The sequence below is a fragment of the Amycolatopsis sp. NPDC004378 genome (assembly GCF_053602455.1).
Genome location: NZ_JBSGDR010000013.1, coordinates 168,625 through 224,094 on the forward strand (window position 1 = coordinate 168,625; position 55,470 = coordinate 224,094).

Genomic DNA, 55,470 nt, shown 5'->3' on the forward strand with positions numbered 1-55,470 from the left:
CCCATGTACGAGACCCACTTCCAGGTCAGGTCCGGGTTCTTCGTGCCGGCCCAGATGTTGTCGCCGTTGGAGTTCGACAGCGCCGAGCGCTTGCCGGACGGCCCGAGCACCGTCGGCGCGATGCCGACCTTCACCCCGGGCAGCTTGGCGAACGTGCCCGCCGACCACGAGCCCGCGGTCTCCATCGCCACCTTGCCCGAGCCGAGCAGGTCGACGTCGCTGATGGTCGCCTGGCCGCCGGTGGTGAACGTGCCGATCTTCGGCGCGAAGCCGCGGTCGGTCAGCGACCGCACCCAGCGCATCGTCCTGGCGAACACCGGATCGGCGTAGCTGAACGTCGTCGGCCACGACGGCTTGTCCGCCAGCCGCCAGCCGGTGGTCATGGCGAACGAGCTCCACGTCGCCTCGCCGATGAAGTCGCGCGACGCGAGCTGCCCGGTGCCGTAGGTGGCGACGTGGTCCTTGTCGAACCCGGGCTGGTCGCCCCGGACGCCGTTCTTGTCGACGCTCAGGTGTGCCGCGACCTTTTCGAACGTCCCGCCGTCGTCGGGGTTCCAGGTCAGCTTCGCGATGTCCGCAGGCGTGTATCCGGCTTTCGTGATGACGTCGGTGTTGTAGTACAGCCCGGTCGCGGACCAGTCCAGCGGCAGCCCGTACTGCTTGCCGTCGGTGAACTTCCACGCGTCGACGCCGACGGAGAACCGCTTCAGGTCGAACTTGTCCCGGCCGATCAGGTCGTCCAGGGGCAGCAGCTGGTGCTGCGAGGCGTAGGCCTGGAAGTACTGGACGCTGTTCTGGAACGCGTCCGGCGCGGTCCCGCCGACGAACCCGGCGGTCAGCTTGGTGAAGTAGTCGTCCACGTTGTACTGGGTGATCTTCACCGTGGTGCCGGGGTTGGCCTTCTCGAACCCCGACGCGCAGGTCTGGTACGCCGCCGCCTGTTTGTCGTCCCAGGTCCACCAGTTGACGGTGGTCCCGCTGCCGCTCGCCGAGCCGCCTCCGCAGGCGGCCACGAGCGCTCCGAGGGTCGCCGCCAGTCCGGCGGCGGTGAGCGTGCGCAACTTCATGTCAACTCCAGAATGGGCCGGAATCCTTCGAGTACCGCCTGGACGTCGTCGGGGCCGCCGGCTTCGTGGCCGTTGTACTCCCAGACGGCGAGCTGTTTCTGTCCTTTGTAGACGTGGTAGGCGCCGAACACCGTGGACGGCGGCACGATCCCGTCCATCAGCCCGGTGCTGAACCACGCCGGGGCTGTCGCGCGCGAGGCGAACCCGACACCGTCGAAATAGGACAGCACGCCGAACACCCGCGCCACGGCGTCCCGGTGGTCGGCCAGGTACCGCGACAGCTCGACGTACGGCCGTTCCCCGCCGACCAGGCTGGCGCGCCGGAAGTCGCAGAGGAACGGGGCTTGCGCGTGCAGGGCCGCGACGTCCGGGACGAGGCCCGCCGCGGCGAGGGCGATGCCGCCACCCTGGCTGTTGCCGAGCACCGCGACCCGCGCCGGGTCGACGTGGTCCAGGGCCCGGACCGCGTCGACCGCACGGGCCGCGTCGGTGAAGATCCGCCGGTAGACGTAGGTTTCGCGGCTCTCGATGCCGCGGGTCAGGTGGCCGGGGTACGCCGGTCCGCTGCCCACCGGGTCGGGCGTCACGCCACCCTGGCCACGCACGTCGACCTGCAGGTGCGCGTATCCCGCGGAGGCCCAGTGCAGCTCCTGCAGCGCGCTGCCCCGGCTGCCGCCGTAGCCGTGGAACTGGACGATCGCCGGCAGCGGCCCGTCGACCCCGCGCGGCTGCCGCAGCCAGGCCCGCTGCGGATGACCGCCGAACCCCGCGAACGTCACGTCGAAGACGTCGAGCGTGCGCAACGGCGTTTCGACCGGGGTCAGGGTCAGCGCGAGGTCGTGGTCGCGGGCTTCGTCGAGCGTCGACGTCCAGAACGCGTCGAAGTCCGGCGGCGCCACGTAGTCGCTGCGGTACGCCCACAGCGCGTCGAGGCCGAGGTCGGTGAACATCACAGTCCTTTCAGGACGGTCGATTCGCCGGTCCGCAGCCGCAGCTCGGTCTCGCGGCCGCGGTAGCGGACCCGGACCGGCTCGGCCGGGTCGCCGGACAGCCGCCGCAGGACGGCGTACCGCAGCTCGCCGTCGCGCCACTCGACGTCGGCCGCGAGCCCGCCGCGGCAGCGCAAGCCACGCGCCTCGCCGGAAGGCCAGTCCGCGGGCAGCGCGGGGAGCAGCTGGACCACGCCGTTCTGGCTCTGCAGCACCAGTTCCGCGAGCGCGGCCGGGAAGCCGTAGTTGCCGTCGATCTGGAACGGCGGGTGCGTGCTGAACAGGTTCGGCAGCAGCCCGCCCCACTCGGAGCCGTCGAACGGCGCGTCGCGGTGCCGGTCGCCGGTGAACGGCTGTGATCCTTCGCCGAGCAGCTTCCGCGCGGTCTCGCCGTCGCCGAGCCGGGCGCGCAGCGCGATCTTCCAGGCCCACGACCAGCCCATCGCCCCCGGCCCCCGGCGGTCCAGCACCCGTCGCGCCGCCTCCGCCAGTTCCGGGGTGCCGAGCTGCCCGAGCGGGTACAGCGCCACCAAGTGCGACATGTGCCGATGCGTGGGGTCGGCTTCGGGGAGGTCCGACGCCCACTCCCCCAGCCGCCCGTCGGGCAGCACCGGCAGCGGACGCAACCGCGGCAGGGCAGCCTCGATCTCGCCGCAGACCGGGTCGTGGACGCCGAGCGTCTCGGCGGCGGCGAGGCTCCGCTCGAACACCGCGCGGATCAGGACGAGGTCCATGGTCGCCGAGTGCGTGAGCGATTCCTTCGTCCCGGCTTCGGAAAGGAACAGGTTCTCCGGCGACGTCGACGGGCACGTCCCGAGAAAGCCGTCCTGTTCGACGAGCCAGTCCAGGCAGAACTCCGCGCAGCCCCGCAACAACGGCCACGCCGTCTTTTCGAGGAAGGCGTGGTCGCGCGTGAAGTCGTAGTGCTCCCAGGCGTGCTGCACGAGCCACGCGCCACCCAGCTGCCAGATCGCCCACGACGGGTTGCCGTGCCCCATCCCGACCGGCAGCGCCCAGCCCCACGGGTCGGTGTTGTGGTGGGTCACCCAGCCGCGGGCGCCGTACAGCTCGCGCGCGACGTCCGCGCCGGTGACCGCGAGCTTCCCGAGCAGGTCGAACAGCGGGAGGTGGCACTCGCCGAGCCCGGTCGTCTCGGCGGCCCAGTAGTTCATCTGGGTGTTGATGTTGACCGTGTAGTTGGACGACCAGGCCGGACGCAGGTCGTCGTTCCAGATGCCCTGCAGGTTCGCCGGCGGCGCGCCCGGCCGCGACGCGCTGGCCAGGAGGTACCGCCCGTACTGGAAGAGCACGGTCGCGGTGAGCTGTTCGTCCTTTCCGGACAGCAGCTCGGCGACGTCGTGGGTGCCGCCCCGGCGTTCGCCGATCCTGAGCGACGACGCGCCGAGCAGGGGACGCAGGTCAGCTTCGTGCGCTCGTCGCAACTCCGCGACTCCGGTCTCGACGGCCTGCTCGGCGAGGACCGCCGCACGGCGCCGGTGCTCGTCGCGGGTGTGCTGCCGGTCGCCGATCCAGGCGTCGTACGCGCTGGTGGAGCTGGCCAGGACGATCAAGACTCCGGTGTCCGTCCTGGCGACCCGGACGGACACCGCGCCGAACGGGTCGTACCCCTCGGCCGTCCCGTACCGCAGTGGCTCGGCGACCTGCGGCTCGTGCCGCGGCGCGCCGTCGATCGGGATCTCGACGCCGAGATCGAGGCCGTCGCGCGACACCTCCCGCAACGGTGTCGACAGGTCGACCTCGACGTCGATCGCGCCGGACAGCGCGACGCACAGCACCTGGGCGGGCCGGCTCACCCACGTCGTCCGCTCGACGTCGTGGCCGCCGATCGTGAGCCGCTCCGTGGTGACGCCGTTGTCGAGGTTGAGGGTCCGGCCGTGCGAGGTGCCTTCCGGGAGGGTCAGCCAGAGGTCCACGTACGGCAGGAACTCCTGGCTGTACGGGCCTTCGAACTCCATCAGGAGGTCTTGGGCGCGCCGGAAGTCCTTCGCGAACACGGCCTCGCGCACCTCGGCGAGCCGGTCCGGGCCGGCGTCGACGTCGGCCAGCGCGGCCGCCGGGCCGTCCGGGGTGCCGGACCAGACCGTGGCGTCGTTGACCTGGATCCGCGTGCGGCCGGCGCCGCCGAAGACCATCGCGCCGAGCCGGCCGTTGCCGACCGGCACCGCTTCGGTCCAGTCGGCCGCCGGGTGCGGCCAGGAGAGCAGGAGATCCGTCATTTCAACCCCGTGAAGCCGATGGAATTGACGAGCCGGCGGCCGAACACCACGAACAGCAGCAGCATCGGCAACGCGGCGACGAGCGTGGCGGCCATCAGGCCGGCCCAGTCCAGCGCCGCCTGCGGCGAGGACTGCTTGAACACCGCGAGCGCCAGCGTGAGCGGGCGGACGGTGTCGTCGTTGGTGACCAGCAGCGGCCACAGGTAGTCGTTCCAGGTGGTGATGAACGTCAGCAGCGCCAGGGTCGCGAGCGGCGCGGCGCTCATCGGCAGCACGATCCGGAAGCAGACGCGCAGCGGACCGGCGCCGTCGATGATCGCGGCCTCTTCGATCTCGGTGCTGAGGCCGAGCATGAACTGGCGCAGGAAGAAGATGTTGAACGCGGAGAAGAACGCCGTCGGCAGGATCATCCCGCCGAAGCTGTTGAGCAGGCCGAGGTCCTTGATCAGCACGAAGTTCGGCAGCAAGGTCAGTACCTGCGGCACCATCAGGGCGGTCAGCAGCACCGCGAAGACGGCGTTGCGGCCCTTCCACCGCAGCCGCGAGAACGCGAACGCCGCCAGCGCGGAGAAGAACACCGTGCAGATCGTCAGCAGCACCGCGTAGACCACCGAGTTCCGCAGCGACCGGAGCAGGTCGATCGAGGCCGCGGAGCCACCCTGCGCCGCGGCCTCGGCCGGGTCGGCCAGGCCGAGCGCCCGCTCGAACGCGCCGAGCGTGAACCCGGCCGGCAGCGGCGAAGCCGGGTCCGTGGCCAGGGCGTAGTTGTTCGACAGCGCGGTCCGCACGATCCAGTAGAACGGGAAGATCGTGACGACGAGGACGAGCACGAGGTACGTCCACGCGACGACCCGGCCCGGCGAGCTCCGGCGCACGGTCCCTCCTAGGTGGTGTCGGACTCGCCGGCGCGAGCCATCTTCAGCTGGGCGAACGTCACGGCCGCCAGCAGCACGAACAGGGCCAGCGACATGGTCGCGGCGTAGCCGAAGTCGAACTGGCCGAACGCCTTGTCGTAGATGTACATCTGCAGCACCTTCGACGCGTCCGCCGGCCCGCCCTTGGTCGTCACCTGCACGATGTCGAAGATCTGGAACGAGCTGATCACCGTCAGCACCACGACCATCACCAGGATCGGCCGCAGCAGCGGCACGGTGAGCCGCCGGAACATCTGCAGCTCGCTCGCGCCGTCGATCCGGCCCGCTTCGTACACAGTGGACGGGATGGTCTGCAGCCCGGCGAAGATCAGCACCGCGTTGTAGCCCATGGACTTCCAGATGTTGAGCCCGGCCAGCGTCGGCACCGCCCAGGCCCCCGAGCCGAAGAACAGCACCGGCTCGCCGGTGACCTTCGTGATCAGGATGTTGACGATGCCGAGCTGCGGGTCGAGCATCCACGACCAGACCAGCGCCGTGACCACGCCGGAGATGAGGAACGGCAGGATCATCAGCCCGCGGACGGTGGCCGACACCGCGAGCCGGTGCAGGATCACCGCCGTGACCAGTGAAACCAGCACGCCCAGGACCACCGACAGCGCGACGAAGTAGACCGTGACGAGCAGGGAGTGCCAGAACTCGCCGTCGCCGGCCAGCTCCTGGAAGTTGCCCAGGCCGATCCAGCGCGGCTCGGTGAGGACGTGGAACTCGGTGAAGCTGAGGTAGAGCCCGCGCAGGGTCGGGTAGGCGAAGAACACCGCGAACCCGCCGAGCGCGGGGCTGACGAGCAGCCACGCGATCGGCGCGTCCCGGCCCCTAGACGGTGATCTTGTCGACGTCATAGACGTAACCGGCCTGGTTGCCGATCTGGACGGTGTTGGCCCCGGCCTGCAGGTACACCGGGACGGTCACGGTCTGCGGCGTGTTCCAGTCGTTGTCGTTGCTGCCGGCGACCGGCAGCGGGAACGACGTCCCGTTGACCGTGACGATGCCCGTCCGGCTGGAGTCTCCGTCTACATAGGACAGCTGCAGCAGGTAGGTGCCCGCTTTGGCGGTGGTGACCGCCGGCAGGATGACGTACCCGCTGCCGCCGAGGTAGCCGACCTTCTTGCCGCCCGAGCAGGGGCAGTCGTAGACGGTCGCGCCGCCTTGCGGACTGCCGTTCTCGGCTTCATACGCCCGGGGTCCGTCGGCCGCCGGTGTCGTCACGCTGATCTTCCTGCTGGGCGCGGACGGCTTGCCGTACCGCTGGTTGGCGACGACCGTGAAGTCGTAGCCCGTCGACGGCTGGAGGCCGGTGACCGTGGCTTTTGCTTCACCGGTGCTGGTCAGCTTCTTGCCGTTGGCGTAGACGTCGTAGTCCTGCGCGCCCTTCGACGCGTCCCAGGCGAGCGAGACGCTGGTGCCGGTGGCCGCGGTGCCGTGCACGACGGCCGGGGCGGCGAGAGCGTTGCGGTCTCGCGGCGTCACCTTGAACAGGCGCGAGCCGTGCACCGGCAGGTCGGCGGTGGTGGTGCCGACCTCCTGGTGCGCCCACAGGTCCCGGATCTGCACCGGGCCATTGATGCCGAGCTGCGCGAGGTCCGCGCCGACGTGGGCAGGCGCCGCGGCGAGGTTGAACAGCGCGACCGTGTAGCTGCCGTCGGCGTTGCGGTTGTACCAGACCTGCTGGTCGGTCGTCTGGCTCACCGGCTTGGCCGGGATGCCGGCCTGGTTGACCGCGATGACCTCGTCGTTGGTGAGCAGCTTGACGCCGTAGTCGTCGAGCTGGGTCAGGTCGTCGCCCAGGTAGAGCGGCGCGGCTTCGATCGCCCACAGCGTCATGTAGCTCTGGCGTTCGGCCGGGGTGATGCCGTCCATCTTGCCGTTGCCGACGTCGAGCGAGTCGAGGTTGTTCCAGTGCCCGGGGCCGGCGTCGGGGATCCACTGCACGACGTCGTTCCAGCGCTGCTTGACCGAGTTGTTCCAGGTCACGAGGGTGTCGCAGTAGCACTCGACGTCCGTGTCGACGCGCCAGCCGTTGGTGTTGGCCTTCCAGACGTCGGCCTGGCGGTGGCTCAGCGCCCAGGAGATGACGAACTCCATCGGACGGCCCGTCTTGGCGATGGCCTTGTGCCACGCCTCGACGTCGGCGGTGTTGGTGTAGTTCTCGCCGCCCTTGAAGGAACCGGGGCCGACGCCGTCGAGCTTGAGGAAGTCGACGCCCCAGCCGGCCAGCAGCTGCGCCACCGAGTCCACGTAGGACTGGGCACACGGGTTGGTGAAGTCGATCTTGTAGGCGGAGTCCCAGCCGTTGGTCTTGCGCAGGTCGGGGTAGACGAGGTCCTTGGTGTGGCAGTTCGTGGTGCCCGCGATCGGCGAGTTGCCGTCGCCGTAGGCCTTGAGGTCGAGCCCGACCGCGAGGTAGGAGCCGAGCTTGAGGCCCTTCTTGTGGACGTAGTCGGCGACGTACTTCATGCCGTCCGGGAAGGTCGTGGGGTTGACCACCGGGCGGGCGTTCGCGTCGAAGCCGTTCGACCAGCCGGCGTCGATGTTGACGTAGGTGTAGCCGTGCTGCTTGAACTTCGCGGCGAGGACGTCGGCCTGCCGGAGGACGTGGGCCTCGGTGAGCCAGCTGGCCGGGCCGGTCGGGTTGACGCCCGGGTAGTTCGTCGACTCCAGGCTCCAGCTGCTCCAGCCCAGGTAGGGCTTCTGGGCTGCCGGCTGGGGTTCGGCGACGGCCGCTTGGGGTGCCACTGCCAGGCCCGCGACCACCCCCAGCCCGGCGAGGACACCCAGGGCCCGTCTGCCGCGTGCTGCCATGACCACTCCTTCGAGGTCGGTGTCAGACATCGGAGGTCCACGGTTCATCTCGACAAAACCATGGATCCTATAGGATCGACGGTTGGAGATTCTGGCTGCTGGAGTTCATGGATGTCAACGGCTGAGCCGGACAGAGATCGGACGAATCCGGAAGTGTCGGGGGTGGCGGCTAGGTTCGGGCCATGCTCACCACGCTGGCCGTCGAGAACTACCGTTCGCTGCGGGACCTGGTGCTGCCGCTGTCCGGGCTGACCGTCGTGACCGGGCCGAACGGCAGCGGCAAGTCGAGCCTGTACCGCGCGCTGCGGCTGCTGGCGGACGCGTCCCGCAACGGCGCGGTGGCGGCGTTGGCGCGCGAAGGCGGGCTGCCGTCGACGCTGTGGGCGGGTCCGGAAAACGGCTCCCGACCGGGCGCGCGGGTCCAGGGCACGGTGCGCACCAAGTCGATCGGGCTGCGGCTGGGGTTCGCGGGCGACGAGTTCGGCTACGCGCTCGACCTGGGCCTGCCGGTGCCGGCCGAGACGATGTTCAACCTGGATCCGGAGTTCAAGCGGGAGGCCGTCTGGTCGGGTCCCGTGCTGCGCCCGGCCACCCTGCTGGCCGACCGCGCGGGCCCGTCGGTGCGCACCCGGGTCTCGTCCGGCGCGTGGGACGCCGACCGGTACCGGATCCGCCTGACGGACAGCATGCTGAGCGAGTTCGCGGACCCGCGCGCGTGCCCGGAGCTGCTGGTGGTGCGGGAGCGGATCCGCTCATGGCGCTTCTACGACCACTTCCGCACGGACGCTTCGGCCCCGGCCCGCCGCTCGGCGGTGGGAACCCGCACGTTCGTCCTCTCCCACGACGGCGCGGACCTGGCCTCGGCCCTGCGGACGATCATCGAAGTGGGCCGGGCAGCCGACCTGGAGTCCCTCGTCGACGCGGCGTTCCCGGGCTCCCGGCTCGCGGTGGAGTCCCAGGACGGGGTGCTGTCGGTCCGCTTCCACCAGCACGGGCTCCTGCGCCCCCTGTCGGCGGCGGAACTGTCGGACGGCACGCTGCGGTTCCTGCTGTGGGTAGCGGCATTGCTGACGCCGCGGCCCCCGGAGCTGCTGGTACTGAACGAGCCGGAGACGTCGCTGCACCCCGACCTGCTGCCGGCTCTGGCGGCGTTGATCGCGACGGCGGCCAAGGAGACCCAGGTGGTGGTGGTCTCGCACGCATCGCCCCTGATCCGCGCCCTCACCGACGTCGCGGAGGTGGGGGCGGTGGAGCTGGAGAAGCAGAACGGCGAGACGAAGCTGCTCGGCCAGGGGCGGTTGGACCGGCCTTCGTGGCACTGGCCCCAACGCTGACCGAGGAGCGTCGGCGCGGTCAGCGGCCGCGGGTGCTCTCGCGGATCTCCAGGGCGAACGGCGTCTGGATGTCCTGTGGTGGCAACCCCTTGTCCCCCGTGATGCGGCGGTGCACGAGGTCGATCGCCGCCTCGGCCAAGGCTGTCTTGTCCGGGGCGATCGTCGTCAAAGCCGGCAGTGAGAACGCGCTCTCTTCGTTGTTGTCGAACCCCACGATCGCCACGTCCTCCGGGACGCGCAGGCCCCGCTCGGCGACCGCCCGCAGAGCGCCGATCGCCAGCAGGTCGTTGAAGCAGAACACCGCGTCCGGCGGCGATGGCAGCGCCAGCAACGACCGCATCGCCGCCGCGCCCACCGAGCGGTGCCACTTCTCCGCCGGGGCGACCAGATCGTCCGCATAGGACAGACCCGCGGCCGACAGGCCCGAGCGGTACCCCGCCAGACGCTGGGAAGACGTGCCACGAGCCGGGTTGCGGCCGATGGCCGCGATGCGCGTGCGTCCCAACGATGCCAGGTGGGACACCGCCGTCCGCGCGGCCAGGACGTTGTCGATCGCCACGTGGTCGATGGGCACGTCGACCGCGTGCTCGCCCAGCATCACCAGGGGAATCTCGCCCGGCGACGGGAAGTCCGCCGCCTCCAGGGCTTCCGGGTGCACCAGGGCCCCGTCCACCAGGTGCGGGCCCAGCGACGACAGCGTCGCCCGCTCCCGCGACCGCGTCCCCTGCGTCTGCTCGATCAGGACGCTCCAGCCGCGCTTCTGCGCCGCCGTGATGACCAGCCCCGCCAGCTCGCCGAAGTACGGGATCGACAACTCCGGCACCATCAGGGCCAGGAACCCCGTGCGGCCGCGGCGCAGGTTCCGCGCGCCGACGTTGGGCCGGTAGCCCGTCGCCGCCAGGGCTTCTTCGACGCGCCGGCGGTTTTCCGGCTTGACGAAGGCATAGCCGTTCACCACGTTCGACACCGTCTTCACCGACACTCCGGCGAGCGTGGCGACGTCCTTGAGCGTCACGGTCACGGGCGGCTCCTTCTCAGGTGGTGAGCACGCAGCATAGCGATAATTTGCCGGTTTACAACGTTGTTCCAACGATGTAAAAAGTACAGCAAGGCTCCCGCGGTGACTCCGATCACCCCGGTGAGCGGGCCCCACCGTCGCTGCCCGAGGAGTCACCGTGCCTCTGTCCACCCGCCCCCGCCTGGTCATCGTCACCGCGGCCGCCGCCGCGCTCACGCTCACCTCCTGCACCAGCAGAGAAGAGACCCCGGCCGCCCCCGCCAACGGGAGTGGTCCCGCCGCCTCCGCGCAGTCCGTCGCCCCGAGCGCCGACGGCTGCACGATCGACAAAACCGGTTACCCCAAGGTCGATCTCAAGACCGCGGTGGTCGGTTTCTCACAGTCGGAAAAGGAAGCCAATCCCTTCCGGATCGCCGAGACGCAGTCCATCAAGGACGAAGCCGCCAAGCTCGGCATCGCGAGCGACAAGCTGCTCGTCACCAACGCCCAGAGCGACCTGAACAAGCAGATCAGCGACATCAAGTCGATGCTCGACCGCGGCGCCCAGCTGCTCGTCGTCGCGCCGCTGAACTCCGACGGCCTGCAGCCCGCGCTCGACGCGGCGAAGGCCAAGAAGGTCCCGGTCGTCACCATCGACCGCAAGGTGACGTCGCAGCCGTGCACCGACTACCTGACCTTCATCGGCTCGAACTTCGTCGAGCAGGGCAAGCGCGCCGCGCAGGAGATGGCGCGCGTGACCGGCGGCACCGGCAAGGTCGCGATCCTGCTGGGCTCCTCCGGCAACAACGTGACCACCGACCGCACCAAGGGCTTCAAGGACGAGCTCGCGAAGACGCCCGGGCTGTCCGTGGCCGTCGAGCAGACCGGTGACTTCGACCGGTCCAAGGGCCAGTCCGTGATGGAGCAGCTCATCCAGAGCCACCCGGACATCACCGCCGTCTACGCCGAAAACGACGAAATGGGCGTCGGCGCGGTCAACGCGCTCAAGACGGCGGGCAAGACGCCGGGCAAGGACGTCAAGGTCATCTCGATCGACGGCACCCGCAACGCCGTGCAGCTCATCGCCGACGGCAGCTACAACGCCGTGATCGAGTCGAACCCGCGCTTCGGCCCGCTGGCCTTCCAGACGCTGCAGAAGTTCGAGAGCGGCGAGGCCATCCCGGCGAGCATCGTGATCACCGACGACCAGTACGACGAGACCAACGCGGCCCAGAAGGTCGGGAACGCGTACTGATGACGGCAGCCACCGAAGAGGACGTCGCCATGACGACCGCACCGGTGCTCGAGGTGGCCGGGGTGACCAAGCGGTTCCCCGGCACCCTCGCCCTCGACGACGTCAGCTTCGCGCTGCGCCCCGGCGAGGTGCACGCGCTGGTCGGCGAGAACGGCGCCGGCAAGTCCACGCTGATCAAGGTGCTCACCGGCGTCTACCAGCCCGACGAGGGCGAGGTGCGCCACCTCGGCGAGCCGGTGACGTTCAAGCGCCCGATCGACGCGCAGCGGGCCGGGATCTCCACGATCTACCAGGAGGTCAACCTCGTCCCCCTGATGAGCATCGCGGGCAACGTCTTCCTCGGCCGCGAGCCGCGCACGAAGGCCGGTCTCGTCGACTGGTCGAAGATGTACACCGACGCCCGCGAGCTGCTCAAGGGCTACGGCATCGAAGACGACGTCAAACGCCCGCTGCACACCCTCGGTGTCGGCGCGCAGCAGATGGTCGCGCTCGCCCGCGCGGTCTCGACCGACGCGAAGGTCGTCATCATGGACGAACCGACGTCGTCGCTCGAGCCGCGCGAGGTCGAGACGCTCTTCGAGGTGCTGAACCGCCTGCACGCCGAAGGCATCGCGATCGTCTACGTCAGCCACCGCATGGACGAGCTGTACCGGGTCTGCGACAGCGTCACCGTGCTGCGCGACGGCCGGGTCGTCCACAGTGGACCGCTGGCGCCGCTCCCCCGGATCGAGCTGGTCTCGAAGATGCTAGGCCGGGAGATCCGCCAGATCCGCGAAGAGGGCGTCACGGCGTTCGGCGAAGAGCACGAGGTCGAGCGCGAGCCGCTGCTCAAGGCCGAAGGCCTGTCCGGCATGCGGAAGCTGCACGACGTCTCGGTGAGCATCCGCCCCGGCGAGGTCGTCGGCCTCGCCGGGCTGCTCGGCTCCGGCCGCAGCGAGACGGCGCGCGCCATCGTCGGGGCGTTCCCGCTCGACGGCGGTTCCGTGCTCCTGGCCGGGAAGCCGCTCAAGAAGGGCAGGATCAAGGCCGCCATGCGCGCCGGGATCGCGCTGCTCGCCGAGGACCGCAAGACCGACGGGATCATCCCGAACCTGTCGGTCCGGGAGAACATCGTGCTCGCCGCGCTGCCGTCGCTCTCGCCGTTCGGCCTGGTCAGCAAGGCCAAGCAGGACAAGATCGTCAAGATCTTCATGGAACGCCTGCGGATCAAGGCGTCCAGCCCGGAGCAGAAGGTGTCCGAACTGTCGGGCGGCAACCAGCAGAAGGTGCTGCTCGCGCGCTGGCTGGCCACCGGCCCGAAGATCCTCCTGCTCGACGAACCGACGCGCGGCATCGACGTCGGCGCCAAGGCCGAAGTGCAGGCGCTGATCGACGAGCTCGCGCAGGAGGGGCTCGGCGTGCTGCTCATCTCGTCCGAACTGGAAGAGCTGATCGACGGCTCCGACCGCGTGGTGGTGCTGCGCGACGGCTCCGTCGTCGGCGAGCTGACCGGCGACCGCATCACCGAGGAGAACGTCCTGACCGCGATCGCAGCCGAGGGTGACAACGATGTCTAGCGCCACCCTGACCAGAAGTCCCGACCGCGCGAAAGTCACCGCGTGGCTGCAGAACTACGGCGTCTACCTGGCCGTCGTCGTGCTGCTGCTGTTCAACGTGGTGTTCACCGAGAACTTCCTGTCCGCGGCCAACTTCCGCACCCAGCTGGTGCAGGCCGCGCCGGTCTGCATCGTCGCGCTCGGCATGGCGCTGGTGATCGGCACCGAGGGCATCGACCTGTCGGTCGGCTCGGTGATGTCGATCGCCGCCGCGCTCATCCCGCTCTACCTGGGCGCCGGCCCGCTGACGGCGGTCATCGTCGCGGTCATCGCCGGGGTCGTGTCCGGCCTGTTCAGCGGGTACCTGGTGGCCTACCTGGGCATCCAGCCGATCATCGCGACCCTGGCGTTGCTGGTGGGCGGGCGCGGGCTCGCGCTCGTGATCGCCCACGGCCAGCTCGTCCAGCTGCACAACCGGGACTTCCTGGAACTGGGCACGGGTGACGTCCTCGGCGTGCCGATCATGGTCATCGTCGCGGGCGTGCTCGCGGTGCTGGCCGGCCTGGTCGTCCAGCGCACGACGTTCGGCAGGCACCTGGTCGCGGTCGGCGGCAACCGCGCCGCCAGCACCCTGGCCGGGCTGCCCGTCAAGCGCGTGCTCGTCGGCGTCTACGTCATCTCCGGGGCGCTGGCCGCGGTGGCCGGCGTGCTCGCGACGTCGCGGCTGGGCGCCAGCGACCCCAACGACCTGGGCCTGTTGATGGAGCTGTCCGCGATCACCGCGGTCGTCGTCGGCGGCACGCCGCTGACCGGCGGCCGGGTCCGCGTGCTCGGCACCGTGTTCGGCGCGCTGCTCATGCAGCTCGTGCACGCCACCCTGATCAAGCACAACCTGCCGGACTCGACCGCGCAGATGGTCCAGGCGGCCATCATCGTCGTCGCGGTCTACGTCGCGCGTGAGCGGAGCAGCAAATGACCGCGACCCAGACCCAGGCCCGCAACGCGGCCTTCGCCGGGGTCCTGCAACGCCAGGGCGCGGCCGTCGTCCTCGTGCTCGGCATCGCCGCCGCGTGGTTCGCCTTCCCGCGTTTCGGGTCCGCGGACAACCTGCGCGACCTCGCGCTGCAGAGCTCGTTCCTCGCGGTGATCGCGCTCGGCATGACGTTCGTGATCATCTCCGGCGGCATCGACCTCTCGGTCGGCTCGAACTACGCGCTCGGCGGCGTCCTCGCCGCGTACGGCGCGCAGTACGGCGTGGTCGTCGCGATCCTGCTGCCCCTGGCGGTGTGTTCGCTGATCGGGCTGGTCAACGGCCTGCTCATCGCACGCACCGGGATGGCGCCGTTCATCGTCACCCTGGCGTCGCTGTTGTTCGCCCGCGGGCTCTTGCTGGCGTTGACCTCCGAAGGCGCGACGACGTACAAAGTGGACCCCGGCTCGGCGTTCCTCTGGCTCGGCCAGGGCACGGTCTTCGGCGTCGGCGTGCCCGTGTACCTCACGCTGATCCTGTTCGCGTTCGGCGGGCTGCTCCTGCGCCGGACGCGGTTCGGGCAGTCGGTGTTCGCCATCGGCGGCGCCGAGAACTCCGCGATGCTGATGGGGCTTCCCGTGGCCCGCACCAAGATCAGCCTCTACACCCTCAGCGGTGCGCTGGCCGGGTTCGCCGGCGTGCTCACCGCCGCGTACCTGCAGTCCGGCGTCACGGTCATCGGCGTCGGCACCGAGCTGGACGCGATTTCGGTCGTCGTCATCGGCGGCACGCTGCTCACCGGCGGCGCCGGCACCATCGTCGGCACGCTCGTCGGCGTGCTGCTGCGCACGCTGATCCAGAACGTCATCAACCAGATCGGCACCCTCGACTCCAACTACCAGACGGTGGTGAGCGGGGCCTTCCTGCTCGTCGTCGTGGTGATCCAGCGCCTGCTGGCGCGCTCCCGAACCCGCTGACCCCTGTCCCCTACCAGGAGGTTCAACGATGTTCCGCCCTGCCCGAAAAACCCGGAGATGGCTCACCGCGGCCGCCGCGTTCGCGGTCGCGGTGGCCGGCCTCGGCACCGTCCCGGCGGCCAGTGCCGCCGACGCCCCGCAGTGGCAACGGCTGACGCCGCCGCTGTCCACGCCCTGGACCCAGGACGTCTCCCCCACCAACGCCCTCCCCGACTACCCGCGCCCGCAGCTGACCCGCGACCAGTGGCAGAACCTCAACGGCGTCTGGGAGTTCGCCAAGGCGACCCCGGGTGAGGCCGCCCCGGTCGGCAAGACGCTCGGCGAGCGGATCCTCGTGCCGTACCCGGTCGAGTCGGCGCTGTCCGGGATCATGCGCCACGAGACGAACATGTGGTACCGCCGCACGTTCGAGGTCCCGAAGAACTGGCAGGTCGGCAAGGGCCAGCGGCTCGTGCTGCACTTCCAGGCGGTGGACTACGACGCCACGGTGATCGTCAACGGCAAGACCGTCGGCCGCCACACCGGCGGCTACGACGCCTGGTCGGTCGACGTGACCGACGCGCTGACCACGGCGAAGAGCCAGGAAGTCGTCGTCGGCGTCGCCGACCCGAACGACCAGGGCGGGCAGCCGATCGGCAAGCAGCGCCAGCCCGGCGACGGCATCTTCTACACGCCGACGTCCGGCATCTGGCAGACGGTGTGGATGGAGCCGGTGGCCTCGGCGCACGTCGACCGCCTGGACGTCACGCCCGACGTCGCGTCCGGTTCGGTCACGGTGAACGCCGTGGTCGGCGGGCCGGTGAAGCAGCGCGTCGAGGCCGTCGCCTACGACCACGGCCGCCCGGTCGGCCGCGTGTCCGGCGACGCGAACAAGCCGTTGAAGCTCAAGGTGGACAAGCCGCACCTGTGGTCGCCCGACGACCCGTTCCTCTACGACCTCCGCGTCAAGCTGTCGGGCGGGGACGAGGTCGGCTCGTACTTCGGCATCCGCTCGATCAGCGTCGGCAAGACCGCCGACGGCAAGGAACGGATGCTGCTCAACGGCAAGTTCGTCATGCAGGTCGGCCCGCTCGACCAGGGCTTCTGGCCGGACGGCATCTACACCGCGCCGACCGACGCGGCGCTGAAGTTCGACCTGCAGCAGGAGAAGGCGCTCGGCTTCAACATGGTGCGCAAGCACATCAAGGTCGAGCCGGACCGCTGGTACTACTACGCCGACAAGCTGGGCCTGATGGTCTGGCAGGACATGCCGGCGATGAAGGACGACATCGAGCCGTCCGCGGCGTCGAAGGTCAACTACGAGGCCGAGATGCACCGGATGATCGACCAGCACCGCAGCTTCCCGTCGATCGTCACCTGGGTGCCGTTCAACGAAGGCTGGGGCGACTACGAGGTCGGCCGCATCGCCGACGAGGTCAAGTCGTGGGATCCCTCGCGGCTGGTCAACGCCGAGTCCGGCGTCAACTGCTGTAGGTCCGAACCGGACAGCGGTCGCGGTGACATCTACGACGACCACACCTACACGGGGCCGGGCACGCCGACGCAGACCGGCACGCGCGCAGCCGTCGACGGTGAGTACGGCGGCCTCGGCCTCAAGGTCGACGGCCACCAGTTCGACCCGGCGGGCAGCTTCGCCTACGAGATGGAGCCCGACAGCGCGACGCTGACCCGGCGCTACGGCGAGCTGCAGCAGCGCCTGCTGCTGGTCGCCCAGCGGTGCGGCGTCTCGGCCGGCGTCTACACGCAGACCACCGACGTCGAGAAGGAGGTCAACGGCTTCTTCACCTACGACCGGCAGGTGAAGAAGATGGACTTCGCGGCGGTCCGCGCGGCGAACCTCGCGGTGATCAAGGGCGCCACCGGCGCACCGGTCACGTCCGGACCTCCGGTGCCCCAGGGCACGCCGGGCATCGACGGCATCGCGGCGTACGGCTTCGACGAGAACTCCGGCACCACGGCGAAGGACAGCGTGGGCAGCCACGACGCCACCCTCGTCGGCGGCGCGTCCTGGACCGCGGGCAAGAGCGGTTCGGCGATGGCGGTGAACGGGTCGGGCCAGTACGCCGACACGGGCGCCGCGCTGGTGAACACCGAAGGCAGCTACAGCGCGGCGGCGTGGGTCAAGTTCACCGCCGTGGGTGACGGCTTCCAGACGATCGTCAGCCAGGACGGCGACAGCAACAGCGCGTTCTTCCTGCAGTACTCGGGTCAGGACCACCGCCTGGCGATGAGCTTCGTGGGCACGCGGGCCCTGGCGCCCACGGCTCCGGAAGCGAACCGCTGGTACCACGTCGTGGGCGTCCGCGACGCGGCGGCGGGCACGCTGAAGCTGTACGTGGACGGCCAGCTGGCGGCCACGAAGAGCGTCTGCCTCGGCGACGCCTCGACCGGCCACACGGTGATCGGCCGCGGCAAGTACGGCGGCAACCCGGTGGACTTCCTCAACGGGGCGGTCGACCAGGTGCACGTCTACGACCGGGCACTGTCCGACGCGGACGTGAGCGCGTTGTACACCAGCGGAAAGTAAGCAGTCCCCGATCCGGGGAGGCCGGGTTTCCCGGCCTCCCCGGATCTTCGCCGTCACGGTTGACCTGGAGCGCGCTCCAGCCCCTAGCGTCGTACTCGCCACGACGTACTGGGGAAAGGAACCGCCATGACCGACGAGCGCTTCGAACTCGGCCTGAAGACCCTGACCGCCATCGACGGCGAGAGCGGGCAGCGCGTGCTCGACAACCTCGCCGACGTCTCCCCCGCGCTGGCGGAAGCGGTGGTGTCGTGGGGCTTCGGCGAGATCTACGCGCGGCCGGGCCTGGCCCCGCGCGACCGCCAGCTGGTGACGCTCGGCATGCTGACCGCCCTCGGCGGCTGCGAACCGCAGCTGGAGGTGCACGTCAACGCGTCGCTCAACGTCGGGCTCACGCCCGCGGAGATCGTCGAAGCGCTCCTGCACTCCGCGGTCTACTGTGGATTCCCGAAGGCGCTCAACGCGACCTTCACGGCCAAGAAGGTCTTCGCCGAGAGGGGGCTGCTGCCGGTGACGAGCGCATGAAGGTCGTCCTGTTCGGCGCGACCGGCATGGTCGGCCAGGGCGTGCTGCGGGAATGCCTGCGGGACGAGCGGGTGGAGGCGGTGCTGGCGGTCGGCCGGTCCCCGGTCGGCGTGCGCGACCCGAAGCTGACCGAGCTCGTGTGCGAAGACCTCTTCGCGCTCGAGCCGATCACCGGGTACGACGTCTGCTTCTTCTGCCTCGGCGTGTCCTCCGTGGGCGTCTCGCCGGAAGAGTACGAGCGGATCACCTACCAGCTCACCCTTTCCGTGGCGAGCAAGCTGCCCGAGAACACCACTTTCGGGTACGTCTCGGGCGCGAGCACCGACAGCACCGAACGCGGCCGGGTGCGCTGGGCACGCGTCAAGGGGGCGACGGAGAACGCGCTCGCGAGGCTGCCGCTGCGGACGTTTTCCTTCCGCCCCGGCTACATCCAGCCCCTGCACGGGATCACGTCGAAGACCCCGCTCTACCGGACGCTCTACCGCGTCGCGATGCCGCTGTACCCGGTGCTTCGCCGACTGCTCCCCCGCTACGTGACGACCACCGAGGAAATCGGCCTGACGATGCTGGAAGTCGCCGAAAACGGCTACGAGCGGCCGATCCTCGAGAACACCGACATCGTCACCGCCGCCGCGCGACGAGGCCGGCCAGCAGGTTCGTGAGGCTTTCGGCCAGCCCGGCCGCGAACGACGGCGCCCCGCCCAGCTCGGCCGTGGCCGCCGCGACCACCGCCGTCGGGTTGGCCAGCGGCCACGCCCCCGACACCAGCACCACCACGCCGAGGGCGAAGTGCCGCGCGGCCGCCTCCGACAGCTCGGGCACCCGCGTCCGGACCAGCGCGCCGAGCCGCTCGGTGTTGGCCGCCGCACGGCGCTTGAAGTCGCGGGCGAACTCCAGGGAGATGTTGCGCTCCAGCACCGGCGCCATCGCGCTGATCAGCTCGCACAGCAGCCTCCGCTCGGCCAGTGTCGCCGCGATCGTGCCCGCGACGTGCTCTTCGCCCGCTTCCTCGAACACCAGGTGGTCGAGCCAGTCCGTCCACTCACCGTCCAGGACCTCGAGGAAGACGGCCTCGCGGCTGTCGAAGTAGCGGAGCACGTTGGACTTCGCGAGCCCGACCCGGCAGGCCAGCTCCCGCAGGCTGATGTCGGCGACCGGCCGCTCGGCGAGCAGCTCCCGCGCCGCGGCGAGGATCGCGGTGCGGCGCGCCTCGACCTGCTCCGGCCGCCGGGCACGCTGGAATCCGGCGCTCATGGCGCCGACAGTATCTCCCTCAGCCGCGGCTGGTGGCTTCCCGCCGCGTCTTGACCCGCCGGTAGCTCCAGATCAGCAACGCGAACAGGATCGCCGACGACAGGATCAGGCTCGACCCCGTGCTCCAGCCGCTGAACGGCAGCGACCGCACGGTGCCCCAGACGATCCCCGCCGCCAGCAGCGCCAGCCCGGCCAGCACCGAGCCGGCGATCCGCAACGGCGACGACACGCTGTCCTCGGCCGCCTTCATCGCGCGCTCGCGCACCGGGTCGACGTACCGCTCGAGCGCCGGGAACTCCGACGCGAGCAGCAGCAGCCCGGCGAGCACGAGCAGCAGCCCGGGCCCGGGCAGGACGAGCAGCAGCACGCCCACGACCAGCAGCACCGCGCCCGCCACCGTGATCAGGACGCGCTTCGCCTGTTTGCCGACGCCCACTGCGCCACTCCCCTCGTTTCGCCCGATTCTTCCTGGTTGCGCCGTCGTGTGCCACTCACGAGCACGCTCACCCGCGCCGCGGCGACGCTCGCCCCGGCCAGCGCCACCAGGCCGAGCGAGACCACCAGCCCGGGCCAGACGTAGAGCACCTGGGCGTAGGTCCCCCGCCGCCCGGCGAACACGACGCCCAGCAGCTGCGGCAGGAACGCGAGCGGGACGAGCGGCAGCAGGGGCGGCACCACCCGCCACCACCGGGGCTTCCGCCGGGCCCGCCGGACGCCGAGCACCGCCAGGCCCACGGCGATCAACGCCAACGCGCCGAGCACCCGGTCCGCGACGACCCCGGCGGGCAGCGCGGGCTCCGGCGTCTTCCCCCGCACCAGGCTCGCGAGGTCCCGGGCCAGCAGCTCGGCCTCGTTGTCCAGCGCCATCCCCGTGTTCGCCACCACGGCGACGCCGTACCCGCCGGGCAGCAGGGTCTGTGCGGCGGTGTGGGAAAACCAGTCGCCGGTGTGCGAGATCCGGCCGTCGCGCACGGCCCAGCCGAGTGCGTAGTCGCGACCGGGTGCCGGGGTGTGCGCGAGCGCGGCCGCCGACGGCGAGACCACGCCGCCGCCGTCCCGCTGGGCCACCAGCCACTTCGCCAGGTCCTGCGCGGTCGTGAGCACGCCGTGGCTGCCGCCGGTGAACCAGTCCGGTTCGCGCACCGGCACCACGACGCCGAACGCGCGCACGTGCCCCTCGGTCCCGGGCGGGCTGTCCACGGTGGAGCTGTCCGCCATGCCCAGCGGCCGGAAGACCTGCTCGGTCAGGAAGTCCGCGAACGGCTGCCCGGCCACGACCTCGACGATCCGGGCGGCCACCTCGTAGTTCGGGTTGTGGTAGTGGAACTCCGCGCCCGGCCCGCTCGCCAGCGGCGCGTCCCGCAGCCGCGCCGTCGCCTCCGCGAGCGTGTGCGGCTGCGGCAACGTGAGGTCGGGGAACGCGGAGTCGGCCATCCCGGACGTCTGGTCCAGGAGCATCCGGACGGTGATCCGCGCACCGCGCGGGTCGGCGAGCCGGAACTCCGGCAGGTAGCGCGGCACGGGGTCGTCGAGCCGCACGCGGCCGGCCTCGACGAGCCGCAGCACCGCGAAAGCCGTCATGGACTTGCTCAGCGACGCGATCGGCAGCCGTGTCGACGCGGTGATCGGCGTGCCGGCGGCGTCGTGGCCGTAGCCCGCGACGCGCACGACGTCGCCGTTGTGCGTGACGGCGACCGCGGCGCCGGGCAGACCGGTGTGGTCGAGGTAGGCGCGGACGTAGGCGTCGATGTTCCCGCCTTGAGCCGCGGCGGCAGGCGTCGCGGTGCTGAGCAGGAGCACCGCGAGCACGAGGAAAAGCCTGGTCATGCGGTCAACGTAGGGTTCGCGCGACGTCGTCGGCCGCTGCCGGACGACGTCGATCACCCCCGACTTTCGGCAGGGCTTGACAGCGGACCTATAGTCAACAGATCAGTTGATAAACAGACTGGTTGATAAAGATGACGGTTGACGAGGAGGCGCTGGACCGGGCGTTCACCGCACTCGGCGACCCGGTGCGCCGGGCGCTGGTCGCCCGGCTGTCCCGCGGCGAGGCGACGGTCAACGAACTGGCCGAGCCCTTCGCGATCACGAAGCAGGCCATCTCCCGGCACATCCAGGTCCTGGAGCAGGCCGGACTGATCACGCGCAGCCGCGACGGCCAGCGCCGGCCGTGCCACCTCGTGCCGTCCGCCCTCGAGGCCCTCACCGGCTGGATCGACACCTACCGGCTGGCCACCGAACGCACCTACCGGCGGCTCGACGCCGTCCTCGACACCCTGGAGGAAACGCCATGAGCACCACGATCACCGCCCAGCCCGGAACGCCGTTCATCGACGTCACCCGCGAATTCGCGGCCCCGCCGTCGGCGGTCCTGCGCGCCCACACCGACCCGGAGCTGGTCGTGCGCTGGCTGGGCCCGCACGGCATGGAGATGGAGCTCGTCGACTTCGACGCCCGCTCCGGCGGCGCGTACGACTACATCCACCGAGACGACCGCGGCGAGTACCGCTTCCGCGGCGTCTACCACACGGTGAGCGAAGACCGGATCATCCAGACGTTCGAGTACCTGGGCGCCCCGGGCGAAGTCACCCTCGACGCGATGACCCTGACCGACCTCGGCGGCCGGACCCGCATGGTGACGCACTCGGTGTTCCCGTCGGTGGCGGCGCGCGACGCGGCGCTGGAGAGCGGGATGAGCCGAGGCATCACGGAGTCCTTCGAGCGCCTCGACAAGGTGCTGGAATGACCGTCGTCGCCAGTTTCTGCATGTCCCTGGACGGTTTCGTCGCCCGCCCCGACGACTCGGTCGGGCCGCTGTTCGACTGGTACACCGCGGGCGACGTCGAGGTGCCGATGGTCGGGTATCCGATGACGTTCCGGGTGTCGCCCGCGAGCGCGTCGTACTTGCGGGACCAGATGGACTTCGCCCGGCACAGCGCCTTCGTCTGCGGGCGGCGGGTTTTCGACCACACGCGCGGGTGGGGTGGGCGGCCTCCCGGTGGGGGTGCTGCTTTCGTTGTCACGCATCGGGATCCGCCCTCCGACTGGCCTTCTTCCTCCTTGGCTCCCTTCACCTTCGTATCGGACGTTGCTCGTGCGGTCTCGTTGGCCCGGGAGGCCGGGGATGGGAACGTTGGCGTCTCCGGGCCTTGTATTGCCCGGCAGTGCCTTCGGCTCGGGCTGCTCGATGAGGTTCGGGTTGATCTTGTTCCCGTTTTTCTCGGTTCCGGTGTTCGGTACTTCAGTGACCTTGGGGACTCTGCGGCTGTGCTCGAACGGGTTCAGGTTGTCGAGGGTGATGGGGTTACTCACCTTCGTTATCGGGTTCGTTATCCCGGCTTTTAAAGATGCGGCTTCGCCGTGGCGTGGGAAATCGGCGCTTCGTGTTCTTGCTTCTTGCGGTGCTCGTCTGCGCCGATTCCCCACGCAGCGAGCATCGTCACCTCATCGAGTGATGAACATGTGTTCTGGGGCCGGTAATCTTGTTGTGTGGACGACAGAGCGGTGTGGCAAGCGGACGCGGCGGCCCTGGCCGATCGCATCTGCAGCCTGCTCACCGTCGTGCGGACCGCCGAAGCCGAAATCGGGTCGCTGCTGGTCGAAATCGAATCCCGCGGCGTTCTCGACCTCTTCGGCTACCGCTCCGTCCCTCGCCTCTTGGAACACCTGGCCGACATTCCGAAATCCGCCGCCGAGGCCGTGGTGAAGCGTGCCCGGGCGTTGAATCCCGGCCGCGCCCTCGACGGCACCCCCACCCCGGCGTTGGCTCCCGCGACGGCTGCCGCCGCGGGCTCGCTGAGCAACCCGATGATCGACACGATCGTCACCACCCTGCAGCAGATCACCCCCGAACACCGCGAGGACGCCGAGCAACACCTGCTCGCCCTCGCCACCGAAGCGGGCTACCAGCAAGTCGCCGTGCTCGGCACCCGGATCCTGGCCCACCTCGACCCCGACGGCACCGCACCCGACGAGACCGAACCCGCCACCCCCACCCGGGAACTGTCACTGCGGCGGAAAAGATCCGGGGTGTGGGAGCTGAACGGCCGCTTCGACGACGAAACCGGCTCCCGCGCCAACGCCCTGCTCGACTCCCTCGCCCAGCGCCGCGGCACCGACGACCACCGGTCCCCGCAGGAACGCTACGGCGACGCCTTCTCCGACGCCATCGACCTCGCCCTCACCACCCCCGACCTCCCGACCCAGGCAGGCGAACGCGCCCACGTCACCGTCGCCATCTCCCTCGACGACCTGAAAACCGGAATCGGCCGCGCCATCCTGGGCGACACCGGCACCATGTCCGCCGCCGAGGCCCGCCTCCACGCCTGCGACTGCACCCTCATCCCCGCCGTCCTCGGCAGCAAAAGCGAACCCCTCGACCTGGGCCGCCGACGCCGCCTGATCCCCAACGGCATCCGCCACGCCCTGTTCCTGCGCGACCGCGGCTGCGCCTTCCCCGGCTGCCACCGCCCACCACGGCACTGCCAGGGTCACCACATCCGCCACTGGGCCGACGGCGGCCCCACCAACCTCGCCAACCTGGTCTTGATGTGCGCCCACCACCACCGGCTCCTGCACCGCTCCGGCTGGGAAGTCCGCATCGCCCCCGACGGCCTCCCCGAATTCCTCCCACCAACCTTCCTGGACAAACGCCGAAAACCCAGGCGCAACAACCTCCACCAACCACTCCCCTTCGCAGCCTGACAACCACAAACGGGAAAGGCCCGCAGCCACCGGCTACGGGCCTACTCCCACGCCCAGCCACGAACCACCCGCCGACTGGCCCCACTCACGACTCCCACCGCAGCCCTTCGCTCGCCGCAACTGATCACCCGCCCCCGGCGGTGCCCACCCAGCCGAACCAAGCCGCGCCCGGTCCCGAGCTTCCGCCCACCCAGCCCGAGCGAAGCCACCCACCCCGGCGGTGCCCACCGAAACGAGAAGGGGCCCGGCAGCCAAAGCCACCGGACCCAAACCCGCCAAACCCCTACTCACCGGCCCCGGCCAGCAACTGATCAAACGGCACGAAATCCGGCTCAGCAGCCAAAGCAGGCCGCCCACCAACAGCAGCTGCCAGCTCCGCGCCTGCCTTCTCGATCCGCCGCTGCAACGCCCCTCCCCAGTCGGACGACGCCGCATACACCCCCGTCGCCACCGGATCCGCCTTCAGATACCCGAACAACGGCCGCAGCTGGTAGTCCAGCACCAGCGAATGCCGCTCAGTCCCGCCAGTAGCGCCGAGCAGCACCGGCTTGCCCACCAGCGAATCCGAGTCCAGCACGTCGAAGAACGACTTGAACAAACCGCTGTACCCGGCCGTGAACACCGGGGTCACCACGATCAGCGCGTCCGCGCCGGTCACCGTCGAAATCGCCGACCGCAAAGCCGGGCTCGGGAAACCCGTCAGCAGGTTCTTCGTCACGTCCAGGGCGATGTCGCGCAGCTCCACCACCTCCACCGAGACCGAGCCCGGGGACCCGGCCGCGGCGACCGTCGCCGCGGCCAAGCGGTCCGCCAGCAGGCGGGTCGACGAAGGCACCGACAGGCCGGCCGTCACCACCGCGAGCTTCATGCCGACACCTCCGACAAAGACAGAGCCTGGGACTCGACCAGCGAAGCGTGCGTAGGCGCTTCAGGGACGTGAGCCGGCCGCTTGGCGTCCAGTTCCTTCCGCAGCACCGGGATCACCTCCGAGCCCAGCAGGTCGAGCTGTTCCAGCACCGTCTTCAGCGGCAGGCCCGCGTGGTCCATCAGGAACAGCTGGCGCTGGTAGTCGCCGAAGTGCTCCCGGAACGTCAGCGTCTTGTCGATGACCTCCTGCGGGCTGCCCACCGTCAGCGGTGTCTGGTCGGTGAACTCCTCCAGCGACGGGCCGTGGCCGTACACCGGGGCGTTGTCGAAGTACGGGCGGAACTCCTTCCGCGCGTCCTGCGACTTCGGGCGGATGAACGCCTGACCGCCCAGGCCGACGATCGCCTGGTCCGCCGAACCGTGGCCGTAGTGCTCGTAGCGCTGGCGGTAGAAGCCGATCAGCTGCTGGAAGTGGGACGTCGGCCAGAAGATGTGGTTGGCGAAGAAGCCGTCACCGTAGAACGCCGCCTGCTCGGCGATCTCCGGGCTGCGGATCGACCCGTGCCAGACGAACGGCGGGACCCCGTCCAGCGGCCGCGGCGTCGCCGTGAAGCCCTGCAGCGGCGTGCGGAACTTGCCCTCCCAGTCGACCACGTCCTCGCGCCACAGCCGGCGCAGCAGCGCGTACTTCTCGATCGCCAGCGGAATGCCCTGGCGGATGTCCTCGCCGAACCACGGGTACACCGGGCCCGTGTTGCCGCGGCCCATCATGAGGTCGACGCGGCCGTCGGCCAGGTGCTGCAGCATCGCGAAGTCCTCGGCGATCTTCACCGGGTCGTTCGTCGTGATCAGCGTGGTCGACGTCGACAGGATGATCTTGGACGTCTGCGCCGCGATGTACCCCAGCATCGTCGTGGGCGACGACGGCACGAACGGCGGGTTGTGGTGCTCGCCCGTCGCGAAGACGTCGAGACCCACCTCTTCCGCCTTCAGCGCGATGCGGACCATCGCCTTGATGCGCTCGTGCTCACTGGGCGTGGTGCCGTTCGTGGGATCGGTCGTGACGTCGCCCACCGTGAAGATTCCGAACTGCATGACCTGCTCCCTTCGCGACCCCCATCTTACATGCGCGTTCAACTACTTCCAAGCAAGAGATATTCCGGCCGACAAAGCCGTAGGGGGCACCAAGTAAGGTCAGGGGCATGGACGCGGAGCTCGCTCGGCTGGGTCTGGCAGAACGTTCGGTACGACTCCTCACGGGCCGCGACATCTGGGCCTCGATCACCCCCCTGCTCGCCCCGCGCAGGAACCTGGTGGCCGCCTTCGGTCACGTGGGTCCCGGCGCGGCGGCGTTGTTGCCCTTGCAACCGGGCGACACGCTGATCACGGACGCGAGCCTCGACACGGTGCTGGCCGGCACCACTAGCCCGCACGCCCTGCTGCACTGGGTGAAGGCGGGGGTGATCGTGCACTCGCTGCGCGGGCTCAACGCGAAGCTGGTGATCGCCGAGGACGACCCGTCGTTCGTGGTCGCCGGCTCGGCCGACGTCACCGCCGCGGGCCCCCGCCAGCTGTTCGAAGCCGTGACGGTCACCACCGAGCGGCACACCGTCGAGGAGGCCCAGGAGGCCTGGCTCGAGTGGTGCGACCTCGCGGGCCCCGCGCTCACGGCGGGCGACCTGGAGCCGCTCCTGGAGCAGTACGGCGCCGGCAAACCGGTCACCACGCCGCGCCCCGCCACCCCGGCCCGCGCCGCGACACCGCCGGCCCGCCCGGTCGTCACGACCCGGCCCGCGACCCCGGTTCGGCCCGCGACCCCACCGCCCCCACCGTCCCCGGTCCGGCCCGCGGCCCCGGCACCGTCGCCGGTCCGCCCGGCTCAGCCCGTGGCGCCGGAGCCGCCCGCCGCCGAGGAGCGCCCGGCGGTGACCGAGCCCCCGGCCACCGAGACCACGGCTCCCGCCGCCGAGACCCCCGCGGTCACGGAACCGGTTGCGGCAGCAGCCGAGCCGGAAGCCACCGAGGCCCCTGACGTCCCCCGCCCGAACTGGCCGCGCCCGGCCGAGCTGTACCTCGTCAGCCTCGTCGAAGGCGGCGAGCCGTCGGCCGAAGCCGAGTACCGGCTCGAGGAGCTGGCCCGCGAGCACACGCACCCCGGTGAGAACGGCGAAGCACCCTTCCGGGTGGAGCTGTTCTGGGCCGACGACGGCCAGGGCCAGGACCCGCCGCGCACGCTCCGCCCGGGCGTGCACGTGATCCGCGTCTACAGCCAGAAGCAGGGCCGCGCCCTGGTCGGGTCGCAGATCGAGGCCCCCGGGCTCGTCCTGCACGCGTACACCGACGAGTTCGCCTACCCCCGCCGCACGTACTGCTACCTCCTGACGCGGGAGACGGCCGCGAAGCCGGTGTTCGGCGACCTCCGCAAGGGGCTCGCCGCGATCGGCGAGAAGCCGAACTTCCGGAACAGCTTCCAGGTCCCGCGGAAGATCGAAGCCCTGCTGGGCCTGTGGCCCGACCTGGGCTACGACCCCAAGTAGGGGGCGCTTTCCGCCACACCGGGGGCGGAGCGCGCGGAACTTGTCGGGGTGGGCGGATATCCTGCAGTACGGTGCAGGCCGAGTCCGCACCACCACCAGCACTTTCGCGAGCCACGATCCGGGAGAACGACCCTGTGACTGCCGAGACCTTGTACGGGGCCGACGACCTGACGCATCTCGAGGGTCTCGAGGCCGTCCGCAAACGCCCCGGGATGTACATCGGCTCCACCGACAGCCGCGGCATCAACCACCTCTTCTCCGAGGTGGTGGACAACTCGACGGACGAGGGTGTCGCCGGCCACGCGACGAAGGTCGTCGTCACGCTCCACGCCGACGGCAGCGTCCAGGTGGACGACGACGGCCGCGGCATCCCCACCGGCACCCACGCCAAGTCCGGTTTGTCCGGCGTCGAGCTGGTCCTGACCCGCCTGCACGCCGGCGGCAAGTTCGGCGGCTCCGGCTACAAGACCTCCGGCGGCCTCCACGGCGTCGGCGCTTCGGCCGTCAACGCGCTGTCGCACCGCTTCGACGTCACGGTGAAGCAGGACGGCAAGGTCCACCAGATGTCGTTCAAGCACGGCGTCCCCGGCACCTTCGACGCGCCCGGCCCGAAGGCGAAGTTCACCCGCCGGTCCGGGTTGAACCTCGTCGGCAAGATGAAGCGCGGCGAGCGGTCCGGCACGTCGATCCGCTACTGGTACGACTCGCGCTACTTCGAGACCGGCGCGGTGCTGGACGTCGAGGGCGTGCGGGCCAAGCTGCGCAACACCGCGTTCCTCGTCCCGGGCGTCACGTACGTGCTGCGCACCGCGATCGAAGACACCATCAACGAAGAGACCTTCCACTTCCCGCGCGGCCTCGTCGACATGGTCGACTTCCTGACCCCGTCGGGGGAAAAGCCGGTCTGCGGCACGCTGCTGATCACCGGCGAAGGCACGTACAAGGAGAACGCGGCGGACGCCAACGGCGTCATGCAGTCCAATGTGGAGCGTCGCGCCGAGGTCGAGGTGGCGCTGCGCTGGGGCACCGGCTACGAGCGCACGGTCGAGTGCTTCACCAACACGATCCGCAACCTGCACGGCGGCACGCACCGCCGCGGGTTCGACCGCGCGCTGACGAAGTCGCTGCAGGAGGCCATCTCCAAGACCCGCGGGCTGCTCAAGCCCAAGGAGGACATGCCGACGACCGAGGACGTGCTCGAGGGCATGACGGCCGTCGTGCACGTCCGGCTGCCGGAGCCGCAGTTCACGTCGCAGACGAAGGACGAGCTGTCCACGGCCGGCATCACCCGGGTCATCCAGGGCATCGTCGACAAGCACGTCAAGGCCTGGACCGAGGACCGCAAGACGAAGTCCGAGGCCAAGGTCGTGCTGCAGAAGGTGGTCGACGCCGCGCGCGTGCGGCTCACCCAGAAGCAGCAGAAGGACGCGGCCCGGCGCAAGACCGCCCTCGAAGGCGCGGCGATGCCGCCGAAGCTGGTCGACTGCCGCACCACCGGCGTCTCGCGCAGCGAACTGTTCCTGGTCGAGGGTGACAGCGCGCTGGGTTCGGCGCGGATGGCGCGCGTGTCGGAGTACCAGGCGCTGCTGCCGCTGCGGGGCAAGATCCTGAACGTCCAGAAGGCGTCGCTCGGCGACACGCTGAAGAACGCCGAGATCGCGTCGATCGTGCAGGTCCTGGGCGCCGGCACCGGCCGGACGTTCGACCTGACGACCATGCGCTACGGCCGCGTGATCCTGATGGCGGACGCGGACGTCGACGGCTCGCACATCCGGACCCTGCTGATCACGCTGTTCGCGAAGTACATGCGCCCGGTGATCGAGGACGGCCGGCTGTACGCGGCGATGCCGCCGCTGCACAAGCTCGTCACGAAGGGCCGCAACCCGGAGACGCACTTCACGTACACGCAGCAGGAGATGGAGACGAAGTTCGCCGAGCTGGAGCGGGCGGGCAAGAACATCGTCACCCCGGTGCCGCGGTTCAAGGGTCTCGGCGAGATGGACGCCGACGAGCTGTGGGAGACCACGATGAACCCGGCCACCCGCTCGGTCCGCCGGATCACCATGGACGACGTCGAAGCCGCCGAAGGCGCGCTGGAACTGCTGATGGGCGAGAAGGTCGAGCCCCGGCGGAACTGGCTGGTCGCCTCTTCGGACCGGATCGACCGCGAAGCCATCGACGCTTAAATTTCGCAGCTACCAAGGAGTTCTGCCGTGGCACGCCGCAAGGGCACCACCACCAAGGTCGATCCCAGCGCGTTCGACTCCCCCGGTGCGAACGTCTTCGACAACTCGCTGAAGACCGAGATCGAAGACAGCTACCTGGAGTACGCGTACTCGGTCATCCACTCGCGCGCCCTGCCGGACGCGCGGGACGGGCTGAAGCCGGTGCACCGCCGGATCCTGTACTCGATGAACGAGAACGGCTACCGCCCGACGCACGCGTACGTGAAGTCGTCGCGCGTGGTCGGCGACGTGATGGGCAAGTACCACCCGCACGGTGACGTCGCGATCTACGACGCGATGGTGCGGCTGGCCCAGGACTTCTCGCTGAACGTCCCGCTGATCGACGGCCACGGCAACTTCGGTTCGCCCGACGACGGCCCGGCCGCTTCGCGGTACACCGAGGCGCGGATGTCGCCCGAGGCGATGCAGCTGGTCGGCGAGCTCGGCGAGGACACCGTCGACTTCCGCCCGAACTACGACGGCTCGCTCGAGGAGCCGTCCGTGCTGCCCGCGGCGTTCCCGAACCTGCTGGTCAACGGCACGTCCGGGATCGCGGTCGGGATGGCGACGAACATGATCCCGCACAACCTCGGCGAGGTCGTCGCGGCGGCGCGGTGGCTGATCACGCACCCGACCGCGACGCTCGACAAGCTGATGGAGTTCGTGCCGGGCCCCGACCTGCCGACCGGCGGCAGCCTGCTGGGCCTGGACGAGGTGCGCCGCGCGTACGAGACCGGCCGCGGCGTGGTCCGGATGCGCGCGAACTGCGAGACCGGGCCGCTCGAAGGCAGCCGCGGCCGGCAGGCGATCACCGTCACCGAGCTGCCCTACGGCGTCGGGCCGGAGAAGGTGATCGAGAAGATCACCGACGAGGTCAACAAGTCCAAGCGGCTCACCGGCATCGCCGACGTCAAGGACCTCACCGACCGCGAGAACGGCACGCGGCTGGTCATCGAGTGCAAGGTCGGCGTCAACCCGCAGGCGCTGCTGGCGGACCTGTACCGGCTCACGCCGCTGGAGCAGTCGTTCGGCATCAACAACCTGGTGCTCGTCGACGGCCAGCCGCAGACGCTGGGGTTGAAGGAACTCCTCGAGGTCTTCCTGCGGCACCGCTACGACGTCGTCACGCGGCGCACGAAGTACCGGCGCCGCAAGCGCGAAGAGCGGCTGCACCTGGTCGACGGCCTGCTGATCGCGCTGCTGAACATCGACAAGGTCATCAAGCTCATCCGCGAGAGCGAGAACGCGCAGGCCGCCAAGGACGGCCTGATGTCGCGCTTCAAGCTGTCGGAGATCCAGGCGACCTACATCCTCGACACCCCCCTGCGCCGGCTCACCAAGTACGACCGGCTCGAGCTGGAGTCGGAGCAGGACAGGCTGCGCGACGAGATCGCCGAGCTGACCAAGATCCTGGACGACGAGTCGGTGCTGAAGAAGCTCGTGTCGTCGGAGCTGGCGAAGATCGCGAAGGACTTCTCGACCGAGCGCCGCACCTCGCTGATCGACGGTGACCTGAAGGAGGTCCTGGCCGCGTCCAAGCCGTCCGGGCCCCTCGAGGTCGCGGACGACCCGTGCCAGGTGATCCTGTCGGCGACCGGCCTGGTGGCCCGCACCGCGGCGGAGTCCGAGGAGTCGACGGAGACGCGCCGCCGCAACGGCCGCGTGAAGCACGACGCCGTCTCGGCGGTGGTCCACACGACGGCGCGCGGCCAGGTGCTGCTGGTGACGAGCCGCGGCCGGGCGTTCAAGACGGACGTGCTGCCGTTGCCGGTGCTCCCGGAGCAGGCGGGCACGGTCTCGCTGCGCGGCGGCATGGCGGCGCGCGAGCTGGTCCCGTTGGAGAAGGGCGAGACGGTCATCGGCATCGCCCCGCTGGGCGAGCAGGCGGCGGGTTCGCCCGGCCTGGCCCTCGGCACGCGCGCGGGCGTCGTGAAGGTGTGCTCGCCGGAGTGGCCAGTCCGCTCGGACGAGTTCGAAGTGATCACGCTGAAGGACGGCGACGAGGTCGTCGGCGCGACCTGGCTGACGGACGGCTCGGAAACGCTGGCGTTCCTGTCTTCCGACGCGTCCCTGCTGAAGTACGCGGCCTCGCTGGTCCGCCCGCAGGGCCTCAAGGGCGGCGGCATGGCGGGCATCAACCTGGGCGCGGACGCCTCGGCGGTCTTCTTCGGCGCGGTCCGCACGGACGACGACGAACACGGCGAGCCCCTGGTCATCACCGCGACCGGGCAGAGCGTGAAGGTGACGCCGTTCAGCGAGTACCCGGCCAAGGGCCGCGCGACGGGCGGTGTCCGGGCGCAACGGTTCCTGAAGGGCGAAACGTCCCTGCGCGTGGCGTGGATCGGCCCCCGCCCGGCGGGCTCGGCGAAGAACGGCGACCCGGTGGAGCTCCCGGAGATCGACGTCCGCCGCGACGGCTCGGGCCACGCCCACCCGGGCCCGGACGTGGTGGGCCACCTCATCGAGCGCGACTGACGTCGTGCGTGTTCAGGGCGGCTGGAACCGCCCTGAACACGCACGACGGGGTCAGGCCAGGAGTGCCTTGGCGATGTGCGTCACCTGGATCTCGTTGCTGCCGGCGTAGATCATCAGCGACTTCGCGTCCCGGGCCAGTTGTTCCACCCGGTACTCGGCCATGTAGCCGTTGCCGCCGAAGAGCTGGACCGCCTCCATGGCGACCTCCGTCGCCGCTTCGGAGGAGTACAGCTTCATCGCCGAAGCCTCGGCCAAGGAAGGCCGTTTACCCGCGCGGAGCTTGGCCACCGTCTGGAACACCATGTTCTGGACGTTGAGCCGCGCGACCTCCATCTTCGCCAGCTTGAGCTGGATCAGCTGGAACCGGCCGATTTCCTGGCCCCACAACTTCCGCGACTTCGCGTACGCGACGCACAGCCGCTGGCACTCGTTGATGATCCCGAGCGACAGCGCCGCCACGCCCACACGCTCCGCCGCGAAGCTCTCGCGGGCGCTCTCCGAACCCGACGAAGACAGCAGGCGATCCGGGCCCAGGCGGACGTCGTCGAAGAAGAGTTCGCCCGTCGGCGAAGACATCATGCCCATCTTCTTGAACGGCTTGCCCTGCACGAACCCCGGCATGCCGCGGTCCAGCACGAACGTCAGCACCGGCCGGTCCCGCACCGGCGAACCGTCGTCCAGCTTCGCGTACACCACCACGACGTCCGCGTGCGGGCCGTTGGTGATGAACGTCTTCCGGCCGTTCAGCACGTACGAGTCACCGTCGCGCCGCACGGAAGTCTGCATGCCGCCGAACGCGTCCGAGCCCGAGTCCGGCTCGGTGATCGCCCACGCGCCGACCTTCTCGAACGTCGCCAGTTCCGGCAGCCAGCGCTGCTTCTGTTCGGCGGAACCCTTGGACAGGATCGTCGCGGCCGTCAGGCCCAGCGAGACGCCGAGGGAAGCGACGATGCCCAGGCTGACCCCGGCCAGCTCGCTGACCGCGACCAGCGCCAGGGTTTCCTGCCCGCCCATCTTCGGTGCGGAAGAGCCGGACGAACCGGAAAGCAGCTTCGAGACCGACTCCCGCGCGAGCGCGTCCAGTCCGAAGGCGGCGAACATCTTCCGGATGATGTCGTACGGCGGCAGCACGCCGCTCTCCAGCTCGTCCAGGTGCGGCCGGATCTCCTTGGCGATGAACTCCCGGATCGAATCGCGGATCAGCAGATCCGTCTCGGACCACTCGATCACGGCAGCCTCGCCGCGATGTCGTCGATCGCCCAGGGCCCGTCCGTCTCGATCACCTTGACGTCGTGCCAGCCCGCCAGCTCCGAGATCGCGCCGCCCTGGACCGCGAACACCTTCCCGGTGAGCGGGCACTTCTCCGTGGCCAGGTAGGCCACCAGCGGGGAGATGTTCGCCGGCGAGAACGCGTCGAACTCGCCCTCCGCCACCGGCGCGGCGAAGATCGCGCCCATGCCGGGCGTCGCCAGCGTCAGCCGGGTGCGGGCGATCGGCGCGATCGCGTTGACGCGCACGCCGTAGCGTTCCAGCTCGGCCGCCGCGACCAGCGTCATCGCCGCGATGCCCGCCTTGGCCGCGCCGTAGTTGACCTGGCCCGCGTTCGGCAGGGTCACCCCGGACGCCGACGCCGTGTTGATCACCGACGCCGCGACCGGCGAGCCGGCCTTCGACGCCGACTTCCAGTACGCCGCCGCGTGGTGCAGCACTGCCGCGTGCCCCTTGAGGTGCACCGCGATCACCGCGTCCCACTGCTCTTCGGTGATGCTCGCGACGAACGCGTCCCGCAGGATGCCCGCGTTGTTGACCACGACGTCCAGCCGCCCGAACTCGGTCACGGCCTGCTCGACCAGCTCGGACGCGCCCTGCCACGACGTCACGCTCGACGTGTTGGCCACCGCCGAGCCGCCGAGCGCCCGGATTTCCTCGGCGACCGAAGCGGCGGGCCCGGCGTCCGAACCACTCCCGTCGTTGTCCCCGCCCAGGTCGTTGACGACGACCGAAGCGCCTTCGCGAGCGAACAGCAGCGCGTGTTCCCGTCCGATCCCCCGGCCCGCGCCGGTGACCAGCGCGACGCGCCCGTCGAGTGCACCCATCACAGCTCCGCAAGTCCGTCTTTGAGCACGACCGTGTCTCCCACCGTGGTTTCGAAGGCATAGGAAGAAGGACCCGACGCCCAGATCGACGTCGAGAGGTCCTGGCCCGGCAGCACCGGCGCGGCGAACCGCACGGCCAGCCGGCGCAGTCTGTCCACATCGGACCCGGCGACCTCGGTGAGCACCGCCCACGACGTGAACGCCATCGTGCAGAGCCCGTGCGCGATGATCCCCGGCAGCCCGGCTTCCTTCGCGACCTCCTCGTCGAGGTGGATCGGCATCGGGTCGCCGGCGGCCGGGCCGTAGCGGAACGTCTGGTCGTCGTCGACGTGCTGGCTGACCTTCGCCACCGGCGCCCGTGCCCGCAGCGCGTCGTCGAACCGGTGCGACGGCCCGAGTGAACCGCGCGTCTCGCCGGTGTCGAAGCCGCGGACGAAGAACGTCACGTACTGCTCGTTGACCAGCTCGCCGTCCGAGCCGCGGCATTCGAGGTAGACGGTCGCGCGGGTGCCCTTCGGCAGGCCCTCGTAGCCGGTCATCTTCGCGCGGGACACCAGGGCGTCGCCGGGCCGGATCGGGCGGTGGAACCGGAAGTCCTGCTCGCCGTGCAGCACCCGGCCGAACAGCGCCGTCGGCACCACTTCCAGGGCCGGCTCCAGCAGGGACTGGAACACCGGCACGATCGCGAACACCGGGCTCGCGACGTCACCGGCGCGGTGGGCCGGGATCGGGTCGTTCGTGGCGGCCGCGTATTCGGCGATCCGCTCGCGCGTGACGTCGAACGAAACCGGCGAGGTCCACTTGTCCAGCCCGGCCGGGTCGAACTTCATGCGACCAGCGCCTTGAACTTCTCGAGGGACTCGTCGAGGTTCTTCTTGCCGTCCTTTTCGACGGCCTTGCCGAGCGCGCCGACGATCATCTGGCCGGTGAACGCGGCGTCGATGGTGGCGGCCGACCCCTCGCCGGCCGCCGCCACCGAAAGCGAGAACTCGACCTTCACCCCGGCCATGCCGGTGCCGGAGATGACGAGCCGGTGCGGGGCTTCGTAGGCGTCGACGGTCCAGGTGATCGTGTTCGCCATCCCGAGCATCGTGACGACCTCGGACACCTGCGAGCCCTGCGAGAACTCGGCCGGGACCTCGCCCTTCCACTTGGTGTGGATGGTCAGCCACTTCTCGAAGTTGTTCGGGTTGCTGAACTCCGCCCACACCTTGTCCGGCGGGGCGGGCAGTTCGACGGACGCGCTGATCTGGCCCATGGTGTCTCCTAAGCTCGCTGGTAGGCGGTGACGACGGCGGCGCCACCGAGTCCGATGTTGTGCTGCAACGCGGCCTGGACGTGCTCGACCTGCCGCTTTTCGGCGTCGCCGCGCAGCTGCCACGTCAGTTCGGCGCACTGGGCGAGCCCGGTCGCGCCGAGCGGATGGCCCTTCGAGATGAGGCCGCCGGACGGGTTGACGACCCATCGACCGCCGTACGTGGTGTCGCCGGCGTCGACGAGCGCCCCGCCTTCGCCTTCTTCGCAGAGGCCGAGCGCTTCGTACGTCAGCAGCTCGTTGGCGGAGAAGCAGTCGTGCAGCTCGACGACCTGGAAGTCCGCCGGCCCGAGCTCGGCCTGGTCGTACACCTGGCGGGCGGCCTGCCGGGTCATGTCGTAGCCGACGATGTTCTTGGCGCTGCCGTCGAACGTGCTGCGGAAGTCGGTGGTCATGGCCTGGCCGACGATCTCGACCGCGCGCCCCGCCAGGTCGTGGGACTCCACAAAGGACTCGCTCGCGAGGATCGCCGCGCCGGAGCCGTCCGACGTCGGCGAGCACTGCAACTTGGTCAACGGGTCGTAGATCATCCGCGACGCCAGGACGTCCTCGAGCGAGTAGACGTCCTGGAACTGCGCGTACGGGTTGTTCACCGAGTGCCGGTGGTTCTTCTCGCCGATCTTCGCGAAGTGCTCGGCGGTCGTCCCGTACTGCTTCATGTGCTCACGCCCGGCAGCGCCGAACATCCACGGCGCGGGCGGGAACAGCACCTCCGAGATCTCGGCGAGCGCCTGCATGTGGTTGCCCATGGGCTGTTCGCGGTCGTCGAACGTCGACCCGAGTGAGCCCGGCTTCATCTTCTCGAAGCCCAGCGCCAGCACGCAGTCCGCGCGGCCGCCGCGGACCGCCTCGGCGGCGAGGTACAGCGCGGTCGAGCCGGTCGAGCAGTTGTTGTTGACGTTGACCACCGGGATCCCGGTCATCCCCAGCTCGTAGACCGCGCGCTGGCCGGACGTCGACTCGCCGTAGACGTAGCCGACGTAGGCCTGCTGGACGGCGTCGTAGGCGACCCCGGCGTCGGCCAGGGCCCTGGTCCCGGACTCGCGGGCCATCTGCGGGTAGTCCCAGTCCGCACGCCGGCCCGGCTTCTCGAACTTCGTCATCCCGACGCCGACGACGTACACCTTGTTCGTCATGGCAACAAACATACAGACCGGCATGTATTTATCAAGACCGGACCGCTGACCCGCAGGTCAACGGCGGAAAATCAGCCCAGCGGAGCCACCGGACCCGGGTAGCGCGCCGGGTCGAGGCAACTGCCGAGGCCGTCGACGACCGAGCAGAAGCCCGGTGGCCGCACCGGCGTGTACCCCGCCGGGACGCCGTGGCCGTCGATCAGCTGCCGGTACGTCGCGACGGCATCGGTCGGCCGCCGCGTCAGCGCCGGATCGGTCGCGGCATCCACTGTGTACAGTCCGAACCGCGGCTGATAGCTGCCCCACTCGTAGTTGTCGGTGAGACTCCAGTAGTTGTAGCCGATGACGTTCATGCCGTCGGCCTTCGCGCGCTGCACCCAGTAGATGTGGTCGCGCAGGTGGTCCGAGCGCGTGTAGCCGTCCGGCCGCGCGTTGCCGTTGTCGGTCGGCATGCCGTTCTCGACGACGTACAGCGGCAGGTTCGGGAACTTCCGCGCGTAGTACCGCAGCGCGTAGTAGATGCCGTCCGGCTGCGGCGTCACCTTCCAGAACTCGCCACTGGCCGCGTGGATCGCGCTGAGGTTGTCGAGGCTCGCGCCGTAGTAGTAGTCCAGGCCGGCGAAGTCGAGCTTGTCGCGCACGCGGTCGAGGAACGACGCGTCGAGCACGCCCTGGACAGCCGGGATGTACGCGGTGTTGCTGGACACGAGCGCACCCGGGTCCAGCTGGTGGATCAGGTCGTAGGCCGCGCGGTGCACCGTCACCAGCCGCGCCTGCGCCCACGGCAGCTTCCAGCCGGCGAGCCCGCCGTTGGTGGTCTCGTTCTGCAGGTAGACGGTCGGCTCGTTGATCGTGATCCAGATCGCGCCGAGGCCCTTGTAGCGCTCGACGACGCGGCGGGCGTTGGCGAGCCAGGCGTCCACCGTGCGGTCGCTGTCCCAGCCGCCCTGGTCGGCGACCCAGCCCGGGTAGACCCAGTGGTCGAGGGTGATCATCGGCCGCATGCCCGCGTCCACGACGTGCCGGACGACGTCGTCGTAGTACGCCAGCTCGGCCTGGTCCACCTGACCGGGCCGGGGCTCGATCCGGGCCCACTCGACACTGAACCGGAACACGTTCACGCCAAGCTGCTTCGCGCGGTCGATGTCCTCGGCGTAGTGGTGCCGGAAGTCGACGGCGTCGCGGTAGGGCTCCTTGATCGACGCCGTCTTCGCCTGTTCGTAGCGGCGCCAGTTGCTGTCGGGCGCCGAGCCCTCCGACTGGTAGCCGGACGTCGCGACGCCCCAGAAGAACGGCTGGACGGCGGCCGCCGCCGGGGTCACCAGACCCGCGAGGAGCGCCCAGACCACGAAGACCGCACCGCGCCGCATGGCACCCCCATTCATGAAGGAACTTCATGTTAGGGGTGCGGTGACCCGCCGCACATCCCCCGATGGACGGAAGACATTTTTGTTAAGCAAGGCTAACCTCACTTCGATCTTGACCGAGTGGGGGGACCGCCATGACCGCCGAAGCACCCGCGCTGACCAGCGCCGATCCGCCGAAACCCCGGCGGCGGCGCCGGAAACCGGTGCGCCGCGCCTTGGTCGTGACGCACCGGTGGACGTCGCTGGTGCTCGGGCTGCTGCTGGTCCTCGAGACCACCGCCGGAGTGGTCCTGCTCTACCGCGCCGAGTACTTCCGCGCGACGCACGCGGACTTCTACGCGCACACCGAGAGCACCCACCCGATCGGGCTGCAGCAGGCCCGCGACCTCGTCAAGCAGGCCCACCCGGAGTTCTCCGCGGCCTGGGTGAGCAACGACGGCGGCATCATCGCGGTCGGCGACACCGGCTACACCGAGGCATACGCGGTCGACCCCGGCAGCGGGCGGATCACCGGCCCGCAGAAGCTCGCCGACGGCGTCATGGGCTGGCTGACCAACCTGCACGACTGCGCCTTCACCTGCGCGACCGACCCGGGCTACGTCTCCTGGCTCGCCGCCCCGTCACCGCTGCCCGAGGCGAACTGGGGCGAGGCGGTCCTGGTGGTGCTCGGGCTGTTGATGGTCCTGCTGGCGATCACCGGGATCGTCGTGTGGTGGCCCGGGGTCAAGAGGTTCTCGCACGGCTTCCGCGTGCGGCTCGGCAAGGGCCGCTTCGCGCGCGACTACGACCTGCACAACGTGATCGGCATCGTCTCGGTGCCGTTCGTGCTGATGTGGGGCGTCACGGGCGCCGCGTTCTACCTGCCGCCGGTGGAAAACGCGTGGCTGGCGCTCACCGGCGGCTCGGCGCCCGATGAGGCGAAGTACAGCTTCACGGCGAACCCGGCCGCGCCCGGCACGCCCGTGATCGGGATCGACCAGGCGTCGGCCGCCGCGCTGGCCGCGTCGCCCGGGACCGTCCGCTACCTCGTCCCGCCGGCCGAAGGCACGGACTACTAAACGGTGTCGATCGCCGACGACGGCTACCGGCCCTACGGCGCCCGCGCGTTCTTCGGCGGCGACCGCACGGTGTACGTCGACAGCCACGACGCCACGCACGTGTCCTCTGTGGACGCCAAGGCGGAGCCGGCGGCGAACCGGTTCTACAGCAAGGTGTTCGAGGCCGCGCACTTCGGCTGGCTGGTCGACGGGTGGTGGCGGCTCGCCTGGGTCGTGCTCGGCCTGACGCCGCTGGCCCTGATGCTCACGGGCGTGTCGACGTGGCTCTACCGCCTGGGCACGAAACGCCGTCGCCGCAAAGCGAACCGCGCGTGATCGAGCCGCTGGCGTTCGCGACGACGGTCGTCTGCCTGCTGTCCGGTCTCACGGCCCTCGTCGTGACGGCAGCCGGGCGCTACCGCTGGCCGCGGTGGCGCCCACTGGCCGTGCTGATCGAACTCGCGCTGCTGGCACAGGCCATCACGGGTGCGGTGAGCGACCACCCGGCGGAGCCCGCGACGCACTGGGCCTACCTGGCGACGTCGCTGGTGGTCCTGCCCGCCGGGACGGCGTGGGGCGCCCGCGGAACCACGCGGTCCGCGGGCGCCCTCCTGGCCGTGCTCCTCCTGACGCTCGCCGCCCTGGTCGTGCGGATCAGGACGACGGCGCGCTAGGCGACCTTGAACGACTGAGCGGCGCTGCCGGTGCAGGTCGCCTGGACCAGCTGGACGCTGTCCGCGGTGGACGAGCCCGGCACGGTCAGGCACTTGCCGGTGTGGCGGACGACGAAGTGGTAGTACCCGCCGCCCTCCGACACCGGCTGCCACTGCTGGTTGTTCCCGCCGCTGTAGGACCACAGCTGCAGGCCGGCGTTGTCGGCCGTGGAGACGTCGGTGACGTCGATGACCTCGGCCGGGTTGGTGCGGTTGTCGATCCGGTCGTAGCCGCCGCTGGTCGGGGCGAACCGGAACTGCTGCGCCGTGGTGCCGTTGCAGGTGTACTGCTGGATCACCGTGCCGTTGGTGCTGCCCGCGGCGCGCGCGTCGACGCACTTGCCGGACGCCTTGCTCGTCACGGCGTACCAGGCCGACGGGTCGATCGTGCCCGGGTCGGTCGGTGTGGTGGAACCGCCGCCGAGCCACTTCAGGCCGTCGAGCACGAACCGGTTCTGGTCGGCGCTCTCGAACGTCGACGACAGCGCGGTGTTCGTGTCGTAGTTCATCGCGTTGTGACCGAAGTTGGCGTAGATCATCTTGAAGTTCTTGTTCGTCCACGCGATCGGGTAGTACCCGCTGTACCAGGTCTGGTTCGGGTCGGTGCCGATCGGGAAGGTGGACTGGTCCATCGACGCCAGGATCGAGATGTTCGGGTTCTGGCGCAGGTCGTTCTGCCAGGCGTACCACTCCGACGTCGACGACTTGATCGTCGCCGGCAGGTTGACCGTCGACGGGTGCGTGCGGTTCTCGATCTTCAGCGTCTCCGGGGTCGGGCCCCACGTGTTCGACGTGAACCGGCCGGTGCCGAGGAAGTCGTTGTGGAACCAGTTGGCGTACGAGGGCGTCGAGCTGTCGTTGTACGCGGTGACGTGGAAGCCGAAGAACCCGCCGCCGTTCTGCATGTAGGTCTGGAAGCCCTGGAACTGCGCGGCCGACTGCGGCTGGTCGTCGAAGAACATCACGACGTCGGCGGTCGACTTGGTGAGGGAGGTGAGCCGGTTCCAGTCGGTCGTCGACGAGTAGGTGTAGCCGTTGGCGGCGGCCTGCTGGGCGAACCAGACGTTGGCTTCCTTCTCGAAGCTGATGTGCGCGGCGTCGTAGGTGCCGCTGTAGAAGGCGAGCACCTTGAACGGCGTCGCGGCCTGGACCGCCGGGGCGCCCAGGCTCAAGCCCAGGCAGGCGGCGAAGAACGCCAATATTCTGATCAGGGGACGGCGGGACATCGCGGGTTCCTTCCGGTGGGGGACGGGGGTCACCAGTGGCGCGAGTAGCGCAGGCCGTAGCCGAAGGGGAACAGCGCCGGTTTGCCGTCGCCGACGTTGATGGGCTGCTGGTCGGCGCTGCGCATCCAGGTCACCGGCAGCTTGCCGGTGGGGTTGTAGTCACCGAAGAGGACGTCGGCCACGCCCTGTCCTTCGCTGCCCGGCAGCCAGGACTCGACGAGCCCGGCCCAGTCCGGCAGCTGCGCCGCGATGTCCAGCGGCCGCCCGGACACCAGCACGACCACGGTCGGCACGCCGGAGTCCTTCAGCTTCTGCAGCGTGGCGAGGTCGGTGGCGTCCAGGCCCATCCCATGTGGACGGTCGCCCTTGCTTTCCGCGTACGGCGTCTCCCCCACGACCGCGACGGCGACGTCGTAGCTCCGGTCGATCCCGGTGCCGTCCTTGGCGTAGGTCACCTTCGACGACGTGCTCTCGATGCCCTGCAGGATCGTGGTGCCGGGGATGACCGCGCCGCTGGTGCCCTGCCAGCCGACGGTCCAGCCGCCGGACTGGTTGCCGATGTCGTCCGCGCTCTTGCCGGCCACGAAGATCTTCTCGTGCCGGGAAAGCGGCAGCACGTGGTTGTCGTTCTTCAGCAGCACCTGCGATTCGCGGACGGCCTGACGCGCCAGGTCGCGGTGCTGCGCGCTGCCGATGGTGCTCAGGAACCGGCGGTCGGTCAGCGGGTGCTCGAACAGGCCGAGTTCGAACTTCTTGGTGAGGATGCGCTTGTTCGCGTCGTCGATCCGGGACATCGGCACCCGGCCCTGCTGCACCAGCGTGCGCAGCGTGTCGATGAACTTCTGCCACTCGTAGGGCACCATGACCATGTCGATGCCGGCGTTGATCGAGGCTTCGACCTCTTCGGGTGTGAACCCGGTCTTGCCGTCGATCTTGTCGACGCCGTTGTAGTCCGAAACGACGATGCCCGTGAAGCCCAGTTCCTTCTTGAGGACGTCGTTGATCAGGTACGAGTTGGCGTGCATCTTGACGCTGTTCCAGCTGCTGTAGCTGATCATCACCGAGCCGACCCCGCGCTGGACGGCGGCCTTGAACGGCGGCAGGTGGATCTGGCGCAGCTCCTGCTCGCCGATCTCCGTGTTGCCTTCGTTGACGCCGCCGGTCGTGCCGCCGTCGCCGACGTAGTGCTTGGCCGTGGCCATGATCGAGCCCGGCTGGTCCAGCTTCGTCCCCTGCAGGCCGGTGATGATCGACGTCATCTCGGTGGCCAGCTGCGGAACCTCGCCGAACGACTCGTAGGTGCGGCCCCAGCGGTCGTTGCGGGCGACGCACAGGCAGGGCGCGAAGTCCCAGTCGATGCCGGTGCCGGAGACCTCTTCCGCGGTGGCGCGGCCGATCTTCTGCACCAGCCGCGGGTCGCGCGTCGCGCCGAGGCCGATGTTGTGCGGGTAGACGGTCGCGCCGTAGAGGCCGTTGTGCCCGTGGACGGCGTCGACGCCGTAGATGAGCGGGATGCCCAGCGGCGTCGCGAGGGCGGCCTTCTGGAAGCCGTCGTACATGTCGGCCCAGGTGACCGGGGTGTTCGGCGTCGGCTGCGAGCTACCGCCGGAGAGCAGCGAACCGAGCCGCCCGGTGGTGACGTCTTGCGGTGACTTCACGCCGAGGCGTTCGGCCTGCATCATCTGGCCGAGCTTGTCGTCGAGGGTCATCCGCGACAGCAGGTCGGCGACCCGGACCTTGACCGGCCGCCAGGAGTCCTTGTAGGCCGGGCCGTTCCCGGCGAGCGCGGGGATTTCCGAAGCCAGCAGCAGCCCGACGGCGAGTGCGCCGATGCCCAGCCTGCGTCCGAGACCCATCCGGGTCCTCCTCGTCGAGAGACCGAAATTCACGCCTTGAATTAAGACACAGCATTTCGACGTTGGTCCAGACCTCTGACCGAACTCGGGTGCCGCTCAGCGGGATTGTGGATTCCGGTCAGGAACTGACCTATTTCGGTTCTACGGTTCCGCCATGACTCGCGAACACGAAGACCTGCTCGAGCTCCTCGCCGAAGTCCGGAAGCGCCTGCTGATCCCGGTCCGGGACATTTCGGACGCCGAAGCGGCCAAGCGCACGACGGTCAGCGAGCTGACCCTGGGCGGCCTGATCCGCCACCTCGCCACGGGCGAGCGCCTGTGGCTGCGGATCCTGCGCACCGGCGACGGCTCCCTGCCGGAGGGGATGCTGGACACGGCGCAGTACTCGATGAGCGTGACGCTCTCGCACTGGCTGTCGGCCTACTCGATGGCCGCGGCCGAGACGGACGAGTACGTCGCTTCCCTGCCGTCACTGGACGTTTCGGTCCGGCTGCCGACGACGCCGTGGTCACCCCCGGAGCCCCGGTTCTGGTCGGCCCGCCGGATCGTGCTGCACCTGATCCACGAGACGGCCCAGCACGCAGGCCACGCAGACCTCATCCGGGAGTCGTTGGACGGGGCCAACTCCACCGCTCAGCTGGCTCAGCGGTCCGAGCGCAGCGAGGCCGGGTCGAAGGACGCCCAGTAGTCGTCCTCGTCCTCGACGCTCACCGGCGAGGGCGCAGGCGAAGGCACCTCGCCCAGGCGCTCGGCCCGCTGCCGCTGGAACTCCTCCACCGTCATGCCCGGGTCGTCGTCCTCGGCACGGGCCGGGGCCGGCAGGCCCGTCATCTGCTCGATCATGGCCGTCATGTCCTCGCCCAGCAGCAGGGCGACCTTGTTGTAGCCGTCCTGCGTCGCCTCGCGCATGGCCGCCTGGGCGATCTCCACCACCAGCGGGCCCAGGCGGTCGCCGAGGTTGACCGCCGACGGCGCCAGCCACAGCCGCAGCAGCTTGCCGCGGGCGTCGACCGTCGCCTCCACCTGGCCGTCGATGTCGTGCGCCGTACCGGAAGCCGACGCGAGGAGCTCCTCGACGCGGGCCATCGCCTCTTCGCGGGCTCGCGCTTCGGCGATCAGCTGGCGGGTCGTGACCACCGCGCTCACCTTCCGTACGAGTAGGTGTCGGCGTCCGGGTCGTCGTCCGGAATCGGTTCGTAGCCCAGGGTTTCCAGCTGCCCGGGCTCGAGCACCGGCGCCAGCGCGTGGTACATCCGGTCGCCCGCGCGGCGGGTCGCGCGCTGCGCCAGCTCGAGGATCTGGTCGGCGACCACGGACGACCCGTGCCGCAACGCCGAGCGGTGGATCGTCACGCTCGTGAGCAACCCGCCCGGCGCCACCTGCACCTCGATGGCGTCGTCGGCGGACGACGCCTTGCCCACCACCGGGCCCGAACGGGCGAAGCGCGCGCCTGCCTCCGCGCCCGCGCGATCCGCCTGCTCGGCGATCCGCGCCGCGGCCAGTTCCATGTCGAGTTCAGCCATGTTCTATCCCGTCGGGCGGTAGAAGCCGATGAACGACTGACCCGCGTTCGTGGTGCGGATCTTGCTGATCTGCACCGGGTCACCGGCTTCGATCATCTGGCCGTCGCCGATCACCATGGCCACGTGCCCGGACCAGACGACCAGGTCACCGGGCAGCAGCTGGTCGATCGAAGGCACCTCGGCGCCGACCGTCTGCTGGGCCGCCGTGCGCGGCAGCTGCAGGCCGGCGTCCTGGTAGGACGTCATGGTCAGGCCGCTGCAGTCGAGGCCCTGGCCGCGTGCCGTCCCGCCCCAGACGTACGGCACGCCGAGCTGCGAAAGCGCGTTGCGCACGGCCTTGGCCGCGGTCTCGTTCGGCGCCATGACCTGCTTGCCGCCGGGCAGGTTGATCGCGACGCCCGAGCCGGGCTGGGGCGGGATCGCGACCGGCAGCCGCGGCTTGTGCACGGTGCCGCCGCCCCCGCCACCGCCGCCGCCTCCCCCGCCGGAGCCGCCTCCCGAGCCGCCGCCGGAGTGCCCGCTGTTGCTGTTGAACGACGACGGCACGTTCGTCGTGGCGGACGCGCTGCTCGTGGACGTCGACTGCTCGCCGCCGCCGAGGCGGGTGCCGATGTCGGTGAGCTGGTTGATCGTCTGCTCGGTGAAGGTCGCGGCCTGGCCGGTGAGCTGGCTGATCTTCGCCTGCAGCTTCATCAGGACGTCGCGCGACGCGGCGGCACGGCTCTCCGGCGGCTGGATCGACTTGACCGCCGCCAGCGCCTTCATCGACGCCGAGATCTCCTTGATGATCCGGTCGCGCACCTGGTCGTTCTTGATCTCGCCGACGTGCAGGGTCTCGGCCGCTTCGGCGACGGCCTTTTCGATTTCGGCGCTCTCGTCGAGGAGGTCCTGGACCTCCTTCTCGAGGCTCTGCGACGTCGCGGTGGCGCGGTCGGTCGTCGAACCCGAACTGGCGGAGGCCAGGTTCACGCGCTGGTCGGCGGCGTGGTCGCGGGTGCGGCCCACGGACGTCCGCAGCGCGACGTGCGCGTCCCGCGCCCCGCTGATGGCGGCCGGGTCGTGGCGGAGCTTCTGCGCGAACTGGTTCGTGGTGTCCAGTCCGTGCCGGACGAGCAGGTCGGCGTGCTCGGTCACGCGAGGTCCTGCCCGAGCCTGCGGACGACGTCGCCGTGCTCGGCCTCGACGGCCGAGTAGTTGCGGTCGGTCTGCCGGGCGGCTTCGCCGACCTGCCGCCAGCCGCCGCCGACCCGGTGCATCTTCTCCTGCAGCGCGCGCATCCGGCCGCTGTAGGCGCCGGAGAAGCCGGACTCGCCGCCCACCTCGGAGAAGCCGTGGCCGCCGAGCGTCACGTGCGGGCCGACGTGCTGGTCGGCCGCGCTCTTGACGTCTTCGCCGAGCGGGTCGACCTCGCGCGCATACCGCGCGTACGCGCCGTCATCGACGTGAAACCCCTGCTGCGAACCGTCCACTGGCCCTCCCTGTCACCGGAGGTGGGACGTCCCCACGTCACCCCCGGTTCCCCTGCTCAGGGACCCAGCCTAGTCCACGGTCCGTGCCCGGGTGGGCGAATTGCCGGACTCAGCCGGTGACCTTCGCGAGCCAGCCCGGGTCCTGCCAGTTGACGATCGCGCCGTTCGACGTCACGGTCGGCGTGCCGAACCCGCTCTGCCCGTTGCCGAAGTCCTGCGCCAGCTTCGGGTCCTTCTCGATCTGCTGGAAGGCCGCGTTGACCTGCGCGTCGTACGTGCCCGCGTTGACCGTCTGGGCGAACTTCGGGTCGGTGATCCCGACGTTCTTGCCGAGCTCGATCAGCTGCGCCTTGTCGTAGCCGCGCTTGCCCTCCTCGGGCTGGTTCGCGAACAGCGCGTCGTGGAACTGGAGGAACTTGCCGGCGTCGGCCGCCGCGAGCGCCGCGTTCGCCGAGTCCAGCGAGTAGCCCGGCGGGTCCGACCGCTCGTTGAGCAGCGGCACCATGTGGTAGCGCACCTGCAGCTTGCCGTCGTTGATCGCCTGCTCGACGTCGGTCTTGTAGGTCTTCTCGAACTGGCCGCAGATCGGGCAGAGGAAGTCGGCGTAGACGTCGATCGAGGCCTTCGCGCCCGGCTTGCCGACGGTGACGACGACGCCGTCGCGCTTCTGCGTGACGTCCGAGGTCAGCGAACTCGTGGGCGCGCCGGGGTTGATCACCTGGCCCTCGGTCTTGTTCTTGTCCGAGATCGTCCAGATCACGCCGCCGGCGATCAGCACGACCAGGACGACCACGGCGATGATCCCGATGGTCCACGCCCGCTTGTCGCCGCTCGCGCCCCTGGCCTGGGCCACCGCCTTGGCTCCCCCGGCCTGCGAGGCCTGCCGGCGCTTCCGCGCGGTCCGCTGTGCTCCACCCACTGTGTATCAGTTCCCTTCCGCGATACCCGAGTAGTCGTGCCCGGGCTCGGTGGAGTTCCCGCGACCCCGCGCCAGCCAGCCGTCGAGCGACAGCCAGGTGCGCGGCCGCGCCAGCAGCCAGACGGCCAGCAGCGCGAAACCGGAGTCGCGGAGGATCTCCTGCGGGTACTCGGTCTGTCCCGCCGCCACCTGCCCGCCGCCGCCGAAGCACCCGCAGTCGATGCTCAGCCCGCGCGCCCACGACTGGGCGATCCCGGCGACGAGCACGACGAGCAGCACCAGCGCGGCGCCCGCGACCCACCGGGTCACCAGGCCCGCGAGCAGGAACAGCCCGAGCGCGAGTTCGACGAGCGGCAGCGCGATGGCCACCACGTTGGCGAGTGCGTCCGGGAGCACGTCATAAGCCTTGACGGCGATCAACGTCTGCCCGGGATCCGCCAGTTTCAGCGCACCGGAAACGAGCCAGACGGCCGCCAGCCCGATCCGGGCGAGCGTGCCGACGGCGTCCAGTACGGGTTGGGACGGTCGCACCACGCACCTAGGCTAACGGGAGGACCTGAGAACCACGTGAGGGCACGGCAGCGGCGGAGGGAGCGGCTGGATGCGGTTTCGCGCGCTCCTCGCTTCGGCGTTGCTGCTGGTCACGGCGTCGGCGTGCGGGCCGGGGAAGGTCTCGCCGACCGACTCCCTGGTGACCCGCGCCAGTGCCACGGATCACCTGACCATCGGCATCCGGTTCGACGCGCCGGGGCTGTCCGAGCACACCGTCGACGGCCGGTTCGTGGGTTTCGACGTCGACGTCGCGACTTTCGTCGCATCGGAACTGGGCGTCGCCGCGAAGGACATCACGTGGCGTGAGACGACGTCGGCGACGCGCGAAACGGACCTCACCTCCGGCGCGGTCGACCTGGTCGTCGCGACGTACTCGATCACCGACAAGCGCAAGCAGCTGGTGTCGTTCGCCGGGCCGTACTTCACGACCGGGCAGGACCTGCTGGTGCGGCGCACGTCACCGGACATCACGGGCCCGGAGACGCTCAACGGGCGGCGGCTGTGCTCGGTCACCGGCTCGACGCCGGCGCAGCAGGTGAAGGACAAGTTCGCCCAGGCCGTGCTGCTGGTCGAGTACCCGCGCTACCCGGACTGCGTGACGGCGTTGCTCGCCGGCCAGATCGACGCCGTGACCACCGATGGGGTGATTCTCGCCGGGTACGTCGCGCGGGACCCGGAGCTGCTGAAGGTCGTCGGGAAGCCGTTCTCGAAGGAGAACTACGGCGTCGGCCTGCGCAAGGGCGACACCCAGGGCGTCAACGCGGTCGACGACGCGATCCGGAAGATGATCTCGTCCGGGGAATGGCTGCGCTCGCTCAACGCGAACATCGGGCCGTCCGGTTACCAGCTGCCCGCGCCGCCCGAGGTCACCGAGAAGTGAAGCTGCCCGACCTGCCCGTCCGAGCCGTCCTGCCGGACCTCCTTTCGGCGCTGGACGCGCACGGCACCGCGGTGCTCGTCGCACCGCCCGGGACGGGGAAGACGACGCTGGTGCCACTCGCGCTGGCTGCCGGAACGGGCCGCGTGGTCGTCGCCGAGCCTCGCCGGCTGGCCGCCCGGGCCGCGGCGGCGCGGATGGCCGCGATCCTGGGCGAACCGGTCGGCGAAACGGTCGGTTATGCCGTGCGCGGCGACCGGAAGGTGTCTTCGCGGACGCGCATCGAGGTCGTGACGTCGGGGCTGCTGGTGCGGCGCGTGCAGGGCGATCCCGAGCTGCCCGGCGTGTCGACGGTCCTGCTCGACGAGTGCCACGAGCGCCACCTGGACGCGGACCTGCTGCTGGCGTTGCTCCTGGACGTCCGCGCGGGGCTGCGCGACGACCTGCGGCTCTTGGCGACGTCGGCGACGGTCGCCGCGGGCCGCCTGGCCACGCTGCTGGGGGACGCCCCGGTGATCACGGCCACGGCGCCGACGTATCCGGTCGCGTTTTCCTACGTCCCGCCCGCGCGCGGTGAGCGCATCGAGGCCTGTGTGGCGCGAGCCGTTCGGACCGCGCTGTCCGCAGGGGACGGTGACGTGCTCGCCTTCCTCCCCGGCGCGGGTGAGATCGCGCGGACGTCGGGGCTGCTGCGGATGTCCGATGTGGACGTCCTGCCGCTGCACGGGCGGCTCTCGGCGGCGCACCAGGACGACGCCATACGGCCACGCGACAAGCGTCGGGTCGTGCTGGCGACGGCGGTCGCGGAGTCGAGCCTGACCGTGCCGGGCGTGCGCGCGGTCGTCGACTCCGGGCTGGCGCGCGTCCCGCGGGTCGACCACCGGCGCGGGCTGCCCGGCCTGGCGACCGTGCGTGTCTCGGCGGCGGTCGCGACGCAGCGGTCCGGTCGCGCGGGCCGCGAAGGGCCGGGCCGGGCGTATCGCTGCTGGGCGGAGAACAAGCAGTCACTGCTCCCCGCGTACCCCGAGCCCGAGATCCGCACGGCCGAGCTGGCCCGGCTGGCGTTGGAGCTGGCGTGCTGGTCGACGCCCGACGGGAGCGGGCTGGCCTGGTGGGACCCGCCGGGCGAGGGCGCGCTGGCGGCGGGCCGCGCGCTGCTGGCCACGCTGGGCGCGACCGCCGACGGCGTGGTCACCGGACGCGGGCGCCGGATGGCGGAGCTGGGGCTGCACCCGCGGCTGGCCCGCGCGCTGCTGGACGGCGCCTCGGAGGTCGGCGCCCGCAACGCGGCCGAAGTCGTGGCGCTGCTGGACGCCGGCGCCACGCTGACGGACGTCGACGCCGAACTGCGCCGCCTGCGGTCCGCGTCCGACGAACCGGCGCGCCGCTGGAAGCGCGAAGCCCAGCGGCTTTCGAAGCTCGTCACCGGCGAGGGGAAACCGGATGCGGCGCTGGTCGTCGGGCTCGCGCACCCCGAGCGGCTCGCGCGGCGACGTCCCGGCGGCGCGCCCGTCTACCTCATGGCCGGCGGCACCGCGGCCGAACTCCCGCCCGGCAGCGGGCTCGACGCCGAGTGGCTGGCCGTCGCCGAGGCGACCCGGGACCCCGGCCGCGTGCACGGGACCATCCGGCTCGCGGCGGCCGCCGACGAAAAACTCGCCGTCCGCGTCGCCGGGGTGTCCGAAGTGGACGAAGTGACCTGGGACGGCGACGTCGTCGCCCGGCGCGTCCGGAAGGTCGGCGCGATCACGCTGTCGTCGAAGCCGTTGCAGCACGCCGACGTCCACGACGCCCTCGTGACCGGGCTCCGCGAGACCGGCCTCGGCCTGCTGAAGTGGAGCCAGGACGCGACGCGGCTGCGTGAGCGGATGGCGTTCCTGCACCGCGTCGTCGGCGAGCCGTGGCCCGCGGTCGACGACGCCACCCTGCTGTCCGATGTGGACAGCTGGCTCGACCTCTCCGGCGCCCGGCGCAAGGCGGATCTCGCGAACATCGACGCGGGCACGGCTTTGAAGGCCCTCCTCCCCTGGCCGGAAGCGGCGAAGCTGGACGACCTGGCCCCGGACCGGCTGGAAGTCCCGTCGGGGTCGCACATCCGCGTCGACTACCGCGGTGACCAGCCGGTGCTCGCCGTGAAACTCCAGGAGACCTTCGGCTGGACCGCGACCCCCACGCTCGCCGGCGTCCCGGTGGTGCTGCACCTGCTCTCCCCCGCCGGCCGCCCGGCCGCGATCACCGCCGACCTCGAGTCGTTCTGGACCAGCGGCTACCCGGCGGTGCGCGCCGACCTGCGCGGCCGGTACCCGAAGCACCCCTGGCCGGAGGACCCCGCCACGGCCGTCCCGACCCGGCACGCCCGGCGCCGGACCTGACGAAAGTCGGGGGCGGTCCGCGACCGTCGTCCGATGCCCCGGGCCGGCCGGGAACCGCAGACTTCGATCCATGATCACACTCAGGGGATTGACCAAGCGCTACGGGGAAAAGACCGTGGTCGACGCGCTCACGTGCGACGTCGGGGCGGGTCAGGTGACCGGGTTCCTCGGGCCGAACGGGGCCGGGAAGTCGACGACCATGCGGATGACCGTCGGGCTCGACCACCCGCAGGAGGGCGAAGTCCTGGTCGGCGGGAAGCGGTACGCCGAACTGCGGCACCCGCTGCGCGAAGTCGGCGCGCTGCTCGACGCCAAGGCCCTGCACCCCGGCCGCAGCGCCGGGAAGCACCTCACGGCGATGGCGCGCAGCAACGGGATCGCGACCAGCCGCGTCGAAGAAGTCCTGGCCACCGTGGGACTTTCGGACGTCGCGGGCAAGCGGGCCGGGCAGTTCTCGCTCGGCATGGGCCAGCGGCTCGGCATCGCGGGCGCGCTGCTCGGCGACCCGGGCGTGCTGATGTTCGACGAGCCGGTCAACGGCCTCGACCCGGACGGCGTCCGCTGGGTCCGCCAGCTGATGCGCTCGCTGGCGGCCGAAGGGCGCACGGTGTTCGTCTCCAGCCACCTGATGAGCGAGATGCAGCTGACGGCCGACCACCTGATCGTCATCGGCAAGGGCAAGCTGCTGGCCGACGCGCCGGTCGCCGAGTTCATCGCGGGCAACTCCCGCACGACGGTCTCGGTGCGCGTCCCGGCCCCGGCCGAGCTCGCCGCGTTGGATACCCGGCTGCGGACCGAAGGCGCGTTGACGCACCCCGGCGAGCCCGACGAGCTGGTGGTGGACGGCCTCGACGTCACGCGCGTCGGCGATCTGGTGCACGAGCTGGGGATCCGCGTGCACGGGCTGGCCGAGCGGACGGCGTCGCTCGAGCAGGCGTACCTGGAACTGACCGCTTCTTCGGTGGAGTACGGGGTGTCGGCATGACGGTGCTGCACGGCCGCGCGGTGGCGTCGGAGTGGACGAAGTTCTGGTCGGTCCGGGCGACGTGGTGGTCGCTGGTCGCGGGCGCGGCGCTGATGCTGGGCTACAGCACGCTGTCCGGCATCGCCCAGCGCGTCGGCGACGACCCGCAGGCGGCGAACACGATCGCCCTGGGCGGCGGCTTCTACCTGGCCCAGTTCGCGGTGATCGCCCTCGCGACGCTGTTCGTGACGAGCGAATACGCGGGCGGCGGCATCCGCTCGACGCTGCTGTGGACACCGGTCCGCTCCCGGGTGGTCCTCGCGAAGGCCGCGGTGCTGGTGCCGGTGCTGTTCGTCGCGGGAGTGGCGTTGTCGTGCGCCGCAACGGCCTTGGCCGGCGCGGTGAAGGACGGCCACGGCCTGCCGACGAGCACCGCGGCGGCCGTCACGACGGCGATCGGGATGGGCGGGTACTTCGCGCTGCTGGGGGTGTTGTGCACGGGCGTCGGCTGGGCGCTGCGCAGCGCGGCGGGGACGCTGGTGACGGTGATCGTGCTGCTGGTGCCGCTGCCGCTGATCGTCGGGTCGCTGGGGCTGACGGAGCTGGTGCCGTACTTCCCGGGCATCGCGGGGCTGAACGCGATGGTGGAGCCGGGACATCCCAATCCGGTGACGCAGTCGGTGGCGCCGTACGCGCCTGGGGTGGGATTGCTGATCTGCGCGGCCTGGGCCGCGGCGGCGCTGCTGGTGGGCACGGCGGTGCTGCGCCGCCGGGACGCCTGAGCGCGACTGTCGTGGGTGAGAAACAGGTTTCTCACTCGCTACCGGCCACGCCGATGCCGGCCAGCAGCTCCCGGGCGCTGTCGACCAGCTCCTCGAAGGTCGGCGGTGTGAGGGAGCCGGTCCCGGCCAGGGAGTCGAAGATCGTCCCCTCCAGCCAGTTCACCACCACCGTCGCGTGCCGGTGGGGGGCCGACGAGCCCGCCGCCGTCAGGGCCGCCACCGCCAGGCGGCGGATCAGCAGGCCGCCCTCGTCGTACACCGCGCGCAGCTCGGGGCGGCGGGTGGCCTCCAGAGCGAACTCGTACCGGGCCAGCATCCGGGTCCGGCCGGTCGTGATCGCCTCGTACGCGAAGCCCGCGATCGACTCCGCCAGCCCGCCCGACGGCGGCATGACCTGGTCCAGCGCGACCATCCGCGCCATCGTCAGCTCCAGCAGGGCCGCCCGCGTGCGCGCGTAGTACGACGTCGAGCCCGCCGGGAGGCCGGCGGCCCGGTCGACTGCCCGGTGCGTCAGTCCGCGCATGCCCTCCGCGGCGATCACTTCGATCGCCGCGTCGCCGATGACGTCCACGCGGTCCACACGGGCACTCTACAGGTGTAGAGTCCTCTACAGATGTAGAGGAGGAGTCATGCGCGCAGTCGTCGTCGGCGGGGGCATCGGCGGCCTGGGGGCCGCGATCGGGCTGCACCGGGCCGGCTGGACCGTCACCGTCCTCGAACAGGCACCCGGGTTCGGCGACGTCGGCGCCGGGATCTCGCTCTGGCCGAACGCCCTGCGCTGCCTGGACGAGCTGGGCGTCGACCTCGGCGAGCACCTCGCCGAGCAGGACCAGGGCGGGCTGCGCGACCGCCACGGCCGGTGGGTCGCCCGCTGGGACGCCAATGACTTCCGGCGCTTCCACGGGCGTCCGCTCGCCGCGATCCACCGGGCCGACCTCATCGCCGGTCTCCGCGACGCGCTGCCCGCCGAGTGCCTGCGCACCGGCACGCGCGTCACCGAAGTGACCCAAGAGGGCTTGGTCCGCTTCGCCGGCGGGGAAATCCAGGCCGACCTCGTGGTCGCCGCCGACGGCATCCGCAGCCCGATCCGGCACGCGCTCTTCCCCGGCCACCCGGGCCCGGTCTACTGCGGCAGCACGGCGTTCCGCGGCGTCACCCGGCACCCGGGCACCGGGCTGAGCACGACCTTCGCGCCCGGCACCGAAATCGGCGTGCTCCCGCTGACCGGCGGCGACGTCTACTGGTGGGTCTCCTACGTCACCGAGCCCGACGCCCGCCCGGCCGACCTCAAGGCGTACCTGAAGGAGCACTTCGGCGACTGGCACGACCCGATCCCGGCGCTCATCGGCGAAACGCCACCGGAAGCCGTGCTCTACCACGACCTCTACCACCTGGCGACGCCGCTGGACACGTACGTCCGCGGCCGCGTCGCGCTTCTCGGCGACGCCGCGCACGCCATGCCGCCGTTCCTCGGCCAGGGCGGCTGCCAGGCTCTCGAAGACGCCGTCGTGCTCGCGCACGCTGTGTCCACAATGGACATCGACGGCGCACTCGCCGCCTACGACGCCGAACGCCGGCCACGCAGCCAGAAGGTCGCGCGCGCCTCGGTCCGGGCCGGCAAAGCCGGGCCGCAGCTGACCAGCCCGCTCCTGACGGCGCTGCGCATGAACCTGCTGCGGCTCGTCCCGACGAAGGTGACGGCCCGCGCCGGCGCGTCGGTCAGCGGCTGGCGTCCGCCGCGTCTCCCCCGGCCAGCCCCGCCTCGTACGCCGTGATCGCGGCCTGCACCCGGTTCTTCGCGCCGAGCCGGGTCAGGATCGTGCTCACGTGCGCCTTCACCGTGCCCTCGACGACGAACATCTTCGCCGCGATGTCCGCATTGGACAGTCCGGCCCCGAGCAGCGTCAGCACTTCGCGCTCGCGCGGCGTCAAGAGGCCGACTTTCGCGCGGGCCGCTGCGGCCCGGGTGAGCCGGCCGCCCGACAGCCGCGCGATCACCCGCTGCGCCACCTTGGGCGAGAGGAACGCGGCCCCGTCGGCGACGGCGTGGATGCCTGCAAGCAGCTCACGCGGGTCGCCCGACTTCAACAGGAACCCGCCCGCGCCGAGGCCCAGCGCACGTTCGATGTACTCGTCCTCGCCGAACGTCGTCAGCATGATGATGCCGGCCGACGGCAGCAGCTTCCGGATCTCCGCCGCCGCGCCCAGGCCGTCCAGCACGGGCATCCGGATGTCCAGCAGCACGACGTCCGGGTGCGTCGCGAGCGCTTGCGCGACGGCCTCGCGCCCGTTCGCGGCCTCGGCGACGACCTCGATCTCCGCGTCCGCGCCGAGGATCGCCACCACCCCCGCCCGCATCATCGCCTCGTCGTCGGCGAGCACGACCCTGATCACGATCCCCCCTCGCTGAACCAGTCCTTCGAAACCAGCTTGCCGTCGGCGAAACACAGCCGGTAGGCGGCGTAGTCGTCGTCGAGCCACGACCGTCCGGCGCCGTAGTACTCGCACACGGCACCGGCCGGCGGGGGTGGTTCTCCGCGCGTCGGCCGGGCGCCGCGCTGGCGTTCCGGCAGCGTCAGCTCGGCCCGCGACTGCCCGATCCGCATCCGCTCGTAGGTCGAGCCGGGCAGTTCGGAAGTGGTCCACTGGTAGAGGAACGCGATCCCGCCGATCGCGAGGACCAGCCCGAACAACGCCAGCGGGACGACCACCGCCGGCACCAGGCTGCGCCGCACGTCGCGACGGGCCAGCTCCAGCGCCCGGGCGGACGTCGTGTCGCCGGCCGTTTCGGACGTCTCTTCGACCGGTGACGCGTCGTGCGGCAGCGTCGCGGTGACGGCGAAACCGCCCTCGTGCGGCGAAGCCCGCAGCGTCCCGCCGACCAGCCGGACGCGTTCGCGCAGGCCGATCAGCCCGACCCGCCCGGACGCGGCGCCCGGCAACGGCCCGGCGGGCGGCCGCGCGTTCACGACGCGCACCGACGTCTCCGAGCCGGTGCTCGTCACGCGCACGGTCACGGCCGCGCCCGGCGCGTGCTTCGCCACGTTCGTCAGGGCTTCC

The 55,470-nt window shown here is 70.5% G+C and carries 53 protein-coding genes (2 of these 53 cut by a window edge); 24 read left to right on the forward strand and 29 right to left on the reverse strand.

Annotated elements, in window-relative coordinates; genetic code table 11:
• The 6 genes in view from ACWEN0_RS32015 to ACWEN0_RS32040 are tightly spaced (at most 8 nt apart) and all read right to left on the reverse strand, a layout consistent with a single transcriptional unit that may run on beyond the window.
• Positions 1-1,067, reverse strand: partial view of an ABC transporter substrate-binding protein gene (locus tag ACWEN0_RS32015; RefSeq protein WP_451981990.1) — the 5' portion only. It extends 289 nt beyond the left edge of the window; 1,067 of the gene's 1,356 nt are visible here — the first part of the coding sequence; its start codon is at positions 1,065-1,067; its stop codon lies off the left edge, out of view.
• A complete protein-coding gene (locus tag ACWEN0_RS32020; RefSeq protein WP_451981993.1) occupies positions 1,064-2,017 on the reverse strand; it encodes an acetylxylan esterase in 954 nt (317 codons plus the stop codon). Before ACWEN0_RS32020 ends, ACWEN0_RS32015 begins: the two co-directional genes overlap by 4 nt.
• Entirely contained in the window at positions 2,017-4,293 is a 2,277-nt protein-coding gene (locus tag ACWEN0_RS32025; protein ID WP_451981996.1) for a glycosyl hydrolase family 95 catalytic domain-containing protein, read from the reverse strand. Before ACWEN0_RS32025 ends, ACWEN0_RS32020 begins: the two co-directional genes overlap by 1 nt.
• Positions 4,290-5,168, reverse strand: a complete 879-nt coding sequence (locus ACWEN0_RS32030; RefSeq protein ID WP_451981999.1) for a carbohydrate ABC transporter permease — start codon at positions 5,166-5,168, stop codon at positions 4,290-4,292. Before ACWEN0_RS32030 ends, ACWEN0_RS32025 begins: the two co-directional genes overlap by 4 nt.
• 8 nt (positions 5,169-5,176) lie before the next feature.
• The gene (locus ACWEN0_RS32035) at positions 5,177-6,067 is read right to left on the reverse strand and encodes a carbohydrate ABC transporter permease (protein WP_451982002.1); all 891 of its coding nucleotides are present in this window, start codon (positions 6,065-6,067) and stop codon (positions 5,177-5,179) included.
• A complete protein-coding gene (locus tag ACWEN0_RS32040; RefSeq protein WP_451982005.1) occupies positions 6,042-8,027 on the reverse strand; it encodes a fibronectin type III domain-containing protein in 1,986 nt (661 codons plus the stop codon). The genes ACWEN0_RS32035 and ACWEN0_RS32040 overlap by 26 nt, the downstream gene beginning before the upstream one ends.
• A gap of 182 nt (positions 8,028-8,209) precedes the next feature.
• On the opposite strand from ACWEN0_RS32040, the gene ACWEN0_RS32045 reads away from it, so the two are divergent.
• On the forward strand, positions 8,210-9,361 hold the full coding sequence (locus ACWEN0_RS32045) for an AAA family ATPase (RefSeq protein WP_451982008.1): 1,152 nt from the start codon (positions 8,210-8,212) through the stop codon (positions 9,359-9,361).
• Between the two features lie 19 nt (positions 9,362-9,380).
• Here the strand turns inward: ACWEN0_RS32045 and ACWEN0_RS32050 are convergent, their stop codons facing one another.
• Entirely contained in the window at positions 9,381-10,382 is a 1,002-nt protein-coding gene (locus ACWEN0_RS32050; RefSeq protein WP_451982011.1) for a LacI family DNA-binding transcriptional regulator, read from the reverse strand.
• A 154-nt stretch (positions 10,383-10,536) separates the two neighbouring features.
• Here ACWEN0_RS32050 and ACWEN0_RS32055 point away from each other — a divergent pair, with 154 nt between their 5' ends.
• From ACWEN0_RS32055 to ACWEN0_RS32085, 7 genes are all read left to right on the forward strand, one after another.
• Entirely contained in the window at positions 10,537-11,613 is a 1,077-nt protein-coding gene (locus ACWEN0_RS32055) for an ABC transporter substrate-binding protein (RefSeq protein WP_451982014.1), read from the forward strand.
• Positions 11,613-13,169, forward strand: coding sequence for a sugar ABC transporter ATP-binding protein (locus tag ACWEN0_RS32060; protein ID WP_451982016.1), 1,557 nt, complete (start codon positions 11,613-11,615; stop codon positions 13,167-13,169). Before ACWEN0_RS32055 ends, ACWEN0_RS32060 begins: the two co-directional genes overlap by 1 nt.
• Entirely contained in the window at positions 13,162-14,124 is a 963-nt protein-coding gene (locus ACWEN0_RS32065) for an ABC transporter permease (protein ID WP_451982019.1), read from the forward strand. Before ACWEN0_RS32060 ends, ACWEN0_RS32065 begins: the two co-directional genes overlap by 8 nt.
• On the forward strand, positions 14,121-15,095 hold the full coding sequence (locus ACWEN0_RS32070; protein WP_451982023.1) for an ABC transporter permease: 975 nt from the start codon (positions 14,121-14,123) through the stop codon (positions 15,093-15,095). Before ACWEN0_RS32065 ends, ACWEN0_RS32070 begins: the two co-directional genes overlap by 4 nt.
• 28 nt (positions 15,096-15,123) lie before the next feature.
• Entirely contained in the window at positions 15,124-17,622 is a 2,499-nt protein-coding gene (locus tag ACWEN0_RS32075; RefSeq protein ID WP_451982026.1) for a LamG-like jellyroll fold domain-containing protein, read from the forward strand.
• 126 nt (positions 17,623-17,748) lie between these two features.
• Positions 17,749-18,144 (forward strand): carboxymuconolactone decarboxylase family protein, encoded by a 396-nt coding sequence (locus tag ACWEN0_RS32080; RefSeq protein ID WP_451982029.1) that lies wholly within the window; start codon positions 17,749-17,751, stop codon positions 18,142-18,144.
• A complete protein-coding gene (locus ACWEN0_RS32085; protein WP_451982032.1) occupies positions 18,141-18,806 on the forward strand; it encodes an epimerase in 666 nt (221 codons plus the stop codon). The genes ACWEN0_RS32080 and ACWEN0_RS32085 overlap by 4 nt, the downstream gene beginning before the upstream one ends.
• Here the strand turns inward: ACWEN0_RS32085 and ACWEN0_RS32090 are convergent.
• From ACWEN0_RS32090 to ACWEN0_RS32100, 3 genes are read right to left on the reverse strand one after another with little or no spacing between them, the layout of a single operon-like run.
• Positions 18,766-19,398 carry a TetR family transcriptional regulator gene (locus tag ACWEN0_RS32090; RefSeq protein ID WP_451982035.1) on the reverse strand — a complete coding sequence of 211 codons (633 nt, stop codon included), beginning with the start codon at positions 19,396-19,398 and terminating at the stop codon, positions 18,766-18,768. The two genes, ACWEN0_RS32085 and ACWEN0_RS32090, sit on opposite strands and share 41 nt — an antisense overlap.
• A 19-nt stretch (positions 19,399-19,417) precedes the next feature.
• Positions 19,418-19,834 (reverse strand): PGPGW domain-containing protein, encoded by a 417-nt coding sequence (locus ACWEN0_RS32095; RefSeq protein ID WP_451982038.1) that lies wholly within the window; start codon positions 19,832-19,834, stop codon positions 19,418-19,420.
• Complete coding sequence (locus tag ACWEN0_RS32100) at positions 19,801-21,225, reverse strand: serine hydrolase domain-containing protein (protein ID WP_451982041.1); 1,425 nt, start codon at positions 21,223-21,225, stop codon at positions 19,801-19,803. Before ACWEN0_RS32100 ends, ACWEN0_RS32095 begins: the two co-directional genes overlap by 34 nt.
• A gap of 131 nt (positions 21,226-21,356) precedes the next feature.
• Here ACWEN0_RS32100 and ACWEN0_RS32105 point away from each other — a divergent pair, with 131 nt between their 5' ends.
• From ACWEN0_RS32105 to ACWEN0_RS32120, 4 genes are all read left to right on the forward strand, one after another.
• Positions 21,357-21,692, forward strand: a complete 336-nt coding sequence (locus ACWEN0_RS32105) for an ArsR/SmtB family transcription factor (protein WP_451982044.1) — start codon at positions 21,357-21,359, stop codon at positions 21,690-21,692.
• A complete protein-coding gene (locus ACWEN0_RS32110; RefSeq protein ID WP_451982047.1) occupies positions 21,689-22,144 on the forward strand; it encodes an SRPBCC family protein in 456 nt (151 codons plus the stop codon). The genes ACWEN0_RS32105 and ACWEN0_RS32110 overlap by 4 nt, the downstream gene beginning before the upstream one ends.
• A complete protein-coding gene (locus ACWEN0_RS32115) occupies positions 22,141-22,743 on the forward strand; it encodes a dihydrofolate reductase family protein (protein ID WP_451982050.1) in 603 nt (200 codons plus the stop codon). Before ACWEN0_RS32110 ends, ACWEN0_RS32115 begins: the two co-directional genes overlap by 4 nt.
• 144 nt (positions 22,744-22,887) lie before the next feature.
• Entirely contained in the window at positions 22,888-24,102 is a 1,215-nt protein-coding gene (locus tag ACWEN0_RS32120; RefSeq protein ID WP_451982053.1) for a DUF222 domain-containing protein, read from the forward strand.
• A 283-nt stretch (positions 24,103-24,385) separates the two neighbouring features.
• Here ACWEN0_RS32120 and ACWEN0_RS32125 read toward each other — a convergent pair whose 3' ends face one another.
• On the reverse strand, positions 24,386-24,970 hold the full coding sequence (locus ACWEN0_RS32125; protein ID WP_451982056.1) for an FMN reductase: 585 nt from the start codon (positions 24,968-24,970) through the stop codon (positions 24,386-24,388).
• The gene (locus ACWEN0_RS32130; RefSeq protein WP_451982059.1) at positions 24,967-26,064 is read right to left on the reverse strand and encodes an LLM class flavin-dependent oxidoreductase; all 1,098 of its coding nucleotides are present in this window, start codon (positions 26,062-26,064) and stop codon (positions 24,967-24,969) included. Before ACWEN0_RS32130 ends, ACWEN0_RS32125 begins: the two co-directional genes overlap by 4 nt.
• A 107-nt stretch (positions 26,065-26,171) precedes the next feature.
• On the opposite strand from ACWEN0_RS32130, the gene ACWEN0_RS32135 reads away from it, so the two are divergent.
• The 3 genes from ACWEN0_RS32135 (at position 26,172) to ACWEN0_RS32145 (ending at position 32,206) form a co-directional block, all read left to right on the forward strand.
• The gene (locus tag ACWEN0_RS32135) at positions 26,172-27,506 is read left to right on the forward strand and encodes a hypothetical protein (protein WP_451982062.1); all 1,335 of its coding nucleotides are present in this window, start codon (positions 26,172-26,174) and stop codon (positions 27,504-27,506) included.
• Positions 27,507-27,640: 134 nt separating this feature from the next.
• Positions 27,641-29,692, forward strand: a complete 2,052-nt coding sequence (locus ACWEN0_RS32140) for a DNA gyrase/topoisomerase IV subunit B (RefSeq protein ID WP_451982065.1) — start codon at positions 27,641-27,643, stop codon at positions 29,690-29,692.
• A 27-nt stretch (positions 29,693-29,719) separates the two neighbouring features.
• A complete protein-coding gene (locus ACWEN0_RS32145; protein WP_451982068.1) occupies positions 29,720-32,206 on the forward strand; it encodes a DNA gyrase/topoisomerase IV subunit A in 2,487 nt (828 codons plus the stop codon).
• A gap of 51 nt (positions 32,207-32,257) precedes the next feature.
• Here the strand turns inward: ACWEN0_RS32145 and ACWEN0_RS32150 are convergent, their stop codons facing one another.
• From ACWEN0_RS32150 to ACWEN0_RS32175, 6 genes are all read right to left on the reverse strand, one after another.
• Positions 32,258-33,436: an acyl-CoA dehydrogenase family protein gene (locus ACWEN0_RS32150; RefSeq protein ID WP_451982071.1), complete on the reverse strand. Its 1,179-nt coding sequence runs from the start codon at positions 33,434-33,436 to the stop codon at positions 32,258-32,260.
• Positions 33,433-34,302, reverse strand: a complete 870-nt coding sequence (locus ACWEN0_RS32155) for an SDR family oxidoreductase (RefSeq protein ID WP_451982074.1) — start codon at positions 34,300-34,302, stop codon at positions 33,433-33,435. The genes ACWEN0_RS32150 and ACWEN0_RS32155 overlap by 4 nt, the downstream gene beginning before the upstream one ends.
• A complete protein-coding gene (locus tag ACWEN0_RS32160; RefSeq protein WP_451982077.1) occupies positions 34,302-35,132 on the reverse strand; it encodes a MaoC/PaaZ C-terminal domain-containing protein in 831 nt (276 codons plus the stop codon). The genes ACWEN0_RS32155 and ACWEN0_RS32160 overlap by 1 nt, the downstream gene beginning before the upstream one ends.
• Positions 35,129-35,560 carry a type II toxin-antitoxin system Rv0910 family toxin gene (locus ACWEN0_RS32165; RefSeq protein WP_451982080.1) on the reverse strand — a complete coding sequence of 144 codons (432 nt, stop codon included), beginning with the start codon at positions 35,558-35,560 and terminating at the stop codon, positions 35,129-35,131. The genes ACWEN0_RS32160 and ACWEN0_RS32165 overlap by 4 nt, the downstream gene beginning before the upstream one ends.
• 8 nt (positions 35,561-35,568) lie before the next feature.
• On the reverse strand, positions 35,569-36,753 hold the full coding sequence (locus tag ACWEN0_RS32170) for a lipid-transfer protein (RefSeq protein ID WP_451982083.1): 1,185 nt from the start codon (positions 36,751-36,753) through the stop codon (positions 35,569-35,571).
• Positions 36,754-36,824: 71 nt separating this feature from the next.
• The gene (locus ACWEN0_RS32175) at positions 36,825-38,123 is read right to left on the reverse strand and encodes a family 1 glycosylhydrolase (protein WP_451982086.1); all 1,299 of its coding nucleotides are present in this window, start codon (positions 38,121-38,123) and stop codon (positions 36,825-36,827) included.
• A gap of 131 nt (positions 38,124-38,254) precedes the next feature.
• Here ACWEN0_RS32175 and ACWEN0_RS32180 point away from each other — a divergent pair, with 131 nt between their 5' ends.
• Genes ACWEN0_RS32180 through ACWEN0_RS32190 form a run of 3 tightly spaced genes read left to right on the forward strand, consistent with a single transcriptional unit; the run spans position 38,255 to position 39,831 of the window.
• Entirely contained in the window at positions 38,255-39,178 is a 924-nt protein-coding gene (locus ACWEN0_RS32180) for a PepSY-associated TM helix domain-containing protein (RefSeq protein WP_451982089.1), read from the forward strand.
• A 3-nt stretch (positions 39,179-39,181) separates the two neighbouring features.
• Complete coding sequence (locus ACWEN0_RS32185) at positions 39,182-39,493, forward strand: hypothetical protein (protein WP_451982092.1); 312 nt, start codon at positions 39,182-39,184, stop codon at positions 39,491-39,493.
• Positions 39,490-39,831 (forward strand): hypothetical protein, encoded by a 342-nt coding sequence (locus ACWEN0_RS32190; RefSeq protein WP_451982096.1) that lies wholly within the window; start codon positions 39,490-39,492, stop codon positions 39,829-39,831. The genes ACWEN0_RS32185 and ACWEN0_RS32190 overlap by 4 nt, the downstream gene beginning before the upstream one ends.
• On the opposite strand, the gene ACWEN0_RS32195 is transcribed toward ACWEN0_RS32190, so the two are convergent.
• Positions 39,828-41,096 (reverse strand): RICIN domain-containing protein, encoded by a 1,269-nt coding sequence (locus tag ACWEN0_RS32195; protein WP_451982099.1) that lies wholly within the window; start codon positions 41,094-41,096, stop codon positions 39,828-39,830. The genes ACWEN0_RS32190 and ACWEN0_RS32195 overlap by 4 nt on opposite strands.
• Before the next feature lie 29 nt (positions 41,097-41,125).
• On the reverse strand, positions 41,126-42,952 hold the full coding sequence (locus tag ACWEN0_RS32200; RefSeq protein ID WP_451982102.1) for a glycoside hydrolase family 3 protein: 1,827 nt from the start codon (positions 42,950-42,952) through the stop codon (positions 41,126-41,128).
• Between the two features lie 154 nt (positions 42,953-43,106).
• Between ACWEN0_RS32200 and ACWEN0_RS32205 the strand changes: the two genes are divergently transcribed.
• Positions 43,107-43,640 (forward strand): mycothiol transferase, encoded by a 534-nt coding sequence (locus ACWEN0_RS32205; RefSeq protein WP_451982105.1) that lies wholly within the window; start codon positions 43,107-43,109, stop codon positions 43,638-43,640.
• Here the strand turns inward: ACWEN0_RS32205 and ACWEN0_RS32210 are convergent.
• The 6 genes from ACWEN0_RS32210 to ACWEN0_RS32235 all read right to left on the reverse strand — a co-directional run bounded on the left by ACWEN0_RS32210 (position 43,595) and on the right by ACWEN0_RS32235 (position 47,397).
• Positions 43,595-44,089: a YbaB/EbfC family nucleoid-associated protein gene (locus ACWEN0_RS32210; RefSeq protein WP_451982107.1), complete on the reverse strand. Its 495-nt coding sequence runs from the start codon at positions 44,087-44,089 to the stop codon at positions 43,595-43,597. The genes ACWEN0_RS32205 and ACWEN0_RS32210 overlap by 46 nt on opposite strands.
• Positions 44,090-44,094: 5 nt before the next feature.
• Positions 44,095-44,475 carry a YbaB/EbfC family DNA-binding protein gene (locus ACWEN0_RS32215; RefSeq protein WP_451982110.1) on the reverse strand — a complete coding sequence of 127 codons (381 nt, stop codon included), beginning with the start codon at positions 44,473-44,475 and terminating at the stop codon, positions 44,095-44,097.
• A gap of 3 nt (positions 44,476-44,478) precedes the next feature.
• Positions 44,479-45,609 carry a C40 family peptidase gene (locus tag ACWEN0_RS32220; protein WP_451982113.1) on the reverse strand — a complete coding sequence of 377 codons (1,131 nt, stop codon included), beginning with the start codon at positions 45,607-45,609 and terminating at the stop codon, positions 44,479-44,481.
• Positions 45,606-45,944, reverse strand: a complete 339-nt coding sequence (locus ACWEN0_RS32225; protein ID WP_451982115.1) for a hypothetical protein — start codon at positions 45,942-45,944, stop codon at positions 45,606-45,608. Before ACWEN0_RS32225 ends, ACWEN0_RS32220 begins: the two co-directional genes overlap by 4 nt.
• Positions 45,945-46,053: 109 nt before the next feature.
• Positions 46,054-46,797 carry a DsbA family protein gene (locus ACWEN0_RS32230; protein WP_451982118.1) on the reverse strand — a complete coding sequence of 248 codons (744 nt, stop codon included), beginning with the start codon at positions 46,795-46,797 and terminating at the stop codon, positions 46,054-46,056.
• 72 nt (positions 46,798-46,869) lie between these two features.
• On the reverse strand, positions 46,870-47,397 hold the full coding sequence (locus ACWEN0_RS32235) for a MauE/DoxX family redox-associated membrane protein (protein ID WP_451982121.1): 528 nt from the start codon (positions 47,395-47,397) through the stop codon (positions 46,870-46,872).
• Positions 47,398-47,464: 67 nt separating this feature from the next.
• Here ACWEN0_RS32235 and ACWEN0_RS32240 point away from each other — a divergent pair, with 67 nt between their 5' ends.
• The 4 genes from ACWEN0_RS32240 (at position 47,465) to ACWEN0_RS32255 (ending at position 52,410) form a co-directional block, all read left to right on the forward strand.
• Positions 47,465-48,295, forward strand: coding sequence for a glutamate ABC transporter substrate-binding protein (locus ACWEN0_RS32240; protein ID WP_451982124.1), 831 nt, complete (start codon positions 47,465-47,467; stop codon positions 48,293-48,295).
• The gene (gene hrpB, locus ACWEN0_RS32245) at positions 48,292-50,664 is read left to right on the forward strand and encodes an ATP-dependent helicase HrpB (RefSeq protein ID WP_451982127.1); all 2,373 of its coding nucleotides are present in this window, start codon (positions 48,292-48,294) and stop codon (positions 50,662-50,664) included. Before ACWEN0_RS32240 ends, hrpB begins: the two co-directional genes overlap by 4 nt.
• 70 nt (positions 50,665-50,734) lie before the next feature.
• Positions 50,735-51,649, forward strand: coding sequence for an ATP-binding cassette domain-containing protein (locus tag ACWEN0_RS32250; RefSeq protein WP_451982130.1), 915 nt, complete (start codon positions 50,735-50,737; stop codon positions 51,647-51,649).
• Positions 51,646-52,410: an ABC transporter permease gene (locus tag ACWEN0_RS32255; protein WP_451982133.1), complete on the forward strand. Its 765-nt coding sequence runs from the start codon at positions 51,646-51,648 to the stop codon at positions 52,408-52,410. Before ACWEN0_RS32250 ends, ACWEN0_RS32255 begins: the two co-directional genes overlap by 4 nt.
• Before the next feature lie 31 nt (positions 52,411-52,441).
• Here the strand turns inward: ACWEN0_RS32255 and ACWEN0_RS32260 are convergent, their stop codons facing one another.
• Positions 52,442-52,933, reverse strand: a complete 492-nt coding sequence (locus ACWEN0_RS32260; protein WP_451982259.1) for a TetR/AcrR family transcriptional regulator — start codon at positions 52,931-52,933, stop codon at positions 52,442-52,444.
• Positions 52,934-53,039: 106 nt separating this feature from the next.
• Between ACWEN0_RS32260 and ACWEN0_RS32265 the strand changes: the two genes are divergently transcribed.
• Positions 53,040-54,185, forward strand: a complete 1,146-nt coding sequence (locus tag ACWEN0_RS32265; protein WP_451982136.1) for an FAD-dependent monooxygenase — start codon at positions 53,040-53,042, stop codon at positions 54,183-54,185.
• Here ACWEN0_RS32265 and ACWEN0_RS32270 read toward each other — a convergent pair.
• Together ACWEN0_RS32270 and ACWEN0_RS32275 are read right to left on the reverse strand one after the other, a co-directional pair.
• A complete protein-coding gene (locus ACWEN0_RS32270; RefSeq protein WP_451982139.1) occupies positions 54,130-54,804 on the reverse strand; it encodes a response regulator in 675 nt (224 codons plus the stop codon). The two genes, ACWEN0_RS32265 and ACWEN0_RS32270, sit on opposite strands and share 56 nt — an antisense overlap.
• Positions 54,801-55,470 carry the end of a sensor histidine kinase gene (locus tag ACWEN0_RS32275; RefSeq protein WP_451982142.1) on the reverse strand. The gene runs 878 nt beyond the window's last position, so the window shows 670 of its 1,548 coding nt (coding positions 879-1,548); the start codon falls outside the window, past its right edge — the gene reads right to left on this strand; its stop codon occupies positions 54,801-54,803. Before ACWEN0_RS32275 ends, ACWEN0_RS32270 begins: the two co-directional genes overlap by 4 nt.

Bases quoted from the DNA above. Each gene is read 5' to 3' on its own strand.
- ACWEN0_RS32020 (WP_451981993.1), bottom strand. From the start codon at position 2,017: ATGTTCACCGACCTCGGCCTCGACGCGCTGTGGGCGTACCGCAGCGAC.
- ACWEN0_RS32025 (WP_451981996.1), bottom strand. From the start codon at position 4,293: ATGACGGATCTCCTGCTCTCCTGGCCGCACCCGGCGGCCGACTGGACC.
- ACWEN0_RS32035 (WP_451982002.1), bottom strand. From the start codon at position 6,067: ATGACGTCGACAAGATCACCGTCTAGGGGCCGGGACGCGCCGATCGCG.
- ACWEN0_RS32040 (WP_451982005.1), bottom strand. From the start codon at position 8,027: ATGGCAGCACGCGGCAGACGGGCCCTGGGTGTCCTCGCCGGGCTGGGG.
- ACWEN0_RS32045 (WP_451982008.1), top strand. From the start codon at position 8,210: ATGCTCACCACGCTGGCCGTCGAGAACTACCGTTCGCTGCGGGACCTG.
- ACWEN0_RS32060 (WP_451982016.1), top strand. From the start codon at position 11,613: ATGACGGCAGCCACCGAAGAGGACGTCGCCATGACGACCGCACCGGTG.
- ACWEN0_RS32065 (WP_451982019.1), top strand. From the start codon at position 13,162: ATGTCTAGCGCCACCCTGACCAGAAGTCCCGACCGCGCGAAAGTCACC.
- ACWEN0_RS32070 (WP_451982023.1), top strand. From the start codon at position 14,121: ATGACCGCGACCCAGACCCAGGCCCGCAACGCGGCCTTCGCCGGGGTC.
- ACWEN0_RS32075 (WP_451982026.1), top strand. From the start codon at position 15,124: ATGTTCCGCCCTGCCCGAAAAACCCGGAGATGGCTCACCGCGGCCGCC.
- ACWEN0_RS32080 (WP_451982029.1), top strand. From the start codon at position 17,749: ATGACCGACGAGCGCTTCGAACTCGGCCTGAAGACCCTGACCGCCATC.
- ACWEN0_RS32085 (WP_451982032.1), top strand. From the start codon at position 18,141: ATGAAGGTCGTCCTGTTCGGCGCGACCGGCATGGTCGGCCAGGGCGTG.
- ACWEN0_RS32090 (WP_451982035.1), bottom strand. From the start codon at position 19,398: ATGAGCGCCGGATTCCAGCGTGCCCGGCGGCCGGAGCAGGTCGAGGCG.
- ACWEN0_RS32100 (WP_451982041.1), bottom strand. From the start codon at position 21,225: ATGACCAGGCTTTTCCTCGTGCTCGCGGTGCTCCTGCTCAGCACCGCG.
- ACWEN0_RS32105 (WP_451982044.1), top strand. From the start codon at position 21,357: ATGACGGTTGACGAGGAGGCGCTGGACCGGGCGTTCACCGCACTCGGC.
- ACWEN0_RS32110 (WP_451982047.1), top strand. From the start codon at position 21,689: ATGAGCACCACGATCACCGCCCAGCCCGGAACGCCGTTCATCGACGTC.
- ACWEN0_RS32115 (WP_451982050.1), top strand. From the start codon at position 22,141: ATGACCGTCGTCGCCAGTTTCTGCATGTCCCTGGACGGTTTCGTCGCC.
- ACWEN0_RS32125 (WP_451982056.1), bottom strand. From the start codon at position 24,970: ATGAAGCTCGCGGTGGTGACGGCCGGCCTGTCGGTGCCTTCGTCGACC.
- ACWEN0_RS32130 (WP_451982059.1), bottom strand. From the start codon at position 26,064: ATGCAGTTCGGAATCTTCACGGTGGGCGACGTCACGACCGATCCCACG.
- ACWEN0_RS32135 (WP_451982062.1), top strand. From the start codon at position 26,172: ATGGACGCGGAGCTCGCTCGGCTGGGTCTGGCAGAACGTTCGGTACGA.
- ACWEN0_RS32155 (WP_451982074.1), bottom strand. From the start codon at position 34,302: ATGGGTGCACTCGACGGGCGCGTCGCGCTGGTCACCGGCGCGGGCCGG.
- ACWEN0_RS32160 (WP_451982077.1), bottom strand. From the start codon at position 35,132: ATGAAGTTCGACCCGGCCGGGCTGGACAAGTGGACCTCGCCGGTTTCG.
- ACWEN0_RS32165 (WP_451982080.1), bottom strand. From the start codon at position 35,560: ATGGGCCAGATCAGCGCGTCCGTCGAACTGCCCGCCCCGCCGGACAAG.
- ACWEN0_RS32170 (WP_451982083.1), bottom strand. From the start codon at position 36,753: ATGACGAACAAGGTGTACGTCGTCGGCGTCGGGATGACGAAGTTCGAG.
- ACWEN0_RS32175 (WP_451982086.1), bottom strand. From the start codon at position 38,123: ATGCGGCGCGGTGCGGTCTTCGTGGTCTGGGCGCTCCTCGCGGGTCTG.
- ACWEN0_RS32180 (WP_451982089.1), top strand. From the start codon at position 38,255: ATGACCGCCGAAGCACCCGCGCTGACCAGCGCCGATCCGCCGAAACCC.
- ACWEN0_RS32195 (WP_451982099.1), bottom strand. From the start codon at position 41,096: ATGTCCCGCCGTCCCCTGATCAGAATATTGGCGTTCTTCGCCGCCTGC.
- ACWEN0_RS32200 (WP_451982102.1), bottom strand. From the start codon at position 42,952: ATGGGTCTCGGACGCAGGCTGGGCATCGGCGCACTCGCCGTCGGGCTG.
- ACWEN0_RS32205 (WP_451982105.1), top strand. From the start codon at position 43,107: ATGACTCGCGAACACGAAGACCTGCTCGAGCTCCTCGCCGAAGTCCGG.
- ACWEN0_RS32215 (WP_451982110.1), bottom strand. From the start codon at position 44,475: ATGGCTGAACTCGACATGGAACTGGCCGCGGCGCGGATCGCCGAGCAG.
- ACWEN0_RS32240 (WP_451982124.1), top strand. From the start codon at position 47,465: ATGCGGTTTCGCGCGCTCCTCGCTTCGGCGTTGCTGCTGGTCACGGCG.
- ACWEN0_RS32250 (WP_451982130.1), top strand. From the start codon at position 50,735: ATGATCACACTCAGGGGATTGACCAAGCGCTACGGGGAAAAGACCGTG.
- ACWEN0_RS32255 (WP_451982133.1), top strand. From the start codon at position 51,646: ATGACGGTGCTGCACGGCCGCGCGGTGGCGTCGGAGTGGACGAAGTTC.
- ACWEN0_RS32260 (WP_451982259.1), bottom strand. From the start codon at position 52,933: ATGCGCGGACTGACGCACCGGGCAGTCGACCGGGCCGCCGGCCTCCCG.
- ACWEN0_RS32265 (WP_451982136.1), top strand. From the start codon at position 53,040: ATGCGCGCAGTCGTCGTCGGCGGGGGCATCGGCGGCCTGGGGGCCGCG.